A 55,304-nucleotide genomic window follows, 5' to 3' on the forward strand; every position below is an offset into this window, starting at 1 on the left:
CATATCTGGCGTTGACTTTTGGCACGCTGTTGAGTTCTCAAGGAACGGACGCTTCCTTTGTACTCACCCTCTCGGGCTTTCCTCCGGGCTTTCGTGTTTCCGACTCTATCAGACTCTTTCGTGTCCGATTCCCCGTCGGCGGGGTGTGTCTTTGTCTTTCCGGCTGTTGGGCCGTTCCGACGTCCCGAACACTAGCGGATTTCCCAGGCGGCTCATAATCGAGCCTGTCGAATGAATTCCGGCATGCCGAAATTCTCCCGGACCGGGAAACGTGCTTGGTTTGGGTTGCCGCTCTCGCGACGTAGTGGCGGTCGCAGAACCGTTCCGGCTCCGTGACAGCTCGGAGAACATTACGGATCAGCCGCCCGCGAGTCAAACCGACCCACCGGACCCCACGGTCATGTCGCAAAACTGCCGGACAACGCGCGCGCCGGCTGGTCGACTTGGCCGCATGGACAACCTGCATGCGAAGGCCCTGGCCTTCCGCTCCCTTCACCAAGGCCCTTCTCCTCTCGCCCTCGCCAACGCCTGGGACGCCGCCTCCGCACGCCTCGTCGAAGATGCCGGCGCACTCGCGATCGCCACCACCAGCGCGGGTGCCGCATGGGGGCTCGGTGTGGCCGACGGTGGGCGCCTCGACGCCGGCCGGGCTCTCGAACTCGTGGCCCGCGTGGTCTCGGCGGTCCGCGTTCCCGTCACCGCCGACATCGAGGGCGGTTACGCCGACAGCCCGGACGGCGTCGCGAAGACCGTTGAGGGTGTGCTGGCCGCCGGCGCCGTAGGCGTCAATATCGAGGACGCCCTCCACTCCGGCCCCGGCCTCCTGCGGGCCGCAGCGGAGCAGGGCGAGTTCCTGGCCGCTGCCCGCGCTGCCGCGGACGCCGCGGGCGTTCCGCTGTTCATCAACGCTCGCATCGACACGTTTCTCCGCTCGGTCGGTGACCCCGCCACTCGTCTGCGGGAAACGCTGGATCGGGCATCGCTCTATGTCGCGGCCGGGGCCGACGGAATCTTTGTTCCTGGTGTGAGCGATACCGCGACCGTGACCGCCCTGGCGGCAGGGCTGACCGTTCCGCTGAACGTGATGGCCGGACCCGGGTCCCCGTCCGTCGCCGAGTTCGGCAAGCTCGGGGTGGCCAGAGTCAGCCTTGGGTCCGCCGTGGCCCAGGCCGCCTATGCGACGGCGCGCCGATCGGCCCAGGAGCTGTTCAGCACCGGCACGTACACCGCGCTGACCGACTCGGTCGACTACAGCGAACTGAACGCGCTTCTGCAACGCGGCTGAGGCCCCGAACGTCACTCCGCTGTCAGGTCGGCGGCCAGCAGGTCCATGAGCAGGCCGTCGTGCCAGGTTCCGTCCGGGCCGCGCTCGTACGCGCGCATGATGCCGACGGGGCGGAAGCCGACCTTGGTGTAGCAGCGGATCGCGGCTGGGTTGTCCGCGGCCGGGTCGATCACGATCCGGTGGTGGCCGAGGTCGGTGATCAGGTGGCGGGCGAGCGTACGCACGGCGTCCGTGCCCAGGCCGCGGCCGTGCACGTCTGGGTCGAGGTAGATGTCGATATTGGCGTGGCGGTAGTCCGGGTCCTGCTCGGCGCCCCATTGGATGGCGCCGGCCGTACGCCCCGCGTACTCGATCACCAGGGTGGTGACGTCCGGATCGGCGAGGTCGTCGGTGACCGCCGCCACCAGGTCGTCGCCGCCACGCCAGATCGCGCGCACCTCGGGTCTTGCCCGGATCCCGGCCAGTAGGGGAATGTCGCCCGCCGTGGGCGGACGCAGCACGACCTGGGCGCCGTGCAGAACTTTCGGCGTCTTTGGCGTCTTTGGCGTCTTCGGCTCTCGCATGTGCGGCACGCTAGCGCTCCGCGTTCACCGACGCGGTAGGACCATCACCTTTTGTCCGCCGGCTCGGCGGCGTGCCACACCGTGGTGACGTTGCAGAACTCGCGGATGCCGTGCCCTGACAGCTCCCTCCCGTAGCCGGAGCGCTTGACTCCGCCGAAGGGCAGTGCGGGATGGGAGGCGGTCATACCGTTGACGAAGACGCCGCCCGCTTGCAGGTCCCGTACGAACCGCTCGACCTCCCCTTCGTCCCGCGTCCACACATTGGAGCTCAGCCCGAAGGGCGAGTCGTTGGCGAGGGTCACCGCCTCGTCCACGTCGGAGACCCGGTAGACCGTGGCCACGGGGCCGAAGGCCTCCTCACGGTGGATGCGCATGCTGTCGGTGACGCCGGTGAGGACGGTGGGCTCGTAGAACCAGCCCTTGTCCTGCTGCTCCGGGCGCCGCGCTCCGCACTGTGCCGCGGCGCCGAGGTGCAGGGCGTCGTCGACGAGCTGTTCGAGGTCGGTACGTCCCTGTTCGCTCGCCAGCGGTCCTACGTCGGTGGATTCCCGCATCGGGTCGCCGACGGTCAGTTCCCGCATTCCGGTGGTGAAGCGCTCGCAGAAGTCGTCGTAGACGTCGGTGTGCACGATGAAGCGCTTGGCGGCGATGCACGACTGGCCGTTGTTCTGCACCCGGGCGGTCACCGCTGTCCGGGCGGCCCGCTCGATGTCGGCCGACGGCATGACCACGAAGGGATCGCTGCCGCCGAGCTCCAGAACGGTCCGCTTCACCTCGTCACCCGCGACGGAGGCGACGGAGCGCCCGGCCGGCTCGCTTCCCGTGAGCGTCGCGGCGGCCACCCTGGGGTCGCGCAGGATGCCCTCGACCGCGCCGGATCCGATGAGCAGCGTCTGGAAGCACCCGTCGGGGAAGCCCGCGCGGCGGAAGAGGTCCTCCAGGTAGAGAGCCGTCTGCGGAACGTTCGACGCGTGCTTGAGGAGGCCTACGTTGCCGGCCATGAGCGCGGGAGCGGCGAAGCGTACGACCTGCCAGAGCGGGAAGTTCCACGGCATCACGGCCAGGACCACACCGAGGGGGCGGTAACGGACGATCGCCCGGGAGGCCCCGGAGTCCGTCACGTCGTCGGCCGAGGGGTACTCGTCGGCGAGCAGTTCCCGGGCGTTTTCGGCGTACCAGCGCATGGCCTTCGCGCATTTCGCGGCCTCCGCGCGGGCGGCTGTGATCGGCTTGCCCATTTCGGTGGTCATGGTGCGGGCGATGGAGTCGCGGTCCTCGTCGAGCAGGGCCGCGGCGCGGTTCAGGAGTTCGGCCCGCCGGTCGAAGCCGGTGGTGCGGTACTGCGCGAAGGCGGTCGCGGCGAGGGCCAGGCGTCGTTCGATCTCTTCGGCTCCGAAAGCGTCGAATGTTTTGAGCGTCTCTCCGGTGGCGGGATTCACCGTGGCGATGGGCATGCTGCCGTCCTCCTCGGACTCGGTCCTTTCGACACTTGCGCGGTACGGGCGGTCCCGCAACGCGGACGGCACTCCGTTTGCGTCACCTGTCAGGTGGAAGTCCGGCCGGATGCGGAGGGCGTACGGAACGCACCGGGGAACGCTCCTGGGACTCCCTCGGACCGTTCCCGGGAACCGAGGGCGGGAGGTGGTTGTGGCGATGCGTGCTGCTGTGGGTGCGGGTGTGGGTGTGTTCGTGGGTGTCGCATGTCTGGCCCTCTCGGGCTGTTCCTCCGTCGGTGCGCGGGAGGACGCCGCGGCATCGGCGGCTTTGCGTTTCGAGGAGAACCTGCGTGGCGGGCAGGCCCTTCTCGGGTGCGACGGTCTGGCTCCCGGTACCCGTGAGGAGCTGGAGGAAACGGCCAAGTCTCTGTGCCCCCCGGCCCTGGAGGAGCTGGAGCTGCCTTCGGCGGGTGAGGTGCGCCGGGTGGACGTGTACGGGAGGCAGGCCCGTGTCGTGCTCGACTCCGACACCCTGTTCCTGTCGTCGTTCCCGGACGGCTGGAAGGTCGTCGCGGCTGGCTGCGAGCCCCATCCCGAGCCCGAGCTTCCGTACCAGTGCGATCTGAAGGGCGGGTGAGACAGTGCGGCTGATGTTCACGCTGTGCCTTCTCGTGGTGTTCGGCGGCCTGGCCTACGCCATCGCGATCGGGATGATGCACCGATGACCGCGCTTCCTCGCTTCGTACGGGAGAACAGCCTGACCCTGGCGTTCGGCATCGGCTTTCTGCTCAGCCTCGTCGGCCAGGCCATCGCGGGGCACGCCGATTTCAACAACCGGCTGATCGCGGAGAACCTGCACCCCTTCAGCTTCTGGAGCTACCTCGGAACGTCCGATTTCGCGGTGGACGTGACCGAGAACTGGCAGTCGGAGTTCCTTCAGTTCTTCCTCTACGTCTTCGGCACCGTGTGGCTGCTGCAACGCGGCTCACCGGAGTCGAAGGTCATGCACAAGGCAGGGCTGGAATCCGATGAGGAGCAGAAGGTCGGCCGCCACGCCACGGAGGACTCTCCCCGGTGGGCTGCCGCCGGTGGGCTTCGGCAGGCGCTCTACTCCCGCTCCCTCGGCATCGTCATGTGCCTGATCTTCCTGCTGTCGTGGCTGGCCCAGTCGGTCACCGGAGGCGTCGCCTTCAACGAGAAGCATCTGCGCGATCTTCAGGCGCCGATCAGCTGGGGGGCATACCTGAGCTCCGGCGACTTCTGGAACCGCACGCTGCAGAACTGGCAGTCGGAGCTGCTCGCGGTGGCGGCGATGGCCATCCTCTCGGTCTACCTGCGCCAGCGCGGTTCACCGGAGTCCAAGCCCGTCGGTTCCGCTCACAGCTCCACCGGCGTCGAGGGCTGACCGGGCGAGGCTCGCCCGGCGGGTCCGCCGTTAAGGGGTCCCCAGAAGGGGAAGCCGAGGAGCATGGCTGCTGAGCGTCCGAGCATCGATGAGTCGTACTGGATGGCTACCGCCCCCGGCACCACCCACTATCCGCCGCCGGGCTCGGACCCGACGGCGGATGTCGCCGTCATCGGCGGCGGCATCGCCGGCCTGTGCACCGCCTGGGAGCTGGTCCGGGCCGGCCTGGACGTCGTACTCCTGGAGGCGGACAGGATCGCGGCCGGGGTGACGGGGTACACCACGGCCAAGCTGACGGCGCTGCACGGTCTTGGGTACGCCCGGCTGGAGGCGACGCACGGCGCCGACGCCGCCGCGCTGTACGCGCTCTCGCAGCAGAACGCGGTCGAGCGTACGGCGGCACTCTGCGACGAGCTGGGCATCGACGCCGACCTGGAGCGCGCTGCCGCGTTCACGTATCTGGAGGATCCGCGGCGGGCGGATGAGCTGAGGGATGAGGCCGAGGCCGCCCGGCGGGCCGGCCTCGACGCGTCGTTCGTGAGCGAAACGGAGCTGCCGTTCCCGGTGGCCGGGGCGGTGCGGGTGGAGGGGCAGTCGCAGTTCCACCCGCGCAAGTTCCTGCTGGCCCTGGCGGAGCGGATCACCGGTGCGGGGGGACGCATCCATGAGCGCACCCGCGTGACCGGGCTCCATGACGGCGCGCGCTGCCGCGTGTCGACCGAGAGCGGGGTCACCGTCGAGGCGCGCGACGCGGTCATCGCGACGCATTACCCGGTCTTCGACCGCACGCTGCTGTTCACGCGTCTGAAGCCGAGGCGGGAGCTGGTGATCGCGGCGCCGGTGCGTTCCGGTGACGCGCCGGTGGGCATGTACATGAGCCCGGCGGACCGGGTCCGTTCGGTGCGCAGTGCGCCGTACGACGACGGGCGGCGGCTGCTCATCGTTACGGGTGAGACTTTCGATCCGGGCGCCGGCGGCGTACGGGAACGGTTCGCTCGCCTGGACGCGTGGGCGCGCGAGCGGCTGCCCGGTTTCGCCGAGGCCGACCGGGTGTATCGCTGGTCTGCGCAGGACAACGATTCGAGCGATCACCTGCCGTACGTGGGACACGCGCACCCGGGCACGCAGCATGTGTTCGTGGCGACGGGCTTCGGCGGCTGGGGCATGAGCAACGGTGTGATGGCCGGCCGCCTGCTCACGGCCCATATCGCGGGTGGGCCCCGTCCCGCGTGGACGGATCTGTACGATCCGCGGCGCCTGCCGCAGGTTCGGGAGACGGCTGAAGTGGCGAGGTTCCAGACCGCTGTCGCCCGGCACTTCGTGGGCGACCGTCTGCACACCGGTCACGTCGACTCGGTGGAGGAGGTCCCGCCGGGCAGCGGCGCGGTCGTCCGTCTGGAGGGAAACCGCTGCGCCGTGTACCGCGACGAGTCGGGCGAGGCCCACGTCGTCTCGGCGCGCTGTACGCACCTGGGGTGCCTGGTGCAGTTCAACGACGCCGAGAAGGTCTGGGAATGCCCTTGTCACGGCTCGCGCTTCGGGACGGACGGTGCGGTTCTGCACGGCCCCGCCACCCGGCCTCTGGAACCTCGCGACTGAGGCGGGTCGCACCGCCGGGTCAGGACTCGAGAGAGCGCTTGAGCTCGGACTTGTTCATGGACGAGCGTCCGTGGATGTTGCGGCGCTTCGCCTCCGCGTACAGCTGGTCGTACGTCTCTCCCCCGGCCCCGCCGCCGCCCCCGGAACGCTGTCCGCCGCGCTGCGACGCCGACTTGCCCTGGGCCGAGCTCTTGCTCGCCGTCTTCGACTCGCCGGAGCGCGCTCGCTCCTTGTTTACGGTCCTTGCGGCCATTTCCTTGGCCCGCTTGGTGCCTGCGCCGCGCTCTTCAGCGCTTTCCTTGATGTGCTCGTACTGACGTTCCCGCTTGGAGCTCGAACCCCTCGGCATGGTTACTCCTTCGAACGTATATCAGTGGCCGGCTGCCATGGAATGTGCAGCTTCCGCCCACCCTGCGTCCGGTGCTGCCCGTCCGCAAACGCAGCACCGGTCACTCCCATTGGCCTGATCGCGAACCCGGGCCGGACATGCGCCGTGACCACCGGCAGACCAGCCGGAGCGCGTAAAGGAGCGTTACGGCCCACGTGAGCGCGAATGCCGTGACGAACGCCGGCACGGACGTTCTGACCGCCGGCACGAGCAGGGATACGCAGAGCGCTCCCAGGGAACACAGGAGTACGAGTCCACGCCGCTGCCGCAGCCCCTTCCGGAACTGAGCCGCCGGCGCGGGCCAGCGTCGCATCGTCTGGAGCTTGAGGTCGAGGACGCCGTCGTTCTGACGCGCTGCCTGCTCGATTTCGGTAAGGATTCGCCGTTCGTGATCCGTAAGACCGGCCCCGTCCATCTGCAAAACCTCCTCACGGCCGCATTGCCCGAGGTCCGAATCGGTGCACGGCGAGTACCCTCCGAGCACGGGAACAGACACACAATTCCATGATCAACGACCTGCTCCGGGTGTTCACGCCGTTCGCCAGTACGGCCCCCCGGGGGCAGGATGGACTTACGAAACTGGCCTCACATGCCCCCATTCGACCAGGACACCTGCGATGGAAATGGAAACGTCGGCCACCGGTAGAACATCGAGCCATGAGATCTACGGCGCTCCGTGCTGGATCACTCTGATGGCACGCGAGCTGGAGCCCGCCCAGGCCTTCTACGGAGCGGTTCTGGGCTGGGAATTCAGACGAGCCGGCCTCGGCCGCGGGTTCAGCATCGCGCTGCTCGACGGCGAACCCGTCGCCGGAATAGGTTCACTCGACAGCGCTCTGCGAGCGCCTGTCACTTGGACGCCGTACTTCGCCGTCGCCAGTGTGGACGACACCGCGAGCCGGATCCGCGAGCGAAGCGCCACCGTCGCCGTGGGTCCGCTGCGGTTCGCCACCGGCCGCGGGGCGATCGCGGCGGACCGTGACGGGGCGGTCTTCGGCATCTGGGAAGGACAGCTCTTCTCGGACTGGCACGTCTGGCGCAAGAACGCACCCGTGTGGCTGCGCCTGCGGACCCGGGACGCGTTCGACGCGGCGATCTTCTACGGGCAGGTCCTCCAGTGGGCCACCGGGCGCCCCGGCTGCTGCGAGGTCGAGTACCAGGAGGACGAGGTCGTACTCCTCCAGGACGGACAGATCCTGGCGCGGCTGAGTTCGGGTGCCGTCGACACGGCGCCCGATCCGCTGATCCAGCCCCGGTGGCACGCCCACTTCCCCGTTCCCGACGTCGAAGCCACCGTGCAGGCGGCGCTCCGCCACGGCGGCTCCGCCCTCGGGCACGGCCCCACCCCGTACGGCATGGAAACGACGCTCCGCGACCCGGACGGTGCGATCTTCACCGTCACCAGCGCAGGGCCCGGATAAGGCGAGCAGGAAGGCGCACCTGTGCGCGGTCACTCACAAGACGCCCCTCAGCCCGGCAACCGGCGCGAGCCGACCGGTCTGCGGCTGACGGCGGGGAGAGCGGGGAGAGCTGTGGACAGCGGGCCCGTCGAACCACTCCTCGGGGCGGCGCGCGGCAGCGCCTGGCCGCTGCCGCCGGACCGCACGCAGGCCATCCTGGAGGCCACCAAGCACGTGGCCTCCAGGCTCAAGAGCGCCGGGTACCCGTTCGCGCTGGTGGGGAGCGTCGCGGCGTACGCCCACGGCGTGCCCGCCAGCCTGCAGCACGACGCCGACTTCTGCATCCTGCGCGAGGACGCGGAGGCTGTGACCGAGGCGCTGGAGGCCGCCGGGATCGAGGTGCGCGTCCCGCCGGAGGACTGGCTGATCAAAGCGCGCAGTCACGGCGAGGAGATCGACCTGATCTTCGAAATGGCCCGGCAGCCGGTCACCAGGGAGCTGCTGAGCCGGGCCCAGACCCTTCCTGTTGACTCGGTTCACATGCCCGTGCTGTCGCCGACCGATCTCATGAGCAGCCAGCTCCATGCGTTCTCGGAGCACCACTGCGACTTCGGAGCCGTACTTCCCCTCGCACGTACGCTCCGGGAGAAGATCGACTGGAAGCGGCTGCGCCGAGAGCATCAGGACTCGCCCATGCCTGACGCGTTTCTCTACCTGCTTGAGCGTATGGACGTCATCGAACCACGGGAGGCCGGGCCGTGAACCGCACATCCGCCGCCGAGTACCGCATCGCCCATCTTCAGGAGCATCTGGCGAGTGGGGATTACGCCGAGATGGGCGTACGGATAGAGCTGCGCGGAAACAGCGTCCTGATCGCCGGCACTGTCTCCAGTGCCGCCTGCCGGGACGAGATCCTGCGTATGGCCGAGGACGAGCTGGCCGGGCTCCCGCTGCGTGAGGACCTGGTCGTGGTCTCCGCGACCGCCCCCGACCACCCTGAGGAGCTTGCGTGATCCGGATCGCTGCCGTCGGCGACATTCATCTGGGACTGGACAGCGCGGGGGTGCTGCGGCCCGCGTTCGACACCATCAGGGACTCCGCGGACGTACTGCTGCTCGCGGGAGACCTGACACGTCACGGCACGGCCGAGGAGGCCGGGGTGGTCGCCCAGGAGGTGGCCGGGCTCGGCGTGCCGGTGGTGGCCGTCCTGGGCAACCACGACTACCACAGTGACCAGCAGGCCGAGGTGACGGATGTGCTCGGCGAGGCGGGCGTGACCGTGCTGGAGGGGCAGGGGACCGTACTGGACATCGGCGGGGTACGGGTCGGCGTCGCCGGGACCAAGGGCTTCGGCGGGGGGTTCGCGGGCCGTAGCGGTGGCGAGTTCGGCGAACCGGTGATGAAGGAGTTCATCCGGTACTCGCGGCGGTGTGCGGAGGGCCTGCGGCGTTCCCTGGACGAGCTGAAGGAGCGCGATTGCGCCGTACGCATCGCACTGACGCATTTCGCGCCCGTGCCGGACACCCTGGCGGGCGAGCCTCCGGAGATCTTTCCCTTTCTGGGCAGCTATCTGCTGGCCGAGGCGATGGACGAGTCCGGGGCCGATCTCGCGGTCCACGGCCACGCGCACCTGGGCACCGAGCACGGGATGACCAGCGGTGGGGTGCGGGTGCGCAATGTCGCCCAGCCGGTGATCGGCCGGGCCTTCGCCGTGTACCACCTGGCGGTTCACGCGGCGGCGGGCAGTACGGCCGACAGCGTTCCTGTCGCGGCCGAATAAACGCGCGCAGCCTCCAGGAAACGGAAAAGGTCGTATCGGATTACTCCGATACGACCTCCGACCTGCGAATAAACGCTGGTCGGGACGACAGGATTTGAACCTGCGACCCCTTGACCCCCAGTCAAGTGCGCTACCAAGCTGCGCCACGTCCCGGTGCCCGTCGGCCTGGGTTTTCCCTGGCTGAACGCGCTTGAGAACAATACCGCACTTGGGCCGGTGGTCACGAACCGCTTTCAGCGCCGCGTCCTCAGACGTGTTTGTCGAGCCAGGCGGTCAGGTCGTCCTGGACCTCGTCCCGGTTGGTCTCGTTGAGGATCTCGTGGCGAGCGCCTTCGTATCCCTTCCAGGTGAGGTCCTCGGTGCCGAGGTAACGGAAGTCCTCCAGGAGTTCGTAGACGAGGGTCATCCGCTGGTTGCAGGGGTCTTCCGTGCCGACGGCGATGTGAACGGGCAGGTCGGCGGGGATACGGGCGAGATTGCGCGGGTCGTTGATCTTGCGCACCGCGTGCACCCAGTCCAGCGTGAGGCCCGCGCTGAAGGCGAAGCCACAGCGCTCGTCCGCCGCGTACACGTCGACCTCCGCCTCGTCGCGCGAGAGCCACTCGAAGCCCGTGCGGTGCTGATACGGGTCGTTGAAGGAGGAGAAGAGGGTGGGGAGGTACGGAGAAAGAGCCGTGCGGCCGCGCTCCGCGATCTCCGCCTCCAGCCCGGCGATCGACTCGTCGAGCTCGGCTCCCGGGAGCGTACGGAACGTACCGGAGAGGATGAGGCCGGCGAGGCCGTCCGGGTACTCCTGGGCGTAGTCGCGGGCCAGCATCGAACCGAGGCTGTGGCCGAGCAGCACGACCGGCACGCCGGGGTGAAGGGCCCTGGCCTGGTCGCCCACCGCCTTGAGGTCGTCGACGATCGCACGCCAGCTGTTCTCGCCGACCACTCCGTAGCCGCCGGTGCCGGCGGCGGTCGCGCCGTGGCCGCGGTGGTCTGAGGCGATCACGCCGTAGCCGTGAGCGACCAGGTGCTGGGCGAACCGGTCGTAGCGCAGAGCGTGTTCCGACGCGCCGTGGGCGATCTGGACGAGGGCGCGGGGCCTGCCGCTGTCGGGCAGCCAGGTGTACGCGGCGATCTGGGCGCCGTCGCCTGCGGTCGCCGTTCCCGTGCGGTGTGCGGTGCTCATCGGTCGCGCCTCCTGGGTGTGTCTGCTGGTGTCTGTGCTCCGGTATTTGCTGACCCTCCCCACGAGAGAGCGGCTCACACCGGACCTCTACCGAGCCATTGACCCCTTGTTGGCGGGAACCTACTCTGAGCGACGCACTTCAGAAAGCGCTTTCTACACCCGCAGCCGCCTCACCAGCACCGGGAGCGCCCATGAGTCACCCCGCGCGAAGATTCCTTCTGCCCTGCGCCATTGTCGGAACCCTGCTGGCGCTGCTTCTCGGACTCGCGGTGGCCTCACCGCCCCGCGCCGAGGCAGCGCCTTTCCGTGTTCTGGTCTTCTCCAAAGTCACGAATTTCGCCCACGACTCCATTCCGGCGGGGATCGAAGCGATCAAGAAGCTCGGCAGCGAGAACGGCTTCGAGGTGGAAGCCACCGACGACGCAGCAGCGTTCACCGACACGAATCTGGCCCGTTTCCAGGCGATCGTCTTCAACAACACCAACTCCACCCCAAAGAAGGGTGACTTGCTGAACGCCGAACAGCGGGCCGCCCTCCAGAAGTACGTACGCGCCGGCGGCGGCTGGGTCGGTCTGCACGCCGCGTCGGCCAGTGAGCGCGACTGGGGCTGGTACGAGGGCCTGGTCGGCGCGATCTTCGACAAGCACCCCGCCGTACAGACCGGACGGGTCAAGGTTCTCGACCGGGCGCACCCCTCCACCAAGGGGCTGCCGGAGCTCTGGGAGCGTACGGAGGAGTGGTACAACTGGCGCACCAATCCGACCGGGAAGGTACACACGCTCGCGCAGATCAAGGTGCGCGACGGCGTCACCGGTCTGGACGAGGGCGTCGACCACCCGTGGTCCTGGTGCCAGAACTACGACGGCGGGCGGTCCTGGTTCACCGCGGGCGGCCACGCCAAGTCGGCGTTCCAGGAGAAGGACTTCCTCCAGCACATCCTCGGCGGTATCCAGTGGGCCGCGGGCAACAAGCCGGGCGACTGCACGGCGACGAAGACGGGCGCCTTCCAGCGCACTCCCCTGGCGACGAGCGATCTCGCCGACCCGTTCGAGCTGGCCGTCGCGCCCGACCGGCGGGTCTTCTTCATCCAGCGCACCGGCAAGCTGAAGGTCATCGACCAGACGACCCTCAAGGTCGCGACGGCCCTGGACTTCGCCTACACGCCGGAGATGACGAGCCAGTCCGACGGCCTGCTCGGGCTCGCCCTCGACCCGGGCTTCGAGAAGAACAAGTGGCTGTATCTGCTGCACTCCGACAAGACCGAGAAACGGCTCAACCTGTCACGCTTCACCGTGAGCGGCACGGGCGGCGGCACCACGGTCGACCCCGCCTCCGAGAAGCGGCTGCTGACCATTCCCACGCTGCGCGGCGAAGGGCGGGCCAATTCGCACATGGCCGGTTCGATCGCCTTCGACAAAAAGGGCAGCCTGTACGTCGCGACCGGCGACAACACGGACCCGTTCGCGTCCGACGGCTTCGCGCCGCTCGACGAGCGCGAGGGGCGCCGCGCGTGGGACGCCCAGGGCACCTCGGGCAACACGAACGACCTGCGCGGCAAGGTGCTGCGCATCACCCCGCAGGACGACGGTACGTACACCGTCCCGGCCGGAAATCTCTTCGCTCCGGGGACCGACAGGACGCGGGCCGAGATCTACGCGATGGGCATGCGCAACCCCTTCCGTATCACCACCGATCCGCGCAGCGGCGCGCTGATGGTCGCCGACTACGGACCGGACGCCCGCCAGGCGAAGGCCGACCGGGGGCCCGAGGGGACGGTGGAGTACACGCGCGTGACGAAGGCGGGCAACTTCGGCTGGCCGTACTGCATCGGCGACAACACGCCCTTCAACGACTACGACTTCGCGACGAAGACGCCGGGCGCGAAGTTCGACTGCGCGTCGCTGGTCAACGACTCGCCGAACAACACCGGGCTGCGTGAGCTGCCGCCCGCCCAGCCCGCCTCGGTCTGGTACGCGTACTCCACGTCGCCCGAGTTCCCCGAGGTCGGTACCGGGGGCGGTGGGCCGATGAGCGGACCGGTCTACGACTTCGAGGAGGCAAACGCCTATCCGACGAAGTTCCCCGAGTACTTCGAGGGGAAGTGGTTCAACTACGAGCTGACCCGGCAGTGGTTCAAGGCATTCTCGATTCAGGAGAAGGACCAGACTTTCGCTGACCCGCGCTTCGCGCCCGCCAAGCCGGGTGATCTCCAGTCGATCAACCCGGTCTTCGGCGACATGAAGTGGAACCAGCCCTTCGACGCCGACTTCGGGCCCGACGGAGCGATGTACGTCATCGACTTCGGTCTCGGCAGCGGCACGGGACGCGGCGGCAGCAACGAGGGCGCCGGGATCTACCGCATCGACTACGTCGCCGACGGCCGGCTGCCCGCCGCCAAGGTGACCGCGAGCCCGGACAGCGGCCCGGCGCCGCTGACCGTGGAGTTCTCCAGCGCGGGGTCCGGACTGCCGGACGGCAAGCCCGTGACGTACGCCTGGGACTTCGACGGGAACGGCACGACGGATTCGACGGAGGCGAACCCCACCCATACGTACCGGACGAAGGGCCGCTTCACCGCCCGCCTCACGGTCGGTGCGCCCAAGGGCCTGACGGGACTCGCGGTGCAGGAGATCACCGTCGGGAACAGCCGGCCGGAGGTGACGATCCAACAGCCGCCGGACGGCGGGATGTTCAGCTTCGGCGACACCATCCCCTTCACCGTCAAGGTCAAGGACCGTGAGGACGGGCGGCCGGTCGACTGCTCGCGGGTGGTCGTCCAGTCCCAGCTCGGCCACGACAGCCATCTGCACCCGCTGGACAACTACACCGGCTGTACGGGCGAGATCGTGACCGATGCCGGGGACAGCCACGGGCCCGGCCAGAACCTGTACTACGGGATCACCGCGCGGTACGAGGACAAGGGCGGCCCCGGTGGCGTCCCCGCCCTCACCGGCTCCGCGTCGCTGACGCTGCGGCCGGCGCTGCGCGAGGCCGAGCACTTCACGGCGACGGGCGGCGCTCATGACGGCGCCGTGGTCGCGAGCCGGGCGGACGCCTCGGGCGGGAAGCGGCTGACGGAGATCGAGGACGGCGACTGGATCTCGTTCGATCCGGTGCACCTCAAGGGCATCGACTCGGTGACGGTGGGCGCGGCGTCCGGCGGCATCGGCGGCGACGTCGAGTTCCGCACGGGATCGCCGGCCGGTCCGCTGCTCGGCAAGGTGAGCGTTCCCCACACGGGCGGGTGGGGCAATGTCGTCTCGCCGACGGTCGGACTGCCGGAACTGGACCGGACCGTGAAGTTGTACGCCGTGTTCGCCAACCCGCAGTGGTCGGCGGACAAGCCGGATCTCTTCGCCGTCGACTGGCTGCACTTCAACGGCAGCGGCGTCGAGAAGAAGCCGGGCACGAAGGTCTCCGTGACGGCGGCCCCGGCCGTCGGCGGTCCCGCGCCGCTCGCGGTGAAGCTGACCGGCGACGTCAGGCCGCTGCCCGGCCGCACCATCGCCTCGTACCACTGGGACTTCGGCGACAACGTGAAGCCGGCGCCGGGCACGGAGGGACCGGCGGCGGAGCACACGTACGCCAGCAAGGGGACGTACACCGCGCATCTGACCGTCACCGACGACAAGGGTGACACGACCTCCGGCTCGGTCCGGATCGACGTGAGTTGAGGTGGGTTGACCATGCACGCGTACACGCACAGCAGCACGCGACGCTCGTTCCTCGGTACGGCTGCGGGGATCGCCGCGGCGGCGGTGACGGGCAGCGGTACGGCGGAGGCGGCGGCGGCCGTTGGCACTCGGCGGCGCATTCCGCCGTCCGGCATCGGCATGCACCTCTACACGATGCGCACGCCCCTGGCGAAGGACTTCAAGGGGACGCTCGCCCGCCTCGCGGAGATGGGTTACGCGACGGTCGGCGTCAGCGGCAGGCACGGGAACGGCGCGGCGGACATCCGGCGGATGCTCGACGAGACCCGGCTCAGGGCCGTGCTGGAACACGTCGCGTACACCGTCGTCTCGGGCAGCGGACTGGCGCAGGCCGTCGACGACGTCGTCACGCTCGGCGGGAAGTGGATCGTCGTGCCGAGCCTGCCGGGCTCTTTGCACAGCCCGGCCGGGTTCCGGGAGGCGGCACGACAGTTCAACAGGGCGGGGCTCGTGGCACGCGAGAAGGGCCTGAAGGTGCTCTTCCACAACCACGGCAGTGACCACGTGGTCAGCGGCGGCGAGAACCTGTACGACATCCTGCTCGCCGAGACCGATCCCGAGCTGGTGGGCTTCGAGCTGGATGTGTACTGGGCGGCCAAGGGCGGGGCGGATCCGGCGCGGCTCTTCGTCGAACACCCGCGGCGCTTCCCCGCCCTGCACGTCAAGGACATGGCGCCGAACGGGGACTTCGCGGACGTGGGATCCGGGGTGCTCGACTTCCCGGCGATGTTCGACGTGGCGCGACGGGGCGGCGTGAAGCAGTGGCTGGTGGAGCATGACGCTCCGGCCGATCCCTTCGCGACCGCGCTGAACAGCTACAGGTATCTGTCCCGGCTGCGGTACTGAGGGCGGGCGCGGCCGGCCCCGGATGCATCCTCATGTGCGTCGGGGGGCCGGCCAGCGGCTCATCCTTTGTGCTCGCGGCGCAAGGGGGGGTTGTGGGAGCGCTCCCAGGCAATGGAGGATGCCGCTGTGACTTCGTCTCCCGCCGTGCGCGCGTATCGCCCCGAGGACCGACAAGAGCTCATCGACATTTGCGTCCGGACCGCTCACAACGGCGGGGACAGCCGACCCGTCTACGCGGACCCCGGGATCTTTCCGACGATTTTCGCGGAGCCGTACGTTTGCCTGGAGCCGGAGCTGGCCTTCGTGCTGGACGACGGGGAGGGGCAGGCGGTCGGCTACATCCTCGGCACCGGGGACACTCCCCGCTTCGCGGAGGACTTCCGCACCCACTGGCTTCCCCTGGTCGCGGACCGCTACCCGCAGGCCGGCGGACCGCCGAGCACCCCGGACGAGGCGATCGTCAAGCTGTTGCACCAACCCGAGCGGATGCTGGTCCCGGAAGTCGTCGCGTATCCGGCCCATCTGCACATCGACCTGCTTCCCGAGTGGCAGGGCCGCGGCCACGGCCGTGCCCTGATGCGGAAGTTGCTGCAGGCGTTGCAGGACGAGGAGGTGCCGGCGATCCATCTCTCCATGGTGACGGCCAACACTGGGGCCAGAGCGTTCTACGACCGCCTCGGCTTCCACGAGATCGAGGTGCCGGACCCCGGACCGGTCACCTATCTCGGGCGCACCACGAAGCAGCTCGACAGGCTGTAAGGCATCTTCGAGCAGCCCGTGCGTCAGTCGCCGGCCGCGGCCGTTCCCAGCAGGCCCCGGATGTGGGTCGTGGCGTCCTGGAACTCCGGTCGCCCCATGGTGCGGGCGTAATCCCGTTCCGCGCCCATCCCCACCTTCACGATCTCCGTGATCGTGCCGGGTCGAGCGCTCATCACGACCACCCGGTCCGCGAGGTACACCGCTTCCGAGATGGAGTGGGTCACGAGCAGGACGGTGGTGCCGGTCTCCCGCCAGATGCGGTTCAGCTCCATGTTCATCTGCTCACGCGTGAGTGCGTCGAGCGCGCCGAACGGTTCGTCCATGAGCAGTACGGGCGGCTCGTGCAGCAGCGCCCGGCACAGCGCCACCCGCTGCTGCATGCCGCCGGACAGTTCGTGCGGGTAGGCGTCCTCGAAGCCGCCGAGCCCGGTCATCGCGATCAGTTCGGCGGCGCGCTCGCGGGCCCGCGCGGTCGGCATCCGGCGGATTTCGGCCTGGAGGAGGATGTTGCGGCGCGCCGAGCGCCACTCCAGGAGTGCGGCGCGCTGGAAGACGTAACCGATGTCGTGGCGCGGTCCCTTCACCTGTTCGTCGCCGAGCCGGACCTCCCCCGATGACGGCTTCAGCAGGCCGGCGACGAGCTTGAGGAGCGTCGATTTGCCGCAGCCCGAAGGGCCGACGATCGCCACGAATTCGCCCTGCGCGACATCGAGTGAGACGTCGCGCAGCGCGGTGACGTCCCGGTTCTTCGTACGGAAGCGGACGGCCACGTCGTGGATGCCGACCGCCGCTGTCGCCGAGCGCAGCGTTGCGTCCCTGGCCATCGTCATCCCTTCAGCGCCGTACCGGCGTCCCAGTACTCCGACACGTCCTTCGGGCTCCTGACCATCCCGGCCTCGGCGAAGACGTCGATGGTCTGCTTCCAGTCGGCCTCGGTGTTGACTCCGGGCGCCTTGCCCTCCGTCGCGTCCGTGTGAAGCAGCGACAGCGTCGTCTTGAACTGCTCCGACAGGACCTCCTGGGGCGGGAGTTGCTCCGAGGCGCCGTGCATCGCGGCGACCGCGGGCTCGGGCGCCTTCTCGGCGGCCGCCCAGGATTCGCTGACGGCCCGCACCATGCGCTGGGCGACGTCGGCCTTGGCGTCGCCGGCCAGGCTCTTCGGTCCGGCGATCAGGCCGTTGGAGTAGAAGTTGAGGCCGTGTTCGGAGAAACGCAGATAGCCGACGTCCTTCCGCGCCTTGTTCCGCATGGTCGGTCCCTGGTCGCTCGCGTAGCCGAGCAGCGCGTCCGTCTTGCCTGAGATCACTGCGGCGATCTTGCCCGCCGGGTCGGTGTTCTGGACCTGCACGTCGGACTCCGCCAGGCCGTTCTTCTTGAGGAAGATCGGGAAGGTCTTGGAGAGGGCGTCGCCCGCCGTGCCCGCGATGGTCTTGCCCTTGAGGTCGGCCGGCGCCTTGATGCCCTGCGCGTCGAAGAACTGCACGGACGCGGGCGTCGTCTGGAGGAAGACGCCGAGGCTCTTGACCTTCATCCCCTGGTCGACTCCGGCGAGCAGCGCGGGTGTGTCGGCCCAGCCGAAGTCGCTCTGGCCGGCGGCCGTCGCCTGGACGGTCTTCTGCGATCCCTGGCCCGCCCTGATCGTCAGGTCGATGCCGTGCTTCTCGAAGATCTTCTGCTGCTTGCCGTAGTAGAACGGCGCGTGTTCGCCGTACGGATACCAGTTGAGCGTCAGCGTGACCTTGTCGAGCTTCTTGCCCGAATCGCTCGTGCTGGTCGCGGATCCGTCCTCGCCGCAGGCGGCCGTGGTGATGAGCATCAGCGGTACGAGCCCGGTCAGAAGTCTGCGCGCATGCATGGGGCCGGCCCTCTCGGAGTCAGTACGCGGTCAGTACGTGGTGGTTACGGACGCGTCCCTGCGGCTCGCGTGCCACGGGAGCAGCAGCTTCTCGGCGATCTCGACGAGCACGAAGAGGACGACGCCGATCAGCGACATGACGAGCAGTCCCGCGAAGAGCATCGGGGTGTCGAGGTTCCCGTTGGCCTGGAGGATCACATAACCGAGCCCTTCGTTGGCGCCGACGAACTCGCCGACGACCGCGCCGGTCACGGCGAGCGTGACGGCGACCTTGAGCCCGGAGAAGAGGTGCGGGAGGGAGGCGGGGAAGCGGATCTTGACGAAGGTCTGCCAGGGGCTCGCGCCCATCGTCGCCGAGAGTTGCAGCATTTCCGGGTCGACCGCCTTGAGGCCGGTCACCATGGAGATCACGACGGGGAAGAAGGCGATCAGCACGGCGATGAGGATCTTCGGCGCGATGCCGAATCCCAGCCAGACGACGAACAGCGGCGCGATGGCGATCTTCGGTACGACCTGGGCGAAGAGCAGGATCGGGTAGAGCGTCTTCTCGACCGTCGACGAGTAGACCATCACCACCGCCGCGAACACGCCGACCACGCCCGCGATCAGGAATCCCAGCAGCGTCTCGTACGTGGTCACCCAGCTGTGCTCCGTGAGGTAACTCGTCTTCTCGGTCAGTACGTCGAGGGTCGCGCCGGGTGAGGGCACGAGGTACGCCTCGACCAGTTCGGCCGCGGCGATCGCCCACCAGGCGGCCAGCAGGGCCACCAGGAGGACGAGGGGGCGCCAGCTCTTCTCCGCCGCGCCGAGGAACCGTTCGCGGGCGCCCGGCTTTTCCCGTACGGCGACTCCGGCGACCCCCGGGACCGGCGCCGGGGCCGGCGCTTCGGCCGCCGGTCCGGGCATGACGTGCTGGCTCACGGTGAACTCCTCAGGAACGCGGAGGCAGTTGCGAAGAGCGGTGCGGCAGGCAGGCAGAAAGCGCTTTCTGGCAAGGTGTCGCCACGCTAATGACCGGCCGTACGCAGGGTCAATAGGTCGTTCCGAAGTTTCGAAGCGTCACGTTCAGGGCTGACCTGCCCCGAAGTACGCGACGAGTTCCGGGGCGAGGGGCGGGACTTCCCGCGGGGCTCCGCCGTTTCGGAGTGACGCCGTCGCCTGCACTCCCGCTGCGACGGCCATCCGCGCGGCGACGGGCGACGTGTCCGTCACGCCGCCCTCGCGCGCGAACCGTACGAACTCGTCGATGAGCAGCGGGTCGGCGCCGCCGTGCCCGGCATTGTCCTCGGCCGCCGGGATCTCGTGCGTCTCGTCGGCCTCCGGGCGGTACGCGGACCGCCGCGCATGCCAGACCTTGACGTGGCCGCCCGGCCCGTCGCCGAAGTTCTCCAGCCGCCCGGCGTCCCCGATGACCGTGTAGTTCCGCCAGTAGTCGGGGGTGAAGTGGCACTGCTGGTAGGCGGCCAGGACACCGTTGTCGAGGCGCATGTTGAGGAGCGAGACGTCCTCGACGTCGATGACGGGGTTGAGCCCGCGCTGGGTGTGCGGCGGCCAGTGGCCGTCCTTCGTGTACCAGTCGTCGGCCTTCGGTTCACCGTCCGCCCGCCGGTGCGGATTGTCGCCGTACACCATGAGATCACCCATGGCCTGTACGTCGCGGGCGTAGCCGCCGGCCAGCCAGTGCAGCACGTCGATGTCGTGAGCGCCCTTCTGGAGCAGCAGCCCGGTGGTGTTCTTGCGCTCGGCGTGCCAGTCCTTGAAGTACCAGTCGCCGCCATAGCCGACGAAGTGGCGTACCCAGACCGTCTTGACCTCGCCGATGGCGCCCCGGGCGATCACGTCGCGCATCAGGCGCACGACCGGCATGTGGCGCATGTTGTGGCCGATGTAGAGGCGCGTCTTCGTCTCGTACGCCGTCCGCAGGATCTCGTCGCAGCGCTCGACGGTGATGTCCAGCGGCTTCTCGACGAAGACGGGTTTGCCTGCGCGCAGGGCGTCGCAGGCCAGTTCGGCGTGGGTGTGGTCCGGGGTCAGGACCAGGACCGCGTCGATGTCCGGGGCCGTCAGGACCTTGCGGTGGTTGGTGAAAAGCGCGGCTTCGGGGAAGGCCTCGGCCGCCTCCGTACGGGCCCTGGGGTCGAGGTCCGCGAGTGCGGTCACGCATGAGCCGGCGCCGGGGCGGTGCGCGGTGCGCGCGATGCTGCCGCGCAGGCCGTAGCCGAGAACGCCGATACGGAGGTCGGTCCGGTCGCTCATGGAACTTCCTTCTGCCTACGGGTGGACGCTGCCGTCCTCGCGGCGCCGGATCAGTTCGGCCAGCTCTGCGGCCATCGCCTTGATCGTCTCCAGTCCCGCCCGCCCCCACTGCCTCGGCTCGGTGTCGACGACGCAGACCGTACCGAGCAGGATGTCCGTACGGTCGATGACGGGCGCGCCCATGTACGACCTGATGCCGATCTCGTCGACGACCGGATTGCCCGCGAATCGCGGGTAGTCACAGACGTCCTCCAGAACGAGTGCCTTGCGCCGCGCGACGACGTGCGGGCAGTACCCGTGGTCGCGGGCGAGGAACCGGCCGATGCGGCTCGTCGCGGCGACCGTGCCCAGGTCGGTGCCGCTGTGCGTACCGGCGGGGGTGTGCAGTCCGGCGAAGAACTGCCGGTTCTCGTCAATGAAGTTGACCATGGAGTACGGCGCTCCGGTCACCTCCGCGAGCCGGTCGGCGAACGTGTCGAAGGCAGGCACGGCCCGGTCGCCGATCCCGAGCTGGTGCAGCCGCCGCACGCGGGCGGGCGCCTCCGGGTCCACGGGGGTGAGCAGCAGTTGACCGATCCGGTCGTATGTCATGTGGGTGCTCCGTAGTTTCCGTAACTCGACGACGCCGGCGCGGCCGGCGAAGTCGGCGAGGCCGGGATGATGGTGAGCAGGTGCCGGACGAGGGTGACCAGCGTCTTGATCCCTGAGCTGGCGATACGGGCGTCGCACAACACGACGGGGACCTCTGTCCTCAGGTCGAGGGCGGCCCGTACCTCTTCCGGTTCGTAGCGGTGCGCGCCGTCGAACTCATTGACGGCTACGACGAATTCGATGCCGCGCCGCTCGAAGAAGTCCAGCGCCGAGAAGCTGTCCTGGAGGCGGCGGGTGTCGGCGAGCACGACGGCGCCCAGGGCGCCCTGGGAGAGTTCGTCCCACATGAACCAGAAGCGTTCCTGGCCGGGTGTGCCGAAGAGGTACAGCACGTGGTGCTCATCGAGGGTCATCCGGCCGAAGTCCATGGCTACGGTCGTCGTGGCCTTGTCCTCGATGCCTTCGAGGCTGTCGGTCCCGACGCTCACCTGGGTGAGCAGTTCCTCCGTACTGAGCGGTGCGATCTCGCTGACCGCTCCCACAAAGGTCGTCTTACCGACCCCGAACCCGCCCGCGACGAGGATCTTGAGTGCGGTGGGAAACAGATCAGAGCCGTCGTCGTAGGCCATCTAGCACTGCCTCCAGCAGGGATAGGTCGGTGGGCTGGTCGTCGAAGCGGGGCGCGTGGGTGGTGAGCGCCCCGCAGCCGACCAGATCGGAAAGCAGCACCTTGGTGACGACCACGGGAAGCCGCAGATACGCCGCGATCTCCGCCACCGAGGTGGGGTGTGCGCACAGCCCGAGCGCCTGGGTGTGCTCGGGACCGAGGTGCATGAGGGGCTCCGTCCCGGTGGCCCGCACCATGGTCAGCAGGTCGAAGGCGGTCGTGGGACGGGTGCGTCCGTCGCTCACCGTGTACGGACGGATGAGCCGGCCGGCCGCGTCGTCGAGCCACGGCCCGTCGTGCGGGGGCAGCACCTTCAGCGTCCCGTGGCGCTCGCCGCGCCCGCCCTCTGCCTGGCCGGTGTCACCAGATACGGCCGTACGCCCTTGACGAGCATCGCCATCTCGTAACCCAGCACCGCCGCGTCCGCCTCGCGGCCCGCGAGGACCGCGAGGCAGGTGCCGGAACCCGCGGTGGAGACGAAGAGGAGCGTGGAGTCGAGCTCGACGACGACCTGGCGGACCTCGCCGCCGTCACCGAAGCGGGCACCCGCACTGCGGCCGAGCGAGTAGAGGCCCGAGGCGAGGGCGGCCATGTGGTCGGCGCTGTCGGTGTCGAGCCCGTGGACCGACTTCACCAGTCCGTCGGAGGAGAGCAGAACCGCGCTGCGCGTGAAGGGAACACGCTGGACCAGGCCGCTCAACAGCCAGTCGAGATCGGACACTTGGCCGGTCGGCGCATCACTCGCCATGGTGCATCTACTCCTTGGGGTACCGCGGGCGGAAGGTGGGGAGGGGCTGAAGGGAGGGGCTGAGGGTGGAGGCAGTGGTCAGCCTGCGTCGCCCTCGCTCGGGTGGTACGGCTGCGGATGCCGCTCCGGGGCGGATGCCGGAGGCGGCGTCGCCGGGGTCGCGGCCGGGTCCGGTACCTGATCCGGGTAGGAAACGGGGTGCGGGTCCGGCTGTGCCTCCGCCAGGCCGATGCCCCGCTGGAAGGCCGCCATCAGACCCGGGTCGTGCAGGGCGGGGTACTCGTCGTCCTGGCGCGCGACGGGGGTTTCTCTGAGCTGGGGCACCAGGCTTTCCTGGCTGCGGCGTCGCGGCAGGCTGGGACGGCTCATGGTGCCGCGCACGTATCCGTCGGCGCGCGGCTGGGCCTGCGTGTGGACCGGCTCGGCGGAGAGGTCGGGCCGGTGCGAGCCGATGCCCGGGCGGGCGGCGGCCGGGGTGGGCCGGTCCTCCTGCGCGCCGCGCACGGGGAGCGGCGCGTGGGGGTTGCTGTGACCGTGACCGTGACCGTTGCCGTTGCCGTTGCCGTTGCCGCGGCCGTTGCCGTTGATGGCGGGAGGGGAAGCGGGACCGGTGGGCGGCGCGGGCGCGTGCGCACGCGGCGGTGCGGGAGGGGGCCCCGGTGCCGTCGGCGTCGCCGGCGCGGGTGCCGGGACCGGCTGCCGGGCCCCGGCGGTCGCCGCCCGGCCGGGACCGCTCTGGTCCTCCCCGCCCAACAGGCCCTGCGGCAGGACGAGTACGGCCTGTACGCCGCCGTAGATGTTGGCCTGGAGGCGGACGGTGATGCCGTGCCTGCGGGCCAGCGCCGCCACCACGAACAGGCCGATGCGCCCGTCCTGGAGAAGACGGCCGACGTTGACGTTGTCCGGGTCGTGGAGCAGGGCGTTCATCTTGTTCTGCTCGGTCAGCGGCATGCCCAGGCCCCGGTCCTCGACCTCGATGGCCAGGCCCGCGGTGACGTGCTGGGCGCGGAGCAGCACGGTGGTGTGCGGAGCGGAGAACACCGTGGCGTTCTCGACGAGTTCGGCGAGGAGGTGGATGACGTCGGCGACGGCGTGGCCGCGCAGCGTGCCGTCGATGGGCGGCACGAGCTTGACCCGTGAGTACTGCTCGACCTCGGCGATCGAGGAGCGCAGTACCTCCATCATGGTCACCGGGTTGCTCCACTGGCGCCGGGACACCGCGCCACCGAGGACGGCGAGGTTCTCCGAGTGCCTGCGGATGCGGGTGGCGAGATGGTCGACGTGGAAGAGGCCTTTGAGCAGCTCGGGGTCCTCGACATCGTTCTCCAGCTCGTCGAGCAGCTGGATCTCCCGGTGTACGAGCGACTGGAGGCGGCGGGCCAGATTGACGAAGACCTCGACCTTCTGGTCGGTGCCCGTGCTGCTGGACAGCTGCGAGGCCTGCACGACGGCGCCCACGGCAGCCTCGTGGGCGCGTCCCAACTCCCGTTCCAGCAGGTCGAATTCGTCGCCGCCCTGCGCTGCGGGCGGCGGCGTACGCCGGACGGGCGGCCCTTCGCCGCGCCGCAGCTGCTCGACGACCGCGCGCAGGTCGGCCTGCCCGCGCGCGCTGGCCCTGCGCAGCGCGTTGCAGCGGTCGAGGACGGTCTTGGCGGCCCGGTCCGCGCCCACGACGGCCGCCGCCAGCGAGACGATGACGAGCGCTCCGGCTGCGGCCAGCGCGACCCATAAGCTGCGCGCCGGCTCAGCGGCGGTCGCGGTGGTGGCGGTAGCGGCAGTGGCGCGGAGGGTGAACAGCACGGCCGCGGCGCCGCTGAGGGCGACGACGACGGCCGGGAGTACGGCGGCGCGCAGAAGCTGAGGGCGTATGTGGAAATCGGGCATCGGCTGCGCGGGATGGGGCCGGGCGCCCGGCCGTCCGTGCCGCCCGCCCTCGCGGCGGTCTGCGCGCGCGGCGGGTGCGCGAAGTTGAGACATCAGCGTCCTCGGTACGTGGGGCCCCAGGGATCGGCGTACTGCGTCTGTTCGACCACTGTCGGTCTGGGCTCAACTTGGGTGATGTGGCCCCATGTTGATCACCGGGCACTCACAGTAGTCGGCAACCTTTCATGATCGACGCGCAGTTGCCAAACTTGCCCGCACAGCGTCCCGCTCTGGTATGACGCCTCGTACTACAGACCGAAAACCCTACGGCTGCGGCGGCCTCCGGCAGCCCTAAACAGCGGGCGCGGTCTCCGGTTCGCCGGTACCTGCGATGCGACTGGAGTCCACCTTGCGCCCGGGGGCCGCGGGCATGCCGCCGCCTGTACGGTCCGCCGCCGGCCCTCCGGCGACCGCGCGCCACCACGGCGCGGAGGGCAGGGCTCGCGCCGAGGGCTCGAAGGGCTCGCCGGGGCGCGGCAGCGCGATCCGGGCTCCCGTGGCGGCGGCGGCCTTGACGGTGCCCTCGGCCGGTTCGGACCACGGGTGCGGGGCGAGGTTGAACGTACCCCAGTGGATCGGCAGCATCGGGCCGCTCGACAGACCGGCCGACGGACCGGCCGACGGACCGCCCTGGAGGTCCAGATGCGCCTGGATTCCCTCTGCGGGCGTCATGTGGATGTCGGGCCAGTACTCGCTGTACGCACCGATCTGGATCATGGTGGCGTCGAACGGGCCGTGCTCGGCGCCGATGTCCTTGAAGCCTTCGAAGTAGCCGGTGTCACCGCTGTGGTAGACCCGGTGCTCCGGTCCCGTGACGACCCAGGACGCCCAGAGCGTGTGCTGCTGGTTGCGCAGGCCGCGCCCGCAGAAGTGGCGGGCCGGGGTCGCGGTGAGGCCGAGCCCGGAGATCTTCACCGTGTCGTTCCAGTCCAGCTCGTGCACGCGGTCGGCGGGTACGCCCCAGCGCTCGAGGTGGGCTCCGACGCCGAGCGGCGCCGCGAAGACCGTGCGGGTGCCGGCGAGCGCCCGGATCGTAGGCATGTCGAGGTGGTCGTAATGGTCGTGGGAGATGACGACGGCGTCCAGCGGGCCGATCGACGCCAGGGGCACGGGGACGGGGTGCAGCCGCTTGGGCCCGGCGAAGGAAAAGGGGGAGCAGCGCTCGCCCCACACCGGATCGAAGAGCACGCGCCGCCCGTCGATCTCGGCGAGCACGCTCGAATGGCCCATCCAGGTGAGGCGCAGTCCGGTGGCGGGCGGCTCGGCCAGGTCGGTGAGGGTCGTGGCGTGAAGAGGTACGGGGCCGGCCGGCGCCCTGCGGCGCCGCTCCTCCTTGCGGAAGTAGACCTTCGCCAGTTCGAGCGTCGACCCCGAAGGTCTCGTCCGCGCGCCCACCGGGTTCTGGAAGACCCCGTTGGCGAAGTTGGGCGAGCGGCGGATGCGCTCCATCCGCTCCCCCGCCGGATCCGCGCCGAAGGCGGCGGTCCGCAGCGAGCGCAGCCGGGAACGCAGCGGTAGCAGAGCGTCAGCGCCGGTCACAGGACCTCCAGGGGCTCAGTGTCTTCGCCCATTATGAGCGCCGGGTAGGACAGCGCGGGAACGGGGTCGTTACGGGAGTGGGGGCGGGACGGCGTACGAGGCGGGGTGCGGCGCGCGGCGCGGAGCAGTCGCGGGACAGCCGCGGAGCATGGCCTGAACTGATTGGCGGTTCAGTAACCGATCTCGTTGACACGGGCGCTTCAGGCTCCAGATACTGACTGACGGTTCAGTTAATCCACCGTTGCGACGCCGCCGTCGTGCCTGGAGGCACCCATGTCCGACCTCCCCACCGAGCTCGTTCCGCTCAACGCGGAGCAGCGCGACATCGTCGAGCTCACCCGTACCTTCGCGCGTGAGGAGATCAGGCCGCGGGCGCGCGCCGTGGACGAGGCGGACACCGAGACGCCCTGGGACCTGTGGCGCAAGGCCGCCAAGGTCGGCATCACCGGATTCATGCTCCCCCAGGAGTACGGAGGCGGCGGTTTCACCGACGTCTTCACCCAGTGCCTCGTGCAGGAAGAGCTGTGCGTCGGGGACCTCGGCATCGGGAATCTGCTGTGCTCGAACGGTTTCTTCGCCGACCCGCTGATGGAGCTGGGCAGCCCCGAGCAGAAGCGTGAGTGGCTGACCCCGCTGACCGGGCCCGACACTCCGACGACGTCCTTGGCCACCACTGAACCCGGGTCGGGCTCCGACGCCGCCTCGATCGTCACGACGGCGACGCGCACCGCCGGCGGCTACCGCATCAACGGCCAGAAGTCGTGGATCTCCAACGCCGGAGAGGCCGAGCAGTACGTCGTCTTCGCCAAGACCGACCCCTCGCAGCGCTCGCGCGGCGTGACGGCGTTCCTGTTCCGCAAGGACACGCCGGGGGTCGTCTTCGGAGAGCCGATGCGCAAGATGGGGCAGCGCGCGATCGTCTGCCGCGAGATCTTCTTCTCGGACGCGTTCGTCCCCGACGCCGACCGCCTCGGCGACGAGGGGCAGGGCTTCAGCGGACTGATGCGTACGTTCGACATCTCGCGCGCCGTGCTGGGCGCGGCCGCGACGGGCGTCGCCAGGGCGGCGTACGAATACGCCCGCGACTACGCCAAGACCCGGCAGCAGTTCGGCAAGCCGATCATCGAGCACCAGGCGGTGGCGTTCCGGCTCGCCGACATGCGCACGCGCATCGAGCAGGCGCGGCTGATGACCTGGCGGGCCGCCAAGCGGCTCGACGCGGGCCTCGACGCGACGGCCGAGGCGGCGATGGCGAAGCTGACGGCCTCGGAGACGGCGGCGTACTGCACCTGGGCAGCCGTCCAGACGCTGGGGGGCTGGGGGTACTCGCGCGAGTACCCGGTCGAGCAGTGGATGCGCGACGCGAGGCTCGAAGAGATCGAAGAGGGGACCTCGGACATCATGCGCCTGGTCATCTCGCGGAGCGTCTGAGGTGGCAGCGCGAGGGGTGACATCCCACGGGCGTTACGGCCCCGAGGCCGCGATGACCGGCGGCGAAGCCCTGGTCAGGGCGTTGGCCGCGCACGGCGCCCGCATGGCGTTCGGTATCCCCGGCACGCACAACCTGGAGATCTACCGGCACCTGGAGCCGTACGGCATCCGGCATCTGACGCCCCGTCATGAGCAGGGCGCGGGGTACGCCGCCGATGCCTACGCCCGGGTCACCGGCCGCCCCGGGATCGCCATCACCACCACCGGGCCCGCCCTGCTCAACATCGCGGCGGCGGCGGGCCAGGCCTACTCGGACAGTGTGCCGCTGCTGATCGTCTCGCCGGGCATGCCGCTGCGCCACCCCCGGCAGCCGACCGGCATGCTGCACGAGATGCGCAGCCAGACGGAGGCGCTGCGCGGGGTCTGCGCCTTCAGCCACCGGGTGTCGACGGTCGAGGAGATCGGTGCGGCGGTCGCACGTGCCTTCACGCTCTTTCGCACCGAACGCCCCCGTCCCGTACACGTCGAAGTACCGCTGGACCTGCTGGAAACCGCGGAGCGGGTGGGCGGCGTACGTCTGGCGCCGCCGTCCGCCGAGCGGCGGCCCGGCGCCGCGCCCGTGCGGGAGGCCGCCGGTGCCCTGCTGGCGGCTCGTCGGCCGGCGCTGGTGCTCGGCGGCGGCGCCAGGGGCGCGGGGGCGGAGTGCCGCGCGCTCGCCGAGGAACTGGGCGCGTTCGTCGTGACGACGGCCAACGGCAAGGGGATTGTCGACGAGTCCCACCCGCTGTCGCTCGGTGTCTCGCTGCACAGTCCGTCCGTACAAAAGGCGCTGGCGGACTGCGATGTGGTCCTGGCCGTCGGGACGGAGCTCGCCGAGTCGGACCTGTGGTCGGCACCGCCGTCCGCCCTCGGCGGGACGCTGATCAGGGTGGACGTGGACCCGGCGCAGATGTACGCCGGTCTGCCGGCGGACGTCACGCTCGTCGGGGACGCACGTGACGCGCTCGGGGCCCTGGGTGAGGCTGTCGCGCGGCTACGCCCAACGGTCGCGAACGGCGGCGGGGCCGCCCAGGCCACTCCCGAGCGCCACCCCGGGGGCGTGTCCGAGGCCGACAGCGGTCTCACGGCCGCCGGGACCGAGGAGTCGGCCGGCGACAGTGCTGCGCCCACCGCGCACGGTTCTGCCGCGCACGGTTCTGCCGCGCACGCCGTCGTCGCGCTGCGCGGCGAGCGGGACGCGGAGACGGCTGCCCGGGACGCGCGGTGGATTCCGTACCTGCGCGCGATCCGTGGCGTGCTGGACGAGGACGCCGTCATCACCTCGGACAGCGCGCAGTGCTGCTACTACGGCGCGATCCCGCACCTGCCCGTCGGCCCCCGTGGCCGCTACCTCCATCCGACCGGCTTCGGCACGCTCGGATACGCCCTGCCCGCCGCCATCGGCGCGAAGTCGGCGTATCCCGGGCGGCAGGTCGTCGCGCTGAGCGGCGACGGCGGGCTGCAGTTCACCGTGCAGGAACTGGCGACCGCCGCGCAGCTCGGACTGCCGCTGCCTGTCGTCGTGTTCGACAACGGGGGATACGGCGAGATCCGCGACGAAATGAAGGCCCGCGGCGACACGCCGACCGCCGTCGACCTGCCGCGCGTAGACCTGCCGGCGCTGTGCCGTGCGTACGGCGGCGACGGCACGCACGCCGCGTCCCCCGGGGCGCTCGCCGAGGCGCTGGCGCGGGCGCTGAAGACCCCCGGTCCGACCGTCATCACCGTTCCCGAGGAGAGCACCCTATGAACGCCCCCTTGATCTCGCAGACTTGGACCGATCACGTCACAGGGCGCCGGGGCTTCCTGGTCGTCGACCGGCTCGTACGCGGCGTGTCCAGCGGTGGCCTGCGCATGCGCGCGGGCTGCACGCTCGACGAGGTCGCGGGACTGGCCCGTGGCATGACGATGAAAGAGGCCCTCCACTACAACGCCGAGGGCCGTTACATCCCGCTCGGCGGCGCCAAGGGCGGCATCGACTGCGACCCGCGGGACCCCGAGGCGTACGGCATCCTGGTGCGCTATCTGCGCGCCGTGCGACCGCACATCGAGAACTTCTGGACGACCGGCGAGGACCTCGGCCTGACCCAGGACATCGTCGACAAGGCCGCCGCCGAGGCCGGCCTCGTCTCCTCCATCCAGGCCGTCTATCCGCTGCTCGACGACGAGAGCGCGGCGCGGCGGCGGCTCGCCGACGCGTTCGCCGTCGAGGTCGACGGCATCGGGCTCGACGAGCTGGTCGGCGGCTGCGGGGTCGCGGAATCGGTGCTCGCGACGCTCGACCGCGCGGGGGTCACGTACGAGGGGACGCGTGTCTCCGTACAGGGCCTCGGCACGATGGGCGGCGCGACGGCCCGCTTCCTGTCCCGGGCGGGGCTGAAGATCGTCGCCGTGGCGGACGTGAAGGGCACCGTCGCGAACCCGGACGGGCTGGACGTCGAAGCGCTGCTCGGCGCGCGCGACGCGTACGGGGCGGTGGACCGGGGCGTGCTGCGCGCCGGGGACCTCGAACTACCGGGTGATGCCTGGCTGTCGGCGGAGGCGGAGGTGCTGATTCCGGCGGCCGTCTCGTACGCCGTCGATGCCACCAACCAGCAGCGCATCGGCGCCGCCGCCCGCTGGATCGTCGAGGCGGCCAACATGCCGGTGCTGCCGGAGGCGGAGCTGCTGCTGGCGGAGCGCGGGGTGAGCGTCCTGCCGGACGTCGTCGTCAACTCCGGTACGAACGCCTGGTGGTGGTGGACCCTGTTCGGCGACATCGGCGCCGACGCGGACGAGGCGTTCGCGTACACGCGGCGCTCGATGCGCGCGCTGATCGACCAGATGCTGGCGCGGGCCGAGGCGGACGGCACGACGCCGCGCGCCGCGGCGCACGCGATCGTCGCGGACCGCCTGCCGGTGATCGCGGAGCGGTTCGGGTGGTACAGGTGACGCGCACCGGCCTGGACGCCCTTTTCGACCCCACCTCCGTAGCGGTCGTCGGCGCCTCCGCCAACCCGGAGAAGTGGGGATACTGGCTGGCCTCCGGGGCGCTCGAAGGACGTGCTCGCCGTACGGTCCACCTGGTGAACCGGCGCGGCGGCGAACTGCACGGCGTGCCTTTCCTGCCCGGCCTGGACGGCCTGCCGGACCCGCCGGAGCACGTGGTCGTCGCCGTACCTCCGCGACAGGTGAGGCCCCTGGTGGCCGAGGGTCTGGTGGCGGGGGCCCGCTGCTTCACGGTCATCACGTCGGGCGCTGCGAGCGCGGACGAGGAGCGTGAACTCGCCGCCCTGGTCACCGGGGGCGGGGCCCGGCTGCTGGGCCCCAACTGCATGGGCGTGGTGGACACGACGACCGCCCTGCGCCTGAGCTGGGGCGACTTCCCGGCGGGTGCGGTGGGCCTCGTCTCGCAGAGCGGCAATCTGGCACTGGAGATCGGCAGGCTGCTGGCCCGCGCCGGCCAGGGCTTCTCGCGCTTCGTGTCGCTCGGCAACCAGCGCGACATCGACGCGGCGGACGCGCTGGACGCGCTGATCGCGCACGGCCCCACGCGGATCGTGGCGGCGTACGTCGAGGACTTCCGCGACGGCCGCCGCCTGGCCCGCACCCTGACCGCGGCCCACGCGGCGGGCAAGCCGGTGCTGCTGCTGACGGTGGGCCGCAGCGAAGCCTCGGGCCGCGCGGCGGCCTCCCACACCGGAGCCCTGGTCAGCGCCCGCGCGACGGTGGAGGCGGTGTGCCGCGACGCGGGGGCACTGCTGCTGGACACGGCGGGCGAGCTGGTCGACACGGCGATATGTCTACTGGCGGCGCCGGCACGGGGGTCGGCGCCGCGACCGCCGGTGGAGGGAGTCCTGAGGGACGCGTCCCCCTCGGGCAACGGACCGCCCGTCGCGGCGGCCCCCGGCGGGAGGCACACCGTGACCGCCGAAGCGGCCGCACTCTCCCACCACGTGCGGCACATGCGCGAAGCACGCGGCGGCCCGGGAAACGCGTCCGACGCGGAGAAGGAGCGGGCGGCCTCCGGCGAAGCCCGGGACAGGGCCGAGGCCGACGGCAGGCGGCGGCTGTCCAAGCCGGACGCCCGACAAGACGCATCCAGCGATGCCCGGGACACGCCCAATACCGGCCCCGGCACGGCCAACACCAGCGACCGGCCGGACCACGCAGGCCCCGGAACACGTGACGCCGCCCCCGAAGCAAGCGAAACCCACAGCCAACCCCGCACAGCCGGTCCGGTCACGGAGGCCGACGGCAGCCGGCAGCTGTCCGACGCGGACCCACAGCGGGCCGCCTCCGGCGAAGCCCGGGGCCGAGCCGGCGCCAACGGCCGGCTGGACGCGGCAGGCCCCCGAACACGTAACGCCGCCACCGAAGCAGGTGAAACCCACAGCCAACCCCGCACAGCCAGTCCGGTCACGGACGCCGACGGCAGGCGGCGGCCCGGCCTCGGGTCGCAGGCCCGGGTGTTGCCGGCAGGGGGCCGCGGGGGCCCGCTGTCTACGGGGAATGCGCAGGGGGCGGAAGCGGATCCTGGTGGCGGGCGGCGGCGAAGACTGCGGGTCGCCGTCGTGGGGGACAGTGGGGGGCAAGGTGCCCTGGCTGCCGATGCGTTGGTGGCGCTTGGGATTGACGTGCCCGGGCTGTCGGCCGGCACCTCGCGCGAGGTCGCCGCTCATCTGGCCCCCGGTGCGGCCTGCGGCAACCCCGTTGATCTCGCCGGGGCCGGCGAGGCGGATCTGGCCAACTATGCCCGTATCGCGCGCGCGTTGCTCTTCGGCGGCGACGCCGACGCCGTCGTACTCACCGGATACTTCGGCGACTACGCCACCTCCAACCCCGCCCAGGCGGAGGAGGAGTGCGAAGTCGCGCTTGAACTCGCCGCAGCGGCGCGGGAGTCCGGGCGGCAGCTCGTCGTGCACACCATGGCGCGCGACTCCCCCGCCCTCGCCGTACTACGCGCGCACGCCGTGCCCGTGTACGAGCGGATCGAGCAGGCCGCCACCGCCCTCGCCGGAACGGCCCGGCTACGCGCGGCCGTCGTGGCGGCTCCGGCCGCCTCGCCCGTCCCGGCCTCGTTCGCCGTGCCCGACGGCGGTTACGAAACCGTGCGTGAGCTGCTCGCCTCGTACGGCCTCACCTTCCCGGTGGCCGGCTTCGTGACGACCGCCGACGAGGCGGCCGACGCGGCGCACCGCACCGGCTACCCCCTGGCCCTCAAGGCGATGGGCCTGGCCCACAAGACGGAGGCGGGCGGCGTCGCCCTCGGCATCGCCGACGAGGAGCGGCTGCGCGCCACCTTCGCGCGGATGCGGTCCACCACCGGCGCCGCCCGCTACGCCGTGGAGGCGATGGCCTCTCCCCCGTACGCCGTCGAACTCATCGCCGGCGTGCGGCGCGACCCCGCCTTCGGCCCCGTCGCCATGGTCGGCATCGGCGGAGTCACCGCCGAACTCCTGGCCGACACGGCCGTCGCGCTCGCACCGCTCACGCCCGGCCGCGCCCGCGCGTTGCTGCTGTCGCTGCGCCATGCCCCGCTGCTGACCGGCTGGCGCGGTTCGCCGCCCGTACATCTGGACGCGGCCGCCGCCGCCCTGTGCGCGCTCGCGCAGGCCGGCGCTGAGCATCCGGAGCTGTCCGAGCTCGAAGTCAATCCCCTGCTGGTCCACCCGGGCGGCGCGATCGCCCTCGATGCGCATGGAGTGCTCCGATGAGCAAGAAGAACGACGCCAGTGGTTCCGGGTTCGCTGGGCGTACGTACATCGTGACCGGTGGCGGCAGCGGCATCGGCCGCGCGATCGCCCTCGCCCTCGGCGCGGCGGAGGCCCGGGTCGTCGTCGCGGGCCGTACGCCCCTGAAGCTGGAGGAGACGGTCGCTCTGATCGAGAAGGACGGCGGGCAAGCCCTCGCCGTACCGACCGATGTCCGGGATCCCGCGGCCGTCGACGCGCTCGTCGCGGCCGCCACGAGCCGTTTCGGTCAGCTGGACGGCCTGGTCAACAACGCCGCGGGAAACTTCGTCGCGCCGGGCATCGACATCAGCCCGAACGGCTGGCGCGCGGTCGTCGACATCGTCCTCAACGGCTCGTACTACTGCACCCGCGCCGTCGCCAGGCAGCTCCGCGACCAGGGCACCGGCGGTTCCGTGCTCTCGGTGATCGCGACGTACGCCTGGCACGGCCACCCGGGCACGGTCCATTCGGCCGCCGCGAAGGCCGGGGTCCTCGCCATGACCCGTACGCTCGCGGTCGAGCTCGCCCCCCTCGGTATCCGGCTCAACTGCATCGCCCCAGGCCCGACGGAGACCGCGGGTGCGGGCGCCGCGCTGTGGGCGACGGACGAGGCGCGGGCCGAGGTGCTGGCGACCGTTCCCGCCGGGCGCTTCGCGGCGCCGGCTGAGATCGCCGACGCGTCGCTGTTCCTGCTGGGTGAGCGGGCGTCGTACCTGACGGGCGAGTGCCTGACGGTGGACGGCGGGCAGTGGCTCGGCAAGCAGGTGTACGGACGGACCGGGGCCACCGCCGCCTCCTGACCCCCCTTTGCGTGTGGCGCCCTCAATCGTCGGACGGGCCGCGACGGAGCCCCTCCGGCGCTTGAGGGCGTGCTTCCCGTCCGCGATGCCGCAGGTCGTACGCCAGTAGGGTCAGCGCCGTCAGGGCCACCACCCCTGCCGATTCGACGGCGATGGTGGGCCACACCAGTTCCGCGTCGAGGGACTCCAGGAAGCCGAACAGGCCGATGGTGAGGCTGGCGACCAGCGCGGCCAGCGTGCCGGCCGTGAACAGCGCTCCCAGGGCGGCCGGAACGCCGACGTAACGGGTGGGGAAGACCAGCAACGCCAGGGTCAGCAGGGCGCTGCCGATGGCGTTGAGCAGGAAGAGCACGCCGATGGTGGCCAGGTCCCGGTAGCCGCCGTCGTCCCAGAGGTAGAGGTGGATCGCGCCCATCGCCGCGGTCAGCGCGGCACTTACCAGTCGCAGTGCGATCACGAACGGAGCACGCTCAGTAGCCATTGTTCCTCGACGGGGTCTCATTCACCGGCGCATCGCCACCGCCCACGGTGATCTCCGTCTTCATGCCCAGGTCCTCGTGCCCGCCGACGGGGCAGTAGACCTCGTGCGTGCCGGACTTCAGGGTGACCCTGAGCGTCTCGGAGGCTCCGGGAGCGAGCGTCTTGGTGCGGTGCTCCCCCGAGGGGCCTTCGATCTCCAGGGCGTGGTCGTGCTTGCCGTTGTTCTTGGCAACGAAGGTGTAGTCGCCCGCCTTGAACGTCTTCTCCGACAGGGTGATACGGAAGTCGGTCATGTCGGCGTTCACCCGGGTGACTCCCGCTTGGGTGCTCGTCTCCGGGGGCGCGGATGTCGTCGCATCGCCTCCGTTGCCGTTTCCGTTTCCGTTGCCGCCCCCGCAGCCCGCCAGCACACCTGCCAGGGCTGCAGCCGCGAGCCCCAGTCCCGCGCGGCTTCGAGTGAGTGTCCTTGCCATGGCTCAGCCCTCCGCAGGAGTTCCGTCGTGTCCGTCGTGTCCGTCGTGCAGTGGATACGGATGAACCGCGCCGATGGATTGGCGGGAGAATGGCGAGTGTGACTTCCCGTAGAGGCGGAGCAATCCCTTCGGGGAGGCCGGCCGTATCCACTGGTATGCGGAGAATGGGCCTCCCCCTCGGACGCGCACCGGACGAGGCACTGCTGTCAGGTCTGACGACGGGCGACCCCGAAATCGCCGTCGCGTTCGTACGCCGCTTCCAGCGCACGGTCTTCGGCGTGGCGATCGCCGTCGTCGGCGATCCCCAGCTCGCCGAGGACATCGCGCAGCAGACGTTCGAGCGTGCGTGGCGGCACGCCCAGGTGTACGACTCCCGCCGCGGGTCGGTGAAGACCTGGCTGACGACCATCGCGCACAACCTGGCGATCGACGCGGTCCGCGCGCGCAGGGCCACGCCCGTCGCGCCCGAAGACCTGGACGCGCTCCTCGACATCATGACCGACACCCCCGAACGGCAGGCGCTCGCCGACGAGACGGCGGCCCGGATACGAACGGCGGTGACGGCCCTGCCCCGGGAACAGGCCCGCGCCTTGGTGATGGCCGGGATCTACGGGATGACCGCCCAGCAGATCGCCCGGTTCGAGCGGATTCCGCTGGGCACCGCCAAGACGCGGATCAGGACGGCGATGCGCAAACTGCGCACGGCCCTCGGGAGCGAGGTGAGCCGATGACGAGCGCGGGAGGAGGCATGACCTGCGACCGGATGCGGGACCTCGCCGCCGAGCTGGCGCTGGGCATTCTGCCCGCCCAGGAGCGGGCGCAGGCGGTCGCCCACCTGGACCGCTGTCCCGGCTGCCGGCAGGACATCGAGCAGCTGACTCTCGTCGGAGACGGCCTGCTCGGTCTGCTTCCGGGCACTGAGCCACCGGTCGGCTTCGAGACCCGCGTCGCGGAGCGGATGGCCCCCTCCCGGCCGGAGACGTCCCGCCGACGCCTGCGCCGGCGTCTGCGGGTCACAGCGGCCGCGGCCGCGCTCGCGCTCGCGTGCGGCTTCGGCGGCTGGGCCGTCGGCACCTCTTTCGACGACGCCCCCGCCCCCTCGTCGCAGCTCCAGGGGCAGCCGGTTCTCCTCGAGGCGGCCCTCGTCGCGGGTGTCCAGGAGGTGGGCCGGATATACCTCTATCCCGGTTCGCCGGGCTGGGTGTACATGTCCGTCGACCTCAAGGACGGCGAGTACGGCGACGACGGAAGTGTCGTCCGCTGCCGGCTCGAACGCTCCGACGGCACCACGGTCCCCATCGGCTCGTTCACGCTCAAGGGCGGCTACGGATACTGGGGCGCCCCGGCCCCCGTAGACCCCGCGACGGTGACCGGCGCGCGGCTGCTGGCCCCCGACGGCTCCGTACTCGCCACCGCGAACTTCCCGCCGCGTACCTGATCCGTGCCCAGCTACACCGTGGTCCTCGCGGTCACCAGCCGATGGCCCCCCAGGACCGCGGCGAGCTCGGCGAGGAACGGCTCCGACAGCGGCGGCCAGTTCCACAGGATCATTCCCAGGTGAGCCACCGCGACCGGCGGGTCGATCTTCCACGCGAGGAAGCCGGACCGCTCCCCGCACCGCACGCAGACCCCGCTGCCCGGGCCCGTACCGCCGAACCAGGCGTACAGGTCGTCGAGCAGCGGGGCCCATGCGCGCGTCCACATGTCGGGGCCGCTGTCGGCGGGCTCGGTGGTGGCGCCGCAGTGCGGGCAGGTCGCCGTCCAGAGGTCAGCGCTCACGTACACGCGGCGCTCGATCTCCATGCCGACACCGCACGCCCCGCCCACCGTCACCTCGGCCACCTCGTCCTCGGTGACGGCGCGCGCGGCGTGCGGTCCCGGCGGCCTGCCGAGCTCGTCGCCGAGCAGGCAGTTCGTCAGCTCGCCCTGGACGATGCCCCGGTGCTCCAGCCAGTCCATGACCCGGCCGGCGAGCACCGCGGCTTCCTCCGGCCGGGCGTCCAGGTCGGCCACCCATACGTACGCATCGCCCATGCGCCGCACGCTATCCGGTAATCCTCACCCCTTCGCGCGGCGGGTCTTCGCCCCCAGCGCGTAGAAGAGCAGCCCGATACCCAGGAACAGCAGCAGCGGTACGACCTGGCTGAGCGTGTACTGGAGCCGTTCGCCCGCGAAGGCCTCGGGCAGCGAGTCGGCGGCCGTCCCCTCGGTGCCGAACCAGCCGACGCCGAAGCCCGGCCAGATCAGTACGACGACGGTGAAGGCGACGAACCCGGTCGCGAGCGAGGTCACGAGCCACGCTCCGGCGCGACCGCCCGGGACGGCGTACGGGCGCGTGACGTCCGGGTACTTGCGGCGCAGCACGACCAGGCTGGGGAAGGTGATGACGTACGAGATGAAGGTGGTGCAGATCGTCAGGCCGAGACCGGCCGCGAAGTACTTCTCGCCGTCGCCGGCGGTCAGGTTGAGTGCGACGACGAAGAGCAGCGACGCGAGGACGGCGGAGAGCAGGTTCACCCGTACCGGCGTGCCGTGCTTCTCGGAGATCGCCCCGAGCCAGGCCGGGCCCGCTCCGTCGGCGCAGGCGACGGCCTGGGCGCGGTGGGCGCCCATGGCCCAGGTGACGCCGCTGGTCAGGAGGCCGATGATGAGGCCGGCCGCGGCGATTCCGCCGAATACGGAGCCCGCGCCGGTGAGGGTGACCGTACCGTCGGCGGCGATCGAGCCTCCGTAGACGGTGAAGACGGCCTTGCAGGCGTCGATGAAGCCGCCGAGGCTGCCGATGTCCTCGCTGGGGAGTACGAAGAGGATGCCGAGGATCGGGCCGCCGTACAGGACGAGGGAGGCGAGGCCGGAGCGGAGGATCGACAGGGGGATGTCGCGGCGGGGGTTCTTCATTTCCTCGGCGGCGGAGCTGGGGAGTTCGAAGCCGACGAAGTTGAAGATCAGGACGGGGACGAGGGCGACGAAGCCGACGTAGGTGGGGGCGAACTCACTGGCCGGCAGGGTGTGTACGCCGTTTTGGGCGGCGAAGACGACGACGGAGACCAGGAAGAAGCCGAGCAGTACGATCCGGGCGATCGCGCCGGTGATCGGCACCCACTTGCCGATGCGCACGGACTGTACGACGGCGAGCGCCCCGCCCCAGATGAAGACGAGTCCGGCGGCGTACTTCCAGAGTCCGGGCAGCGGAGTGAAGAACTCCTCCCAGGTGGTGAGGGCGATGATGCACAGGCTGCCGCCCACCCAGACCGGGTTGGAGATCCAGTAGAGGATCTGGTTGACGCCGGCGGTGAGCCGCCCGAAGGCGAGCCGCGTCCAGACGTACGGGCCGCCCTGCACGGGAAAGGCGGAGCCGAGCTCGGCGACGAGCAGGCCGTACGGGAGGAAGAAGGCGACAGCGAGGATCGCCATCCAGGTCAGACCTTGGGGGCCCTGCGCCGCCACCGATCCGATGGTGTCGAGGCCGACCAGCGTACATATGAGGAAGAAGAGGACATCGAGGCGGCGCAAGTCCTTGTGCAGCCTGCCGCGCTGTTCGCCCCAGCCCTCGGAGAGGTCGGGTGCTGCGTCGGCTGCTGCTGCTCTTGCGGTTGCTTCTGTCCGGGAGGGAGGTGCTTGGGTCACGGGGCTGACTCCTACGGCGGTACGGGGGAGGGCGTACAGGCGCGGCACTTCTTCACACTTCACACTTCGCACTGACTGAATGGCCAGTCAGTAGAGGCGACTGTGGCCCGCGCCACAGTGCGCTGTCAAGGGTTCGTCGGCATCCGTGAGACCGGCCTGGTCAAGTGACCCGTGTGTAGGGTTACCGCGTGGCAAGAGTCCGGTTGAGCGTGGAGGAACGGCGCGAGGAAATGCTGCGCGCCGCAGTCGAGCAGATCGAGGCGCGGGGCGTGAGCGCCGTACGTATCGCCGACGTCGCCTCGGCCCTCTCCGTGAGCAACGCGCTGGTCCTCTACCACTTCTCGACCAAGGAGAAGCTCGTCGCGGCCGCCTTCGCGTACGCCGCCGAGGGCGATCTCGCGCAGCTGCGCAAGCTGCTCGGCCGTCGTACCAGCGCCGTCCGCAGGCTGCGCGCCGCGGTCCGGTGGTACGCGCCCACCGGACAGGCCAAGGGGTGGAAGCTGTGGATCGAGGGCTGGGCGGCCTCGCTGCGTGAGCCGGCCCTCCGCGAGGTGGCCCGTGATCTGGACCAGCGGTGGAAGGCGGCGCTGGCCGAGGTCATCGCGGAGGGCGCGGAGGCAGGTGAGTTCCGGTGCGAGGACCCCGTGTCCGCGGCCTGGCGGCTGACCGCCCTGCTGGACGGACTCGCCGTCCAGATGACGTCGTACGCCGGGTCCTTGTCCCGTAGCGCCATGCTGGAGTGGACCGACGACGCGCTCGCCCGCGAACTGGGCATCGACCGGGCGGCGCTGGCGGCGGCGGGGCGCTGAAGCCCCCGTCCCGTCCCGTCACGTCCTGTTCCGTCACGTCACGCCGGATCAGTCCAGTTCGTATACCGCGGTGACGGTGACCTCCTGCCGGACCTCGCCGGGCGCCACCTGCACCTTCCCCTCGTCGAACGCCGCGCCGGGCACGTCCAGCGGGCGGTGCACGCCGCTTCCCGTCTCGGCGAGCGACACGAGCCGCCCGAGCCGGCGGCCGCTGAGCCGCGCGTACTGCTCGGCCTTCGCGCGCGCGTCGGCGTGGGCAGCCTCGCGGGCGCCGGCGCGCAGGGCGGCCGGGTCCGCCACGTCGAAAGTGACGCCGTTGATCCGGGCCGCGTCGCCCGCCGCGTGCGTCACGGCTTCGACGACCGCGCCGGTCCTGCCCATGTCGCGGATCTTGACGGAGAACGACTGGCCCGCCTGATAACCGGTCAGCTTCGAGGACCGGTCGGTGTGCTGGTAGACCGCGTTCAGCGAGAGACCCTCGGTCCGTACGTCGCGGTCGGCGATGCCCTGCTTGCGTACGGCAGCGAGCAGCGCTTCGGCGGCCGCGGACTGGGCGGCCAGCGCCCGCTTCGCGGTGGGTTTCGTGGCCTCGACCGCAGCGGTGAGGACCGCCATGTCGGGGGCGGCCGACGCTCTGCCTTCGCCGCCCACGGAGACGGTAGCGGCGTCGGCGACCGGGGCGGAGGCAGTGTGGACCGCCCCGAAGGCGGGTGCGGCGACGCCGCCGATCAGCAGTCCACCGGTGAGCGCGGCGGCGGTGAGGGCCGTAGTCACGGACATGAAGTGGTCCTTCCCGAGGTAGGAGGGCCATCCCAGCACCGGCCACCGCCGGACGGGTCGCGCCACTCCAGCCCTGTCACCTCTCCGTACCAGCCATACTGTGCCTGAGCGGGGAGCCGGAAGGGGTTGCGGTGTCTGAACAGCAGTCTGAAGAGCAGTCCGACCAGCGTTCCGATCAGGCGGTGTACGACGTCCTGGTCGTCGGCGGCAGCGGGGTGGACACGGTCGTCCGTGTCGATTCGCTGCCCGTACCGGTCGCCGACTCATTCGGCGTGCCACCGATCCGCGAGTGGCCGGGGCATACAGGAGGCAATGTCGCGCTGGGCTGCCGGGCTCTCGGACTCGAGGTGAAATTCCTCGACTTCATCGGCGACGACTGGGTCGGCGGTCAGGTCAGGGAGCGGCTCGCCAAGGGCGGTGTCGACTTCGAGCCGCTGATCTCACCGGCGGGCACCCGCCGCGCGGTGAACCTCGTCGACAGCGCGACGGGCCGCCGGATGTCCTTCTACGACGCCCGCGACCCCGGCGATCTGCGCATGCCCCGCGACTTCTACCTCCCCCACCTGCGGCGGGCCGGGCATGTGCACCTGTCCATCATGGACTTCGCGCGGCACCTGCTCGACGACATCGAGGAGCTCGGCGTCCCGGTCTCGACCGATCTGCACGACTGGGACGGGCTCGCCGACCACCACCGGGAGTTCGCGCTCCGCTCCGACCTGGTGTTCCTCAGCGCGGCGGGAGCGGGCGAGCGGATCGCCGCCGTGATGCGCGACATCCTGCGCGAGGGCCGCGCCGAGGCCGTGGTGGCCACGGCGGGCGCGGGCGGCTCGTACCTGCTGACGCGGGACGGCAGCCGCACCCCGCGCCCGATCCCCGCGACCGTGCCGAAGGGCCCGGTGGTGGACTCCAACGGCGCCGGGGACGCGTACGTCAGCGGGTTCCTGTACGGGCGCCTCGCCGGCCGGGGTCTGGAGGAGTGCGCCCGTCTGGGCGCGCTGGCCGGCGCGCACGCCTGCACGACGGAGGGCAACACGGACCTGATCGGACCGGGTGACCTCCTCTCCTCCTAGAGCGAGGCATGGGCCTCCTCAGGTCTGCCGCACCGGCTCGTACGCCTCCTGGCCGAGCCCGAACGTCCAGGCCACCCCTTCCTTCGCGGTCCTCGTCCTGGGCGGCACGCGCAGCCAGTACGTCCGGTGTGTGCCGTCCGGCTCGGGGGTGGAGTTGACCACCTCGACCATCACCACGTCCTCGTCGCCCCGCAGTGCGATGCGCCAGAGGATGCCGGTCTCGTCCCGGTGCAACGGCTGGGCGTCGGACTCGCTGAGATAGCGGTCGTAGCCGTAGTGCTCCAGCATCACGCGGCGCAGCTCGGCGTTCTCCTCCGCCCGGATGCGCTCGGGTGTCAGCGACGTGAGCTCGTCGAGGAACGCGGCGGGTACGGGCATGCCGCGCCAGGCGTACAGCGCGAAGCCGTCGGGGAAGGCCAGGGCGGGGCCGTCGCCCCGGTCGAGCCGTCCCGCCTCGTCCCGGTGGAGCTCCACCGGCCGTTCGCTGATCACCACGGTGTTCTCGTACGGCCACCACCAGCCGGCGTGCCTGGCCACCTGGGCCAGTCCGGCGAGCCGGTCGCCCCGGCCGTCGAACGCCGCGAGCCAGGCGGCGTCGTGCTGACCGAGCACGGCGTCGAGCATGACCAGCCGCACATCGGTCTCGTCCTCCGGGCGCTCCATTAGCTCGGCGACGACTCCGGCCCGTATCCGCTCGGCCAGCTCCCGGGTGGTGTCCCACAACTGGGCTCCGGTGGCGGACCAGAGATCGGCCCAGCCGCCGGGCCCCAACTCGTCATGCAGGCGGCGCCGTTCCTCCGCCCACGGCCCGGTGCGCACCTCATCACGCACGGATCTTCCCGCACCGGTGAGCCGTTCGACGGTCTCGACCGCCGCCTTGGGCGAGGCGGCCCAGACGATCCGCTCCGGCTCCGCGAGACCCGCCGTGCGGTAGGCGAGCCGCACGCCCTCCTCGGCGGCCGAGCGGTCCGCGGCGCCGGTCGCCGCCGCGACGGCCCGCCAAGTGTTCACATGCTCCATCGAATTCCCTGTCCCCTGATCCCTGATCCCTGATTCCTGGCCCTTGTTTTCGCGTCGTCCCCGGTTTCCGGGCCCGCTCAGTCCGCGACGATACGGACCGATCCCGGTACGTACTCGCGCTGGCGCACCACCCGGTACCAGCCCTTGGGCAGGGGTATCGCAGCGTGCTCCTCGTGCACGACCCGTCCGCCGTCGGGCAGATGGAGCAGCATCGGATCGAGCGGGCCTGCCTCCCGCAGCAGCCTTCCGGGTCCCTGCACCGCGTGTGCGTGCCCCGTGACTTCGCCCAGAGCCAGCACCAACCGGCCCCGCGCGTCGCGTCGTTCGCCGGACGCGTCCGCCAGATGTGCCGGGACCGCCGACTCGTCCAACGGCACGATCAGTACGTCCCCTTGCCGGTACATGGCTGTCTCCCCTCCCGGGCCGCACACCCTGTGCCGACCACGGGGAAAACGCTACGGGCAGGGTCTGACAATCGTCGCTGACCTGGGAAAAGGAACCCGCTGGCGGGATTGTCAGTGCCGCTTGATAAACCTTTCGCACGTCAGTCACTCGCACAGTGTCAGGAGACCAGGGCCATGTCCGGTGTGGACCATCTGCAGGAACTGCTCGGCCTCCCGGCCGTCGACTTCCATCCCGACTCACCCTCGCCGTTGCCCGCCGCGGACGCCGCGGCGTGGCGCATCTCCGTGAACCCGTACGAGGACGAGGACGGGCCGTGGGAGGAAAGGTTCGAAGAGTTCCTGAAGACCGTCGATCCCGCGCGGGTACGCGCGCTGATCATCGGCCAGTGGGGCGAGGCGACCGACCAGGATTCGAGCTACCCCATCAACCTCGTCATCGCCGCGGCCGACCGGCTCACCTCCCTGGAAGCCATCTTCGTCGGCGACCTGACCCAGGAGCAGTCCGAGATCTCCTGGATCGAGCAGTCCAACGTCACGGGCCTGCTCAGCACCTTCCCCCGACTGCTGGAGTTCGGTGTGCGCGGCGATCCAGGCCTGCGCTTCCCGCCGGTGCGGCACGAGCGCCTGCGCTCGCTGGTCTTCGAGTCCGGCGGTCTGCCGGCGACGGTCGTGCGCGGCGTCACCGAGAGCGAGCTGCCCTCTCTGGACCACCTCGACCTGTGGCTCGGCGTCTCCGAGTACGGCGGCGACACCGAGATCGCCGACCTCGCGCCGCTGCTCTCCGGCACCCTCTTCCCCGGGCTGCGCCATCTCGGCCTGCGTAACAGCGAGATCCAGAACGAGATCGCGGCGGCTGTGGCATCGGCACCCGTCGTCGCCCGGCTGGACACCCTCGACCTGTCGAACGGCACCCTCGGCGACGAAGGCGCCGCCGCGCTGCTCGAAGGCCAGCCGCTCACCCATCTCGAACACCTCGATCTGCATCACCACTTCCTCTCCGAGGAAATGGAGCAGCGGGTGGCCGAGGCCCTGGAGCCCCACGGCGTAAGTGTCGACCTGTCGGACCGTCTGGAGCCGTGGGACAACCGCGGCGCCGAGGGCCGCTACACCGCAGTGGCGGAGTGAGCCGGACATGACCGACATCGAGCACCCCGAGACCTTCCACGGGCTCCCCGTCTTCACGCTCCCCGAACCCGGCGACGAGCACGCCTCGCCTCTCCCGCCCGCGGACTCCGTGGCCTGGCGTCTGGACTGTCTGTGGAACGAGGACAATCCGTTCGCCGAGCTGTGGCCGCGCTTCCTCGCCTCCGTCGACTCGACGCGGGTGCGTGCGCTGCTGATCGGCCCCTGGTGGCACGGCGACTACGAGCACCTGCGTCCCGTCCTGGAGCGGATCCTCGCGGACGCGGACCGTTTCCCCGCGCTGCGCGGCCTGTTCCTCGCCGACGTCATCAGTGAGGAGTGCGAGCTGTCCTGGCTGGAGATGACCGACCTCACGCCGTGCATCGAAGCGTTCCCACGACTGGAGGAGCTGATCGTGCGCGGCTGCGGCGAGTCGCTCACCGACAGGGAGAAGCTGTCCCTGCGGCCGGTCCGCCACGACGCGCTGAAGGTGCTCCGCTTCGAATCGGGCGGTCTGCCCGGCTCCGTCGTCCGGGCCGTCGGTGCCTCCCGGCTGCCCGCCCTGGAGCGCCTGGAGCTGTGGCTGGGCGTCACGCACTACGGAGGTGACGCGACGGTCGCCGACCTCGCTCCCCTGCTGTCCGGCCGCACCTTTCCGCGCCTGCGCCACCTGGGCGTGCAGAACAGCGAGATCCAGGACGAGATCGCGACAGCCGTCGCCGCCGCTCCGGTCGTCGCCCAGCTCGACTCGCTGGCCCTGTCGATGGGCACTCTCAGTGACTCCGGCGCACAGGCTCTGCTCGACGGACAGCCGCTCACGCACCTGAGTGAACTGGACCTGCACCACCACTACATCACCGAGCCCGTCCAGCAGCGCATACGCAAGACGCTCGAACCGCACGGCGTGCGGCTGAACCTCGACGGACCCGACTACTGGGACCCCGAGGACGACGAACCCCGCTATGTCGCCGTCGACGAGTAACGGAAACAGCCGGGAGCCGCGCTTCGCGGTCGTCGGCAACCCCGCCAACCGCCGCGTCGCGCTCTTCCAGGACGCCGTGGCCGCCGCCGGGCTCCCCGCCGCCCGGGTCGTCCCCTGGCTGGAGGTGCTCGGGGGCCGGGCAGCCTTCCGGCCGGGCGAGACCGTACGGATCGACTCGCCCGGCGAGGATCCCGACGTCGAACGGCTGCTGCGGGGCGTCGGCGACGCCACCCGGGTGGAGGGCTCGGCGCGCTGGTACGAGCGGTTCACCGAGGCCGTACGGGAAGTGGGCCGGGTGGCCGCGGGCTGCACCCTGCTCGACGACCCCGAGGAGCTGGCGGTGCTGTTCGACAAGCGGCTGTGCCATGCCGTGCTGCACGACGCGGGCGTCCCCGTGCCGCCGTCGCCCACCTCCGGTCCCACAGGACCGGTCGTACGCGGCTGGGCGGACGTACGCGAACTGCTGCGCGCGCACCGTATGCCGCGTGCCTTCGTCAAGCTCGCGCACGGCTCGTCGGCCTCCGGAGTGCTGGCCGTCGAAACGGCGGGCCCGGGCCGCGTCCGGGCCACCACCTCCGTGGAGCGTGATCCGCAGGGCCGGCTCTTCAATTCCCTGCGGGTACGCCGCTGTACGACCGAGGGCGAGGTCGCGGCGATCGTTGACGCGCTCGCCCCGGACGGACTCCACATCGAACGCTGGCTGCCCAAGGCCGCCCAGCGGGGCCGCGCCGCCGACCTGCGGGTCGTCGTGGTCGGCGGCAGGGCGACGCACGCCGTCGTACGAACCAGCCGCTCCCCCATGACGAACCTCCATCTCGGCGGCACGCGCGGCGACCTCGACGACGCCCGCGCCGCCATGGCCACGGCGGGCGGAAGCTGGGACGAGGCCATGGACGTGTGCGAGCGGGCCGCCGCCTGCTTCCCCCGCACTCTCTGTGTGGGCGTCGATCTGCTGCCCGCCGTGGGCTGGCGCCGCTTCGCCGTCTGCGAGGTCAACGCCTTCGGCGATCTCCTGCCACGCCTGACCGGCCTGCCGGGCAGCGGCGCCGAGGGCCTGGACACCTACGCGGCGCAAGTCGCCGCCGCACAGCAGCGCGCCGTACACCGCACGACAAGGAACCATCATGCGACCACCTGACATGAACGAGATCGTCGGCAGCCACGATCTTCTGCTCGTCACCCTCGACACCCTGCGTCACGACGTCGCCGCCGAGCTCGCCGCCGCCGGCCGCATCCCCAACCTTGTCCGGCACCTGCCCGGCGGCGTATGGGAGAAGCGGCACGCCCCCGGCAGCTTCACCTACGCCTCGCACCAGGCGATCTTCGCGGGCTTCCTGCCGACGCCCGCCGCGCCCGGCCCCCATCCCCGGCTGTTCGCCGCGCGCTTCGCGGGCAGTGAGACCACCGCCGAGCGCACCTTCGTCTTCGACGCGCCCGATCTCGTCTCCGGCCTCGCGGACGCCGGCTACCGCACCGCGTGCATCGGCGGCGTCGGCTTCTTCAACCGGCAGGGCGCGCTCGGCTCGGTGCTGCCGGGGATGTTCCAGGAGAGCCACTGGGAACCGGAGTTCGGCGTGGCCTCGCCCACGTCCTTCGAGGCGCAGGTCACCCGGGCCGAGCAGGTCGTCGCCGGACTCCCGGCGGACCAGCGGCTGTTCCTGTTCGTCAACGTCTCCGCCCTGCACCAGCCCAACTGGTTCCATCTGCCCGGCGCCACCCGCGAGGCCGGTGACTCCCGCGCCACCCACGCGGCCGCTCTGGAGTACGTCGACCAGCACATCGGCCGCCTGTTCGCCGCCGCGAGCAGCCGCCGCCCCTGTTTCACCATCGTCTGCTCCGACCACGGCACGGCGTACGGCGACGACGGCTACAGCGGCCACCGCCTCGGCCACGAGGCCGTCTGGACCGTCCCCTACGCCCACTTCACTCTCGATCAAGGGGCCACCCCATGAGCACCACGCCGCCCCGCCCCTACCAGAGTTACGTCTACGCCTACCCGCACAAGACGGCGTACCGCGAGCTGAAGAACCGCCCCGCGCTCCGTGACCTGTGGGCCGACGAGCCCAAGAACGCTCTCTCCCTCTACCTCCACATACCGTTCTGCGAGGTCCGCTGCGGCTTCTGCAACCTCTTCACCCGGATCGGCGCCCCCGACGAACTGACCGGCCGCTACCTCGACGCGCTCGACCGCCAGGCCACCGCCGTCCGCGAAGCCCTGGGCGACGACGGAGTCGGATTCGCCGCCGCGGCATTCGGCGGCGGCACCCCCACCTTCCTCAACGCCGGCGAGCTCGAACGGCTCTGCGACATAGCGGAGAAGCGGATGGGCGCGGAGCTGAGCTCCGTACCCCTGTCCGTCGAGGCGTCCCCGGCCACCGCGACCCCCGACCGTCTCGCCGTGCTCGCCGAACGCGGCACGACCCGCCTCAGCCTCGGCGTCCAGAGTTTCGTCGACTCCGAGGCCCGCGCGGCCGTGCGCCCCCAGCGCCGCGCCGACGTCGAGACGGCCCTCGCCGCCGTCCGCGACGCCCGCATCCCGGTCCTCAACATCGACCTCATCTACGGCATCGAGGGCCAGAGCGCCGACACCTGGCGCGCCTCGCTCGACGCGGCGCTCGCCTGGCGGCCCGAGGAGCTCTACCTCTACCCCTTGTACGTACGCCCGCTCACCGGCCTGGGCCGCCTCGGCGCCGAGGCCGACGCCGCCTGGGACACCCAGCGGCTGCGCCTCTACCGCCAGGGCAGGGACCACCTCCTCGCCCACGGCTACGAGCAGGTCTCGATGCGCATGTTCCGCCGCACGGACGCGCCGAAGCAGGCGGCGGACGACTACGCCTGCCAGACCGACGGCATGATCGGCCTCGGCTGCGGAGCCCGTTCGTACACCTCCGCGCTCCACTACTCCTTCGACTACGCCGTCGACATGCGCGAGATCCGCACGATCATCGACGACTACACCGCCACGGAAGACTTCTCCCGCGCGGAGGTGGGCCGGTACGTCGACGCCGACGAGGCACGCCGCCGCCACCTCCTCCAGTCGCTCCTCCAGGCCGAGGGCATGCCCCTGTCCGGCTACCGCGAACGGTTCGCCGCGGACCCGGCCGCCGACTTCCCCGCCGAGCTCGACCGCTTCGCCGACCGCGGCTGGCTCGACGACAGCGCGCCGAAGGGCCTGCTCCGCCTGTCCCCCGAAGGCCTCGCGCACTCCGACGCGCTGGGCCCCGAGCTCTTCTCCAACTCCGTACGGGCCGCCATGGCCGCGTACGAACTGAAGTGAGCCCGGCCATGGACCTCACGATCCTCTACCGCGGCCCCCTCGCTTCCTGCGACTACGACTGCCCGTACTGCCCGTTCGCCAAGCGGCGTGACAGCCGCGAGCAGTTGAGCGCCGACCGCGCCGCGCTGGAGCGCTTCACCGAGTGGGCCGCCGCGCAGACCGGCGACCGCCTCTCCGTCCTCTTCACACCCTGGGGCGAGGGCCTGGTCCGCTCCTGGTACCGCCGCGCCCTGACCGAGCTGTCCCGGCTGCCGCACATCCGGCGCGTCGCCATCCAGACGAACCTGAGCTGCCGCACCGACTGGCTCACCGAAGGCGAAGCCGGCGCCGACCTCGGCACGCTGGCGCTGTGGTGCACGTACCACCCGGGCCAGACACCGTACGACCGCTTCCTCGCCAAGTGCCGCGAACTCACCGCCGGTGGCGTGCGTTTCAGCGTCGGCGTCGTCGGCTTCCCCGAACATCTCGAAGAGGCGCGCAGGCTGCGCGCCGCGCTCCCCTCCGAGGTCTACCTGTGGATCAACGCGGCGGAAGGCCGCACCTACACGGACGAGGAAGCCGGCCACTGGACGGCCCTGGACCCCCTTTTCCCGTACAGCCGCCACCCCCACGCCTCCGCCGGTCTCCCCTGCCGGACCGGCGAGTCGGTGATCTCGGTGGACGGCGAAGGCGGGGTCCGCCGCTGCCACTTCGTGCCCACCGAACTCGGCAATCTCTACGACGGCTCGTACCGCCAGGCACTGCGCCCGCGCGCCTGCCCCCTCGCCGCCTGCGACTGTCACATCGGCTACGTCCACCTGGAGACGCTGCCGCTGTACGACGTGTTCGCGGGCGGCGTTCTGGAGCGCGTACCGGCCGCCACCCGCCTGCCCTCACAGGGGCAGCAGATCGGGCCTCTTCGCCTCGACGTGATCACCTGACGACTCCCCGCGCAGCCGCCGCCCGATCCACGGCACCAAGTGCTCCCGCGCCCACTGGATGTTGTCCCGGCGCGCCTCCAGCGTGCCGCGCGGCGCCTGCGGCGGCCACGCCTGGTCCGGGTCGGCCGGTACGTCGAGCCCGAGCACCTGGGCGGCGCGCAGGGCGACCCGGGTGTGCCCCTCGGGCGAGAGGTGCAGCCGGTCGCCGTCCCAGGCGCGCCTGTCCTGTACGGACTTGAGCGACCACAGGTCGAGCACCGGGCAGTCGTACCGGTCGGCGACCGCCCGTACGTGCGCCGTGTACGTCGCGATCTTGCCCCGCAGATGGCGCAGCACGGGAATGCCGCGCGTGTCGAAGCCGGTGGTCACCATGACGGTGCCCACGGCGTTGGTGAGGTCCGCGACGGCCCGTTCGAAGCGCTCGGCGACGTCGTCGGGGTCGCTGCCCGGCCGGAGGATGTCGTTGCCCCCGGCGCAGAAGCTCACCAGATCGGGTGCCAACTCCTTAGCGCGCGGGACCTGCTCGGCCACGATCTGGTCGAGGAGACGGCCGCGTACGGCGAGGTTGGCGTAGCGGAAGGTGTGCTCGGGGACGCGGTCGTCGAGGAGTACGGCGAGCCGGTCGGCCCAGCCGATGAACGCACCGTCGGGTCCGGGATCTCCGACGCCTTCGGTGAAGCTGTCGCCGATCGCCGCGTACGACCCGATCGTGACTGCATTGAATGATCTCGAATCGTCTGCCACGTCGGCACATCCTTCACTGGAGCGAGTGACCTACGCCACCGTAGGGAGGGGTTGACGCAGCGTGATATATGACACCGGTCAAGATTCACCCAACCCGGAATAGACCGAAAAAGCACGTACGCCCCCTTTTGCCGCCGGATGTGGCAGCGAAAAGGGGGCGTACGAGAGCGTGCAGGCAGATCAGATGGTTCAGATGGTGACGCCGTGGCCGCGCAGGTAGGCCAGCGGGTCGACGTCCGAGCCGTAGCTCGGGCCGGTCCGGATCTCGAAGTGCAGGTGCGGGCCGGTGGAGTTGCCCGTGCTGCCGGAGAGGCCGATCTGGGTGCCGCCGCCGACGCTCTGGCCGGAGGAGACGGACAGCGAGGACAGGTGGGCGTACTGCGAGTAGCGGCCGTCCTCGTGCTTGATGACGACCTCGTTGCCGTACGAGCCGCTCCAGCCCGCGGAGACCACGGTGCCGGCACCGACCGCCTTGACCGGGGTACCGCTGGACGCGGAGAAGTCGACGCCCGTGTGGTAGCCGCTGGACCAGCTGCCGCCGGCCATGCGGTACGGGGTGGTGACGCCCGCGGAGACCGGGGCGGTGAAGCCGGATCCGGTGCTCGGCGCGGCGGCCGCGGGGGCGGCCTTGGGGGCCTCGGCCTTCGGGGCGGCCTTGGGGGCCGCCTTCACGGGGGCGGGCTTCGCCGGAGCGGCCTTCGCCGGGGCGGCGGCCTTCGCGGGGGCAGCGGCCTTCGCACCGATGGTCAGCTTCATGCCGGGCAGGATCAGCGAGGGGTTGCCGCCGACGACCTCACGGTTGTCGTCGTACAGCTTCTGCCAGCCGCCCCGCACGTCCTGCTCGTCGGCGATCTTCGACAGGTAGTCGCCGGAGACCACGGAGTAGGTCTTGGTGCCGGCCTTCTTCGTCGGCGCGGCCTTCTCGGAAGCGGCCGAGGGGGCGGACTTGCCGGCGGACGCGGCGGCCGGGGCCGCCTTCTCCGCGGCGTTCGCACCGGTGGCGGCGATGAGCGGAAGTGCGAGTACGGCCCCGCCCGTTCCGGCGGCGACGAATCCGCGAGTGAGCGAGTTGGACCTCGGGCGGCGGTGCTTACCCTTTGCGGGCATGGAACATTCCTCTCCGGCGCCTACGAGGTGAGCTGTCGGGTTCGGGCTGGAGATGCCCGGCCGCGCTGGTGCGCGACTTAACCCCAAAGCCGGTCCGGACGGGGAACTTCCCCGATGACCGGCGTACTTACCTGGTTCCCCCGCTCCTGCCACGCGTGAGTGAGTGTGAGTGCGGATTCCGGGAGGTGGCAGGATTCGGCGGTCCACCCGGATTGACGGTGACCGTAAGCCGACGCGGCTCTCCCGTACAAGCCAGTCCATTCATTCCGCCATTGCCCCACGAGAATTCATGGAGCAATTCCCGTCACCCTCTGTGGATTACGGATCTTTACGCCCCGCCCGCCAACTGGCATTTCCTCGCAGCGCTTCGCCACGCACCGTCACGAATATGATCCTGCTCACCAGCAGCCCCGCCATTTCCCGTACCCCCATGGGGAGTTACACCGAAATGGTCCGTTTCGCCCTAACTGCCACTTACCTCCCGCACTGCACTGTAAGGGCGTCAAATCCCAGGGCTCACGTCCTCCGCAGCCGGAAGACCGCCGCGTCGAGATCGCCGCGCAGCGCGGTGCGAAGCCCCCGGTGGAGCAGTACGGAACCCCGGTGCACGGCAGAGGTGTCGAGGCAGGCGTACGCCGCAGCCGGGTCCAGCCCGCGCAGACGCAGCGGCGGCTGCTCCTCGCCGTAATGCTGCGCCTGGAGCCAGGCGAGGACGACGGTGTCGTCACCGCGCACGTACTGAACGGCGCTGAGCCCGCCGTCGGGCGCCCGCAGCCGGTACAGCTCGCCGTGCTGCACCACCGGCCTGATCTCCTTGTACAGGTCCACCCACTCGCGCGCCTCGGCGATCTCGTCCTCGCCCCAGCCGGTCAGATCGCCGCCGATGCCGAGCACGCCCGCCATCGCGCTCACGAAGCGGAAGCGCAGCGAGCTGACCCGCCCGTTGAGCTGAGTGTTCGGGCTGTCGGTGACCCACGCGGCCATCGCCCGCGCCGGGTGCAGCTGGCTGAAGCCGTGCTGGATGGCGAGCCGGTCCAGCGGGTCGGTGTTGTCGGACGTCCACACCTGGTCGGTACGGGACAGAATCCCGAGGTCGATCCGGCCGCCGCCGCCCGAGCACGACTCGAAGGCGACGCCGGGATGCGCGGCCCGCAGCCGGTCGAGGAGCGCGTACAGGGCGTGCACGTGCTCGGTCCACAGCCGCTGCGGGTACGGTTCGCCCGGCCAGCCCGCGTCGGTGAAGCAGCGGTTGAAGTCCCACTTCACATAATCGATCGGAGCGCTCGACAGCAACCCGTCGAGCTGCTCCCAGAGGTACGCCTGGACGTCGTCCCGCGCCAGATTGAGGACAAGCTGGTTACGGAACTCCGTGCGGGTGCGCCCCGGATGATGCTGCACCCAGTCGGGATGCGCCCGGTACAGATCGCTGTCGGCGTTGACCATCTCGGGCTCGACCCAGATCCCGAACCGCATGCCCAGCCCGTGCACTTCGTCGGCCAGCGGCTTCAGCCCGCCGGGGAAGCGGTCCGGATTCGGCGTCCAGTCCCCGAGCCCGGCGCGGTCGCTGACCCGCGCGCCGAACCACGCGTCGTCCACGACGAACAGCTCGACACCGATGTCCGCGGCCCGCCGCGCCAGCGCGAGCTGCTGGCCCTCGGAGATGTCGAACCCGGTCGCTTCCCAGGAGTTGTAGAGAACGGGCCGCGAGCTGCGAGCGTCGGGCATGACGTGCGCGAGCTGCCAGGCGTGCCACGCCCGGCTCGCCCCGCCGAATCCGCCGTCGCTCCACAGCCCCGCGAAGACGGGCGTGGTGTACGTTCCGCCGGGCGCCAGCCGCAGCAGACCCGAGTCGTCGTGTCCCGCCCCGCCGGTGATCTGCACCGTCCCGTCGGGCAGTTGCTGTACGGCGATGCGCCACGACCCGGACCAGCCGAGGGCGCAGCCGTACACCTCGCCGCTCTCCTCCGTGGCGCCCTCGGCGTCGAGGGCGACCCAGGGCAGGTGCTGGTGCCCGGTGTGGCCTCGGCGGCTGCCCAGCACCTTCTCGCCAGGGGTAAGCCCGGACCGTACGAGCCGGGATTCGGCCGCCCACCGGCCGTGCAGCTGGCTCAGCCGCCACCGCTCGCGCCGGGGCAGCGTCCAGGCGGCGGCGTCGGCCCGCAGCAGCTCGAGGGCGGGGGCATCGGCCGGTCCTTCGTGCGCGACGGTGGCCCACCGCTCCACGACGTCGGAGTCCGCGCGCATCCGGTAGTGCAGGGTGAGGCCGAGGTGATGGACGGGGTCGGCGAAGCGCAGCCGCAGTTCGTCGCCGTCCGTGGCGGATCCGGCGCAGCGCCACTCGGTGCCGCGCACGGCGGGCGTACGAACCGACAGGGCCGGCCGTGCGAAACGGGGGCCGCCCTCGACGGGGTACTCCTCGCGTCCGTCGAGCTGCGACTCGAAGGGCCAGTACGGCGGCGGCGGTTCGGCGGCCAGCGACTCGGCGTCGGCGAGGGAGATCCGCGGCCCCCAGTGCAGGTGGACCAGCTCGTCGCGGTCGGTGAGGTGCAGCGCGTAGCTGCCCGCCGCCCCGGAGAGCAGCCAGGTACGGCCGTTGTCGCCGGTGTCGATCATCAAGTCCCCCAGATTCGCACAGGTCCGAACATCTTCGTACGTCCGGACTCCCCAGTGCAACGACCGCGCGGTCCGATCCGAGATGATTGCCCCAGGAACCCATGTCGTATCGTCGAAACGCGCCGAAGTCGGCGAGCAGCGCCGACGGCAGACTTCAGGAGCCCACGTGACACAGCAGCTGCCGCAGGTCCCGTCGACAGAGCCCGAGCAGACCGAGCCCGAGCTTGCCGCGGTGCGCAACTTCCGCGATGTGGGCGGCCTGCCGACGGTGGACGGGCGACGGGTCCGGTACGGCGTCCTCTTCCGCAGCGGTCACCTGGCGCACGCCACCGCCACCGACGCGGCGTTCCTCGGTTCGCTCGGCCTCCACACGATCTTCGACTTCCGCAATGAGGCGGACCAGAAGCTGGAGGGCCCCGACATCGAGCTGCCGGGGGTGCGCAACGTCAACCTGCCCTTGACGGACCCGGCCGACGGCGCGGTGTTCTGGAAGATGGTCCGCGACGGGAACCTCGACGAGCTGCGCGAGATCCTCGCTGACGGCAAGGCCGCGGGCCGGATGTCGGCGACGTACCGGATGATCATCAAGGAGCGTACGGCCGAGCAGAGCCGGGTGCTGCACGCGCTCGCCGGGGAAGCCGTCCCCGCGCTGATGCACTGCGCGGCGGGCAAGGACCGCGCGGGCCTGTCGATAGCCGTGACCCTGCTGGCGGTCGGCGTCGAACGCGAGGCCATCGAGGCCGACTACCTGAAGTCGAACGACCCGCACCGCCGCTACAAGGTGAAGCGCAGCGACAACTCCCCCGCGGCGATGTCCCCCGAGGTCATGGAGCTGCTCAGCCCGCTCTTCGAGGCCCGCGCGGAGTACCTGGCCGCCGCCTTCGAGACCATCGAGGATGTCTGGGGCACCACGGACCGCTACCTCACGGAGGGCCTGAACGTCAGCGACACGACCCGCGAGCGGCTGCGGCTGCGCCTGCTCGACGGAAGCTGATCAGCGCTCGCCGCCGAGCGTGAAGAGCAGGTAGACGAAGGCCGCGAAGAGGTGGCCCGCGACGACGTACACGAAAACCCGGATCGCCAGGCCCGTGGGGATCTTGTCCTCCACGAAGCGGCGCGCGGCGGTCTCCTCTTCGGGCATGGGCATGTCAGGTCTCCTGAGGTAGGCACAGCCCGGCGGCGGCGCTCTGCAACAACGTGTGAACGAACAGCAGCTCGGCCCCGTCCGGGGTGGCGGCCGCGATGCGGTGCGGGGTCAGCGAGTCGAAATGCGCGCTGTCCCCGGCATCGAGGTGGTGGACACTCTCGCCGAGCACCAGCCGCAGCGGCCCCGACAGCACGTACAGCCACTCCTCGCCGGGGTGGACGCGCACCAGGTCGCCCTGAGCGCCGCCGTACGGCACACGCACCCGCAGCGCCTGCATGGCACGCCCCGAGCCACCGGCCCGGTGGTACGTCCAGCCGCCGGACTCCCGCGCCTGTGCCTCGTCGGCGCGCAGTACGGCGTCCCGGTCGCCCGGGGTCTCCCCCAGGAGTGCGGAGACGGTCGTACCGTAAACACGCGCCAGTGTGAGCAGCATCGGCAGCGACGGCTGGCGCTGTCCCGTCTCCAGCCGGGACAGGTGCGCGGGCGAGAGCCCGGCGCGCCGGGCGGCCGCCTCCAGCGTGAGGCCGCTGTGCCGGCGCAGGTCGCGCTGTCGCGGGGCGACGGAGGGCAGCGCTCCTTCGTCCGGCTCTTCGAGGCGGGGTGTCATGCCTTCATTGGGCCACGAAATTACTTGTTGCCGACCGCCTGCTTCACCAGTGTCCTCCCGAAGTCCCACATCAGACCGCCGCCGCTGTGCGCGTCGTCCATCACCGCCGTGAACGCGTCGACGAAGCGGTCCACCTCCTTCTCGCCCACCGTCAGTGGCGGAATCAGCTTGATCACCTCGAGGTGGTCGCCGGAGACCTGGGTGAGGATAC

55 protein-coding genes, 1 tRNA gene and 1 riboswitch (1 of these 57 running past the window's edge) are annotated in these 55,304 nt (G+C 70.7%); of the genes, 27 read left to right on the forward strand and 29 right to left on the reverse strand.

The features are described from left to right. Nucleotides 1-451: 451 nt before the first annotated feature. Nucleotides 452-1,285, forward strand: a complete 834-nt coding sequence (locus ABZX79_RS27805) for an isocitrate lyase/phosphoenolpyruvate mutase family protein (RefSeq protein WP_355263318.1) — start codon at nt 452-454, stop codon at nt 1,283-1,285. A gap of 11 nt (nt 1,286-1,296) precedes the next feature. Here ABZX79_RS27805 and ABZX79_RS27810 read toward each other — a convergent pair whose 3' ends face one another. Beyond that, complete coding sequence (locus ABZX79_RS27810) at nt 1,297-1,848, reverse strand: GNAT family protein (RefSeq protein WP_355263321.1); 552 nt, start codon at nt 1,846-1,848, stop codon at nt 1,297-1,299. Between the two features lie 44 nt (nt 1,849-1,892). Continuing rightward, nucleotides 1,893-3,302, reverse strand: a complete 1,410-nt coding sequence (locus tag ABZX79_RS27815) for an NADP-dependent succinic semialdehyde dehydrogenase (protein ID WP_355263324.1) — start codon at nt 3,300-3,302, stop codon at nt 1,893-1,895. A gap of 199 nt (nt 3,303-3,501) precedes the next feature. On the opposite strand from ABZX79_RS27815, the gene ABZX79_RS27820 reads away from it, so the two are divergent. The 3 genes from ABZX79_RS27820 (at nt 3,502) to ABZX79_RS27830 (ending at nt 6,288) form a co-directional block, all read left to right on the forward strand. After that, on the forward strand, nt 3,502-3,921 hold the full coding sequence (locus tag ABZX79_RS27820; RefSeq protein ID WP_355263327.1) for a hypothetical protein: 420 nt from the start codon (nt 3,502-3,504) through the stop codon (nt 3,919-3,921). A gap of 84 nt (nt 3,922-4,005) precedes the next feature. Further along, nucleotides 4,006-4,689, forward strand: coding sequence for a DUF6766 family protein (locus tag ABZX79_RS27825; protein ID WP_355263330.1), 684 nt, complete (start codon nt 4,006-4,008; stop codon nt 4,687-4,689). Nucleotides 4,690-4,752: 63 nt separating this feature from the next. Continuing rightward, entirely contained in the window at nt 4,753-6,288 is a 1,536-nt protein-coding gene (locus ABZX79_RS27830) for an FAD-dependent oxidoreductase (protein WP_355263333.1), read from the forward strand. Between the two features lie 19 nt (nt 6,289-6,307). Here ABZX79_RS27830 and ABZX79_RS27835 read toward each other — a convergent pair whose 3' ends face one another. Continuing rightward, the gene (locus tag ABZX79_RS27835; protein ID WP_355263336.1) at nt 6,308-6,637 is read right to left on the reverse strand and encodes a plasmid stabilization protein; all 330 of its coding nucleotides are present in this window, start codon (nt 6,635-6,637) and stop codon (nt 6,308-6,310) included. Nucleotides 6,638-6,737: 100 nt separating this feature from the next. Beyond that, nucleotides 6,738-7,091 carry a hypothetical protein gene (locus ABZX79_RS27840; RefSeq protein ID WP_355263339.1) on the reverse strand — a complete coding sequence of 118 codons (354 nt, stop codon included), beginning with the start codon at nt 7,089-7,091 and terminating at the stop codon, nt 6,738-6,740. A 277-nt stretch (nt 7,092-7,368) separates the two neighbouring features. On the opposite strand from ABZX79_RS27840, the gene ABZX79_RS27845 reads away from it, so the two are divergent. The 4 genes from ABZX79_RS27845 (at nt 7,369) to ABZX79_RS27860 (ending at nt 9,856) form a co-directional block, all read left to right on the forward strand. After that, complete coding sequence (locus ABZX79_RS27845) at nt 7,369-8,097, forward strand: VOC family protein (RefSeq protein WP_355263342.1); 729 nt, start codon at nt 7,369-7,371, stop codon at nt 8,095-8,097. A 111-nt stretch (nt 8,098-8,208) separates the two neighbouring features. Next, entirely contained in the window at nt 8,209-8,838 is a 630-nt protein-coding gene (locus ABZX79_RS27850) for a nucleotidyltransferase family protein (protein ID WP_355263345.1), read from the forward strand. Continuing rightward, nucleotides 8,835-9,089 carry a hypothetical protein gene (locus tag ABZX79_RS27855; RefSeq protein ID WP_355263348.1) on the forward strand — a complete coding sequence of 85 codons (255 nt, stop codon included), beginning with the start codon at nt 8,835-8,837 and terminating at the stop codon, nt 9,087-9,089. The genes ABZX79_RS27850 and ABZX79_RS27855 overlap by 4 nt, the downstream gene beginning before the upstream one ends. After that, nucleotides 9,086-9,856, forward strand: coding sequence for a metallophosphoesterase (locus ABZX79_RS27860; RefSeq protein WP_355263351.1), 771 nt, complete (start codon nt 9,086-9,088; stop codon nt 9,854-9,856). Before ABZX79_RS27855 ends, ABZX79_RS27860 begins: the two co-directional genes overlap by 4 nt. Before the next feature lie 76 nt (nt 9,857-9,932). Here ABZX79_RS27860 and ABZX79_RS27865 read toward each other — a convergent pair. Continuing rightward, nucleotides 9,933-10,009 (reverse strand) — tRNA-Pro (locus ABZX79_RS27865). A 94-nt stretch (nt 10,010-10,103) separates the two neighbouring features. Then, the gene (locus tag ABZX79_RS27870) at nt 10,104-11,030 is read right to left on the reverse strand and encodes an alpha/beta hydrolase (RefSeq protein WP_355263353.1); all 927 of its coding nucleotides are present in this window, start codon (nt 11,028-11,030) and stop codon (nt 10,104-10,106) included. 191 nt (nt 11,031-11,221) lie between these two features. On the opposite strand from ABZX79_RS27870, the gene ABZX79_RS27875 reads away from it, so the two are divergent. The 3 genes from ABZX79_RS27875 to ABZX79_RS27885 all read left to right on the forward strand — a co-directional run bounded on the left by ABZX79_RS27875 (nt 11,222) and on the right by ABZX79_RS27885 (nt 16,348). Then, on the forward strand, nt 11,222-14,704 hold the full coding sequence (locus ABZX79_RS27875; RefSeq protein ID WP_355263356.1) for a ThuA domain-containing protein: 3,483 nt from the start codon (nt 11,222-11,224) through the stop codon (nt 14,702-14,704). A 159-nt stretch (nt 14,705-14,863) separates the two neighbouring features. Then, entirely contained in the window at nt 14,864-15,589 is a 726-nt protein-coding gene (locus ABZX79_RS27880; protein ID WP_355263601.1) for a sugar phosphate isomerase/epimerase, read from the forward strand. A 126-nt stretch (nt 15,590-15,715) separates the two neighbouring features. Beyond that, nucleotides 15,716-16,348 (forward strand): GNAT family N-acetyltransferase, encoded by a 633-nt coding sequence (locus ABZX79_RS27885; RefSeq protein ID WP_355263359.1) that lies wholly within the window; start codon nt 15,716-15,718, stop codon nt 16,346-16,348. A gap of 23 nt (nt 16,349-16,371) precedes the next feature. Here the strand turns inward: ABZX79_RS27885 and ABZX79_RS27890 are convergent, their stop codons facing one another. The 10 genes from ABZX79_RS27890 to ABZX79_RS27935 form a co-directional block, all read right to left on the reverse strand. After that, complete coding sequence (locus ABZX79_RS27890) at nt 16,372-17,178, reverse strand: ABC transporter ATP-binding protein (RefSeq protein WP_355263362.1); 807 nt, start codon at nt 17,176-17,178, stop codon at nt 16,372-16,374. After that, entirely contained in the window at nt 17,175-18,203 is a 1,029-nt protein-coding gene (locus ABZX79_RS27895; protein ID WP_355263365.1) for an ABC transporter substrate-binding protein, read from the reverse strand. The genes ABZX79_RS27890 and ABZX79_RS27895 overlap by 4 nt, the downstream gene beginning before the upstream one ends. 30 nt (nt 18,204-18,233) lie before the next feature. Then, entirely contained in the window at nt 18,234-19,109 is an 876-nt protein-coding gene (locus ABZX79_RS27900; RefSeq protein WP_355263604.1) for an ABC transporter permease, read from the reverse strand. Nucleotides 19,110-19,268: 159 nt separating this feature from the next. Beyond that, on the reverse strand, nt 19,269-20,459 hold the full coding sequence (locus ABZX79_RS27905; RefSeq protein ID WP_355263368.1) for a Gfo/Idh/MocA family oxidoreductase: 1,191 nt from the start codon (nt 20,457-20,459) through the stop codon (nt 19,269-19,271). A 15-nt stretch (nt 20,460-20,474) separates the two neighbouring features. Further along, nucleotides 20,475-21,050, reverse strand: coding sequence for a GAF domain-containing protein (locus tag ABZX79_RS27910; protein WP_355263371.1), 576 nt, complete (start codon nt 21,048-21,050; stop codon nt 20,475-20,477). After that, nucleotides 21,047-21,679, reverse strand: coding sequence for an ATP/GTP-binding protein (locus ABZX79_RS27915; protein ID WP_355263374.1), 633 nt, complete (start codon nt 21,677-21,679; stop codon nt 21,047-21,049). The genes ABZX79_RS27910 and ABZX79_RS27915 overlap by 4 nt, the downstream gene beginning before the upstream one ends. Then, nucleotides 21,657-22,025 carry a DUF742 domain-containing protein gene (locus ABZX79_RS27920; protein WP_355263607.1) on the reverse strand — a complete coding sequence of 123 codons (369 nt, stop codon included), beginning with the start codon at nt 22,023-22,025 and terminating at the stop codon, nt 21,657-21,659. Before ABZX79_RS27920 ends, ABZX79_RS27915 begins: the two co-directional genes overlap by 23 nt. Nucleotides 22,026-22,030: 5 nt before the next feature. Next, a complete protein-coding gene (locus ABZX79_RS27925) occupies nt 22,031-22,465 on the reverse strand; it encodes a roadblock/LC7 domain-containing protein (RefSeq protein ID WP_355263376.1) in 435 nt (144 codons plus the stop codon). 78 nt (nt 22,466-22,543) lie between these two features. Next, entirely contained in the window at nt 22,544-24,442 is a 1,899-nt protein-coding gene (locus ABZX79_RS27930) for an ATP-binding protein (protein ID WP_355263379.1), read from the reverse strand. 237 nt (nt 24,443-24,679) lie between these two features. Then, on the reverse strand, nt 24,680-25,927 hold the full coding sequence (locus ABZX79_RS27935) for an MBL fold metallo-hydrolase (RefSeq protein ID WP_355263382.1): 1,248 nt from the start codon (nt 25,925-25,927) through the stop codon (nt 24,680-24,682). Between the two features lie 273 nt (nt 25,928-26,200). Between ABZX79_RS27935 and ABZX79_RS27940 the strand changes: the two genes are divergently transcribed. The 5 genes from ABZX79_RS27940 to ABZX79_RS27960 are packed head-to-tail and all read left to right on the forward strand — an operon-like array spanning nt 26,201 to nt 33,911. Beyond that, entirely contained in the window at nt 26,201-27,358 is a 1,158-nt protein-coding gene (locus ABZX79_RS27940) for an acyl-CoA dehydrogenase family protein (RefSeq protein ID WP_355263385.1), read from the forward strand. Nucleotides 27,359-27,374: 16 nt separating this feature from the next. Beyond that, entirely contained in the window at nt 27,375-29,147 is a 1,773-nt protein-coding gene (locus tag ABZX79_RS27945; RefSeq protein ID WP_355263388.1) for a thiamine pyrophosphate-dependent enzyme, read from the forward strand. After that, nucleotides 29,144-30,328, forward strand: coding sequence for a Glu/Leu/Phe/Val dehydrogenase dimerization domain-containing protein (locus tag ABZX79_RS27950; RefSeq protein ID WP_355263391.1), 1,185 nt, complete (start codon nt 29,144-29,146; stop codon nt 30,326-30,328). The genes ABZX79_RS27945 and ABZX79_RS27950 overlap by 4 nt, the downstream gene beginning before the upstream one ends. After that, nucleotides 30,325-33,093, forward strand: a complete 2,769-nt coding sequence (locus tag ABZX79_RS27955) for an acetate--CoA ligase family protein (protein WP_355263394.1) — start codon at nt 30,325-30,327, stop codon at nt 33,091-33,093. Before ABZX79_RS27950 ends, ABZX79_RS27955 begins: the two co-directional genes overlap by 4 nt. Further along, nucleotides 33,090-33,911 (forward strand): SDR family oxidoreductase, encoded by an 822-nt coding sequence (locus tag ABZX79_RS27960; RefSeq protein WP_355263397.1) that lies wholly within the window; start codon nt 33,090-33,092, stop codon nt 33,909-33,911. Before ABZX79_RS27955 ends, ABZX79_RS27960 begins: the two co-directional genes overlap by 4 nt. A 22-nt stretch (nt 33,912-33,933) precedes the next feature. Here ABZX79_RS27960 and ABZX79_RS27965 read toward each other — a convergent pair whose 3' ends face one another. After that, nucleotides 33,934-34,392, reverse strand: a complete 459-nt coding sequence (locus tag ABZX79_RS27965; protein WP_355263400.1) for a hypothetical protein — start codon at nt 34,390-34,392, stop codon at nt 33,934-33,936. Continuing rightward, the gene (locus ABZX79_RS27970) at nt 34,382-34,696 is read right to left on the reverse strand and encodes a hypothetical protein (RefSeq protein ID WP_355263403.1); all 315 of its coding nucleotides are present in this window, start codon (nt 34,694-34,696) and stop codon (nt 34,382-34,384) included. The genes ABZX79_RS27965 and ABZX79_RS27970 overlap by 11 nt, the downstream gene beginning before the upstream one ends. Before the next feature lie 323 nt (nt 34,697-35,019). Between ABZX79_RS27970 and ABZX79_RS27975 the strand changes: the two genes are divergently transcribed. Further along, nucleotides 35,020-35,595 (forward strand): sigma-70 family RNA polymerase sigma factor, encoded by a 576-nt coding sequence (locus ABZX79_RS27975; RefSeq protein WP_355263406.1) that lies wholly within the window; start codon nt 35,020-35,022, stop codon nt 35,593-35,595. After that, on the forward strand, nt 35,592-36,302 hold the full coding sequence (locus ABZX79_RS27980; RefSeq protein WP_355263409.1) for a zf-HC2 domain-containing protein: 711 nt from the start codon (nt 35,592-35,594) through the stop codon (nt 36,300-36,302). Before ABZX79_RS27975 ends, ABZX79_RS27980 begins: the two co-directional genes overlap by 4 nt. Nucleotides 36,303-36,313: 11 nt before the next feature. On the opposite strand, the gene ABZX79_RS27985 is transcribed toward ABZX79_RS27980, so the two are convergent. After that, nucleotides 36,314-36,898 carry a hypothetical protein gene (locus tag ABZX79_RS27985; protein ID WP_355263412.1) on the reverse strand — a complete coding sequence of 195 codons (585 nt, stop codon included), beginning with the start codon at nt 36,896-36,898 and terminating at the stop codon, nt 36,314-36,316. A gap of 24 nt (nt 36,899-36,922) precedes the next feature. Then, the gene (locus ABZX79_RS27990; protein ID WP_355263415.1) at nt 36,923-38,491 is read right to left on the reverse strand and encodes an APC family permease; all 1,569 of its coding nucleotides are present in this window, start codon (nt 38,489-38,491) and stop codon (nt 36,923-36,925) included. Nucleotides 38,492-38,679: 188 nt separating this feature from the next. Here ABZX79_RS27990 and ABZX79_RS27995 point away from each other — a divergent pair, with 188 nt between their 5' ends. Continuing rightward, nucleotides 38,680-39,300 carry a TetR/AcrR family transcriptional regulator gene (locus ABZX79_RS27995; RefSeq protein ID WP_355263418.1) on the forward strand — a complete coding sequence of 207 codons (621 nt, stop codon included), beginning with the start codon at nt 38,680-38,682 and terminating at the stop codon, nt 39,298-39,300. 48 nt (nt 39,301-39,348) lie between these two features. On the opposite strand, the gene ABZX79_RS28000 is transcribed toward ABZX79_RS27995, so the two are convergent. After that, on the reverse strand, nt 39,349-40,080 hold the full coding sequence (locus ABZX79_RS28000; RefSeq protein WP_355263421.1) for an SIMPL domain-containing protein: 732 nt from the start codon (nt 40,078-40,080) through the stop codon (nt 39,349-39,351). A 194-nt stretch (nt 40,081-40,274) separates the two neighbouring features. Between ABZX79_RS28000 and ABZX79_RS28005 the strand changes: the two genes are divergently transcribed. Beyond that, the gene (locus tag ABZX79_RS28005) at nt 40,275-41,150 is read left to right on the forward strand and encodes a carbohydrate kinase family protein (RefSeq protein ID WP_355263610.1); all 876 of its coding nucleotides are present in this window, start codon (nt 40,275-40,277) and stop codon (nt 41,148-41,150) included. Nucleotides 41,151-41,168: 18 nt separating this feature from the next. Here ABZX79_RS28005 and ABZX79_RS28010 read toward each other — a convergent pair whose 3' ends face one another. Beyond that, nucleotides 41,169-42,170 carry a DUF6745 domain-containing protein gene (locus ABZX79_RS28010; RefSeq protein ID WP_355263424.1) on the reverse strand — a complete coding sequence of 334 codons (1,002 nt, stop codon included), beginning with the start codon at nt 42,168-42,170 and terminating at the stop codon, nt 41,169-41,171. A gap of 77 nt (nt 42,171-42,247) precedes the next feature. Beyond that, nucleotides 42,248-42,574, reverse strand: a complete 327-nt coding sequence (locus ABZX79_RS28015) for a hypothetical protein (protein WP_355263427.1) — start codon at nt 42,572-42,574, stop codon at nt 42,248-42,250. 174 nt (nt 42,575-42,748) lie between these two features. Here ABZX79_RS28015 and ABZX79_RS28020 point away from each other — a divergent pair, with 174 nt between their 5' ends. The 6 genes from ABZX79_RS28020 to ABZX79_RS28045 are packed head-to-tail and all read left to right on the forward strand — an operon-like array spanning nt 42,749 to nt 48,875. After that, nucleotides 42,749-43,699, forward strand: coding sequence for an STM4015 family protein (locus ABZX79_RS28020; protein ID WP_355263430.1), 951 nt, complete (start codon nt 42,749-42,751; stop codon nt 43,697-43,699). A 7-nt stretch (nt 43,700-43,706) separates the two neighbouring features. Continuing rightward, nucleotides 43,707-44,678: an STM4015 family protein gene (locus ABZX79_RS28025; protein WP_355263433.1), complete on the forward strand. Its 972-nt coding sequence runs from the start codon at nt 43,707-43,709 to the stop codon at nt 44,676-44,678. After that, nucleotides 44,659-45,816, forward strand: a complete 1,158-nt coding sequence (locus tag ABZX79_RS28030; protein WP_355263436.1) for an STM4014 family protein — start codon at nt 44,659-44,661, stop codon at nt 45,814-45,816. Before ABZX79_RS28025 ends, ABZX79_RS28030 begins: the two co-directional genes overlap by 20 nt. 1 nt (nt 45,817) lies before the next feature. Next, the gene (locus ABZX79_RS28035) at nt 45,818-46,630 is read left to right on the forward strand and encodes an STM4013/SEN3800 family hydrolase (protein WP_355263613.1); all 813 of its coding nucleotides are present in this window, start codon (nt 45,818-45,820) and stop codon (nt 46,628-46,630) included. Beyond that, entirely contained in the window at nt 46,627-47,955 is a 1,329-nt protein-coding gene (locus tag ABZX79_RS28040; RefSeq protein ID WP_355263439.1) for an STM4012 family radical SAM protein, read from the forward strand. The genes ABZX79_RS28035 and ABZX79_RS28040 overlap by 4 nt, the downstream gene beginning before the upstream one ends. Before the next feature lie 8 nt (nt 47,956-47,963). Next, nucleotides 47,964-48,875, forward strand: a complete 912-nt coding sequence (locus tag ABZX79_RS28045) for an STM4011 family radical SAM protein (RefSeq protein ID WP_355263442.1) — start codon at nt 47,964-47,966, stop codon at nt 48,873-48,875. On the opposite strand, the gene ABZX79_RS28050 is transcribed toward ABZX79_RS28045, so the two are convergent. The 3 genes from ABZX79_RS28050 to ABZX79_RS28060 all read right to left on the reverse strand — a co-directional run bounded on the left by ABZX79_RS28050 (nt 48,828) and on the right by ABZX79_RS28060 (nt 53,339). Then, entirely contained in the window at nt 48,828-49,619 is a 792-nt protein-coding gene (locus ABZX79_RS28050; protein ID WP_355263445.1) for an SGNH/GDSL hydrolase family protein, read from the reverse strand. The two genes, ABZX79_RS28045 and ABZX79_RS28050, sit on opposite strands and share 48 nt — an antisense overlap. Nucleotides 49,620-49,808: 189 nt before the next feature. Continuing rightward, entirely contained in the window at nt 49,809-50,726 is a 918-nt protein-coding gene (locus ABZX79_RS28055) for a LysM peptidoglycan-binding domain-containing M23 family metallopeptidase (RefSeq protein ID WP_355263448.1), read from the reverse strand. Nucleotides 50,727-50,728: 2 nt separating this feature from the next. After that, nucleotides 50,729-50,902, reverse strand: a riboswitch (cyclic di-AMP (ydaO/yuaA leader). A gap of 340 nt (nt 50,903-51,242) precedes the next feature. Beyond that, the gene (locus ABZX79_RS28060) at nt 51,243-53,339 is read right to left on the reverse strand and encodes an alpha-galactosidase (RefSeq protein ID WP_355263451.1); all 2,097 of its coding nucleotides are present in this window, start codon (nt 53,337-53,339) and stop codon (nt 51,243-51,245) included. 166 nt (nt 53,340-53,505) lie between these two features. On the opposite strand from ABZX79_RS28060, the gene ABZX79_RS28065 reads away from it, so the two are divergent. After that, on the forward strand, nt 53,506-54,333 hold the full coding sequence (locus ABZX79_RS28065) for a tyrosine-protein phosphatase (protein ID WP_355263454.1): 828 nt from the start codon (nt 53,506-53,508) through the stop codon (nt 54,331-54,333). Here ABZX79_RS28065 and ABZX79_RS28070 read toward each other — a convergent pair whose 3' ends face one another. The 3 genes in view from ABZX79_RS28070 to ABZX79_RS28080 are tightly spaced (at most 20 nt apart) and all read right to left on the reverse strand, a layout consistent with a single transcriptional unit that may run on beyond the window. Further along, nucleotides 54,334-54,486: a DUF6126 family protein gene (locus ABZX79_RS28070; RefSeq protein ID WP_355263457.1), complete on the reverse strand. Its 153-nt coding sequence runs from the start codon at nt 54,484-54,486 to the stop codon at nt 54,334-54,336. Between the two features lies 1 nt (nt 54,487). Continuing rightward, nucleotides 54,488-55,093 (reverse strand): XRE family transcriptional regulator, encoded by a 606-nt coding sequence (locus tag ABZX79_RS28075; RefSeq protein WP_355263460.1) that lies wholly within the window; start codon nt 55,091-55,093, stop codon nt 54,488-54,490. Between the two features lie 20 nt (nt 55,094-55,113). Beyond that, a protein-coding gene (locus ABZX79_RS28080) for an aspartate aminotransferase family protein (protein ID WP_355263463.1) crosses the window boundary here: on the reverse strand, nt 55,114-55,304 show its 3' end. 1,207 nt of this gene lie beyond the right edge of the window; the window shows 191 of its 1,398 coding nt (coding positions 1,208-1,398); the start codon falls outside the window, past its right edge — the gene reads right to left on this strand; it ends in the stop codon at nt 55,114-55,116.

This window comes from Streptomyces sp. NPDC002994 (genome assembly GCF_040611155.1).
Classification (GTDB): domain Bacteria; phylum Actinomycetota; class Actinomycetes; order Streptomycetales; family Streptomycetaceae; genus Streptomyces.

Coding starts and splice junctions, on each gene's coding strand:
- ABZX79_RS27825 (WP_355263330.1), top strand. CDS start 4,006: ATGACCGCGCTTCCTCGCTTCGTACGGGAGAACAGCCTGACCCTGGCG.
- ABZX79_RS28015 (WP_355263427.1), bottom strand. CDS start 42,574: ATGTACCGGCAAGGGGACGTACTGATCGTGCCGTTGGACGAGTCGGCG.
- ABZX79_RS27845 (WP_355263342.1), top strand. CDS start 7,369: ATGGCACGCGAGCTGGAGCCCGCCCAGGCCTTCTACGGAGCGGTTCTG.
- ABZX79_RS27805 (WP_355263318.1), top strand. CDS start 452: ATGGACAACCTGCATGCGAAGGCCCTGGCCTTCCGCTCCCTTCACCAA.
- ABZX79_RS27940 (WP_355263385.1), top strand. CDS start 26,201: ATGTCCGACCTCCCCACCGAGCTCGTTCCGCTCAACGCGGAGCAGCGC.
- ABZX79_RS27910 (WP_355263371.1), bottom strand. CDS start 21,050: ATGACATACGACCGGATCGGTCAACTGCTGCTCACCCCCGTGGACCCG.
- ABZX79_RS27950 (WP_355263391.1), top strand. CDS start 29,144: ATGAACGCCCCCTTGATCTCGCAGACTTGGACCGATCACGTCACAGGG.
- ABZX79_RS28010 (WP_355263424.1), bottom strand. CDS start 42,170: ATGGAGCATGTGAACACTTGGCGGGCCGTCGCGGCGGCGACCGGCGCC.
- ABZX79_RS27840 (WP_355263339.1), bottom strand. CDS start 7,091: ATGGACGGGGCCGGTCTTACGGATCACGAACGGCGAATCCTTACCGAA.
- ABZX79_RS27965 (WP_355263400.1), bottom strand. CDS start 34,392: ATGGCTACTGAGCGTGCTCCGTTCGTGATCGCACTGCGACTGGTAAGT.
- ABZX79_RS28055 (WP_355263448.1), bottom strand. CDS start 50,726: ATGCCCGCAAAGGGTAAGCACCGCCGCCCGAGGTCCAACTCGCTCACT.
- ABZX79_RS28060 (WP_355263451.1), bottom strand. CDS start 53,339: ATGATCGACACCGGCGACAACGGCCGTACCTGGCTGCTCTCCGGGGCG.
- ABZX79_RS27925 (WP_355263376.1), bottom strand. CDS start 22,465: ATGGCGAGTGATGCGCCGACCGGCCAAGTGTCCGATCTCGACTGGCTG.
- ABZX79_RS27810 (WP_355263321.1), bottom strand. CDS start 1,848: ATGCGAGAGCCGAAGACGCCAAAGACGCCAAAGACGCCGAAAGTTCTG.
- ABZX79_RS27905 (WP_355263368.1), bottom strand. CDS start 20,459: ATGAGCGACCGGACCGACCTCCGTATCGGCGTTCTCGGCTACGGCCTG.
- ABZX79_RS27915 (WP_355263374.1), bottom strand. CDS start 21,679: ATGGCCTACGACGACGGCTCTGATCTGTTTCCCACCGCACTCAAGATC.
- ABZX79_RS27815 (WP_355263324.1), bottom strand. CDS start 3,302: ATGCCCATCGCCACGGTGAATCCCGCCACCGGAGAGACGCTCAAAACA.
- ABZX79_RS27830 (WP_355263333.1), top strand. CDS start 4,753: ATGGCTGCTGAGCGTCCGAGCATCGATGAGTCGTACTGGATGGCTACC.
- ABZX79_RS28025 (WP_355263433.1), top strand. CDS start 43,707: ATGACCGACATCGAGCACCCCGAGACCTTCCACGGGCTCCCCGTCTTC.
- ABZX79_RS28040 (WP_355263439.1), top strand. CDS start 46,627: ATGAGCACCACGCCGCCCCGCCCCTACCAGAGTTACGTCTACGCCTAC.
- ABZX79_RS27875 (WP_355263356.1), top strand. CDS start 11,222: ATGAGTCACCCCGCGCGAAGATTCCTTCTGCCCTGCGCCATTGTCGGA.
- ABZX79_RS27960 (WP_355263397.1), top strand. CDS start 33,090: ATGAGCAAGAAGAACGACGCCAGTGGTTCCGGGTTCGCTGGGCGTACG.
- ABZX79_RS27895 (WP_355263365.1), bottom strand. CDS start 18,203: ATGCATGCGCGCAGACTTCTGACCGGGCTCGTACCGCTGATGCTCATC.
- ABZX79_RS28020 (WP_355263430.1), top strand. CDS start 42,749: ATGTCCGGTGTGGACCATCTGCAGGAACTGCTCGGCCTCCCGGCCGTC.
- ABZX79_RS27835 (WP_355263336.1), bottom strand. CDS start 6,637: ATGCCGAGGGGTTCGAGCTCCAAGCGGGAACGTCAGTACGAGCACATC.
- ABZX79_RS27890 (WP_355263362.1), bottom strand. CDS start 17,178: ATGACGATGGCCAGGGACGCAACGCTGCGCTCGGCGACAGCGGCGGTC.
- ABZX79_RS28030 (WP_355263436.1), top strand. CDS start 44,659: ATGTCGCCGTCGACGAGTAACGGAAACAGCCGGGAGCCGCGCTTCGCG.
- ABZX79_RS27820 (WP_355263327.1), top strand. CDS start 3,502: ATGCGTGCTGCTGTGGGTGCGGGTGTGGGTGTGTTCGTGGGTGTCGCA.
- ABZX79_RS27870 (WP_355263353.1), bottom strand. CDS start 11,030: ATGAGCACCGCACACCGCACGGGAACGGCGACCGCAGGCGACGGCGCC.
- ABZX79_RS28070 (WP_355263457.1), bottom strand. CDS start 54,486: ATGCCCATGCCCGAAGAGGAGACCGCCGCGCGCCGCTTCGTGGAGGAC.
- ABZX79_RS27985 (WP_355263412.1), bottom strand. CDS start 36,898: ATGGGCGATGCGTACGTATGGGTGGCCGACCTGGACGCCCGGCCGGAG.
- ABZX79_RS27880 (WP_355263601.1), top strand. CDS start 14,864: ATGCACCTCTACACGATGCGCACGCCCCTGGCGAAGGACTTCAAGGGG.
- ABZX79_RS27930 (WP_355263379.1), bottom strand. CDS start 24,442: ATGTCTCAACTTCGCGCACCCGCCGCGCGCGCAGACCGCCGCGAGGGC.
- ABZX79_RS27900 (WP_355263604.1), bottom strand. CDS start 19,109: ATGCCCGGACCGGCGGCCGAAGCGCCGGCCCCGGCGCCGGTCCCGGGG.
- ABZX79_RS28000 (WP_355263421.1), bottom strand. CDS start 40,080: ATGTCCGTGACTACGGCCCTCACCGCCGCCGCGCTCACCGGTGGACTG.
- ABZX79_RS27980 (WP_355263409.1), top strand. CDS start 35,592: ATGACGAGCGCGGGAGGAGGCATGACCTGCGACCGGATGCGGGACCTC.
- ABZX79_RS27975 (WP_355263406.1), top strand. CDS start 35,020: ATGCGGAGAATGGGCCTCCCCCTCGGACGCGCACCGGACGAGGCACTG.
- ABZX79_RS28045 (WP_355263442.1), top strand. CDS start 47,964: ATGGACCTCACGATCCTCTACCGCGGCCCCCTCGCTTCCTGCGACTAC.
- ABZX79_RS28035 (WP_355263613.1), top strand. CDS start 45,818: ATGAACGAGATCGTCGGCAGCCACGATCTTCTGCTCGTCACCCTCGAC.
- ABZX79_RS28075 (WP_355263460.1), bottom strand. CDS start 55,093: ATGACACCCCGCCTCGAAGAGCCGGACGAAGGAGCGCTGCCCTCCGTC.